Annotated in this window: 49 protein-coding genes and 2 pseudogenes (2 of these 51 running past the window's edge); 29 read left to right on the top strand and 22 right to left on the bottom strand. The window is 71.3% G+C overall.

The window, feature by feature from the left end; all coding sequences use genetic code 11:
- Positions 1–823, bottom strand: the 5' portion of a protein-coding gene (locus JK364_RS14770; RefSeq protein WP_201851436.1) for an NsdA family TPR-like regulatory protein. It extends 533 nt beyond the left edge of the window; only the first 823 of its 1,356 coding nucleotides appear in the window; the start codon lies at positions 821–823; its stop codon lies beyond the left edge, outside the window.
- A gap of 223 nt (positions 824–1,046) precedes the next feature.
- Between JK364_RS14770 and JK364_RS14765 the strand changes: the two genes are divergently transcribed.
- The 4 genes and pseudogenes from JK364_RS14765 to JK364_RS14750 form a co-directional block, all read left to right on the top strand.
- The gene (locus JK364_RS14765; protein ID WP_201851434.1) at positions 1,047–1,796 is read left to right on the top strand and encodes a hypothetical protein; all 750 of its coding nucleotides are present in this window, start codon (positions 1,047–1,049) and stop codon (positions 1,794–1,796) included.
- Positions 1,797–1,873: 77 nt separating this feature from the next.
- Complete coding sequence (locus tag JK364_RS14760) at positions 1,874–2,785, top strand: phosphotransferase family protein (RefSeq protein ID WP_201851431.1); 912 nt, start codon at positions 1,874–1,876, stop codon at positions 2,783–2,785.
- 1 nt (position 2,786) lies between these two features.
- Complete coding sequence (locus JK364_RS14755) at positions 2,787–3,479, top strand: class I SAM-dependent methyltransferase (protein WP_201851429.1); 693 nt, start codon at positions 2,787–2,789, stop codon at positions 3,477–3,479.
- Between the two features lie 34 nt (positions 3,480–3,513).
- A pseudogene (locus JK364_RS14750) lies at positions 3,514–4,050 on the top strand (HAD domain-containing protein); the annotation flags it as partial.
- 114 nt (positions 4,051–4,164) lie between these two features.
- On the opposite strand, the gene sodN reads toward JK364_RS14750, so the two are convergent.
- Complete coding sequence (gene sodN / locus JK364_RS14745; RefSeq protein ID WP_201851426.1) at positions 4,165–4,560, bottom strand: superoxide dismutase, Ni; 396 nt, start codon at positions 4,558–4,560, stop codon at positions 4,165–4,167.
- Positions 4,561–4,722: 162 nt separating this feature from the next.
- Here sodN and sodX point away from each other — a divergent pair.
- A pseudogene (gene sodX / locus JK364_RS14740) lies at positions 4,723–5,034 on the top strand (nickel-type superoxide dismutase maturation protease); the annotation flags it as partial.
- Positions 5,035–5,102: 68 nt separating this feature from the next.
- Here the strand turns inward: sodX and JK364_RS14735 are convergent.
- Positions 5,103–5,762 carry a CGNR zinc finger domain-containing protein gene (locus JK364_RS14735; protein ID WP_307841283.1) on the bottom strand — a complete coding sequence of 220 codons (660 nt, stop codon included), beginning with the start codon at positions 5,760–5,762 and terminating at the stop codon, positions 5,103–5,105.
- Between the two features lie 118 nt (positions 5,763–5,880).
- Here JK364_RS14735 and JK364_RS14730 point away from each other — a divergent pair, with 118 nt between their 5' ends.
- On the top strand, positions 5,881–6,669 hold the full coding sequence (locus tag JK364_RS14730; protein ID WP_201851424.1) for a class I SAM-dependent methyltransferase: 789 nt from the start codon (positions 5,881–5,883) through the stop codon (positions 6,667–6,669).
- A 207-nt stretch (positions 6,670–6,876) separates the two neighbouring features.
- On the opposite strand, the gene JK364_RS14725 is transcribed toward JK364_RS14730, so the two are convergent.
- The 3 genes from JK364_RS14725 to JK364_RS14715 are packed head-to-tail and all read right to left on the bottom strand — an operon-like array spanning position 6,877 to position 9,570.
- Positions 6,877–7,629: an amino acid ABC transporter ATP-binding protein gene (locus tag JK364_RS14725; protein WP_201851493.1), complete on the bottom strand. Its 753-nt coding sequence runs from the start codon at positions 7,627–7,629 to the stop codon at positions 6,877–6,879.
- A gap of 5 nt (positions 7,630–7,634) precedes the next feature.
- Entirely contained in the window at positions 7,635–8,573 is a 939-nt protein-coding gene (locus JK364_RS14720; RefSeq protein WP_201851422.1) for an amino acid ABC transporter permease, read from the bottom strand.
- Between the two features lie 43 nt (positions 8,574–8,616).
- Entirely contained in the window at positions 8,617–9,570 is a 954-nt protein-coding gene (locus JK364_RS14715) for an ABC transporter substrate-binding protein (protein ID WP_201851420.1), read from the bottom strand.
- Between the two features lie 509 nt (positions 9,571–10,079).
- Here JK364_RS14715 and JK364_RS14710 point away from each other — a divergent pair.
- Together JK364_RS14710 and JK364_RS14705 are read left to right on the top strand one after the other, a co-directional pair.
- Positions 10,080–11,312, top strand: coding sequence for an NAD(P)-dependent malic enzyme (locus JK364_RS14710; protein ID WP_201851418.1), 1,233 nt, complete (start codon positions 10,080–10,082; stop codon positions 11,310–11,312).
- 263 nt (positions 11,313–11,575) lie between these two features.
- A complete protein-coding gene (locus JK364_RS14705) occupies positions 11,576–12,538 on the top strand; it encodes a zinc-binding dehydrogenase (protein ID WP_201851416.1) in 963 nt (320 codons plus the stop codon).
- Positions 12,539–12,705: 167 nt separating this feature from the next.
- On the opposite strand, the gene JK364_RS14700 is transcribed toward JK364_RS14705, so the two are convergent.
- From JK364_RS14700 to JK364_RS14690, 3 genes are all read right to left on the bottom strand, one after another.
- Positions 12,706–13,449: an antibiotic biosynthesis monooxygenase gene (locus JK364_RS14700; RefSeq protein WP_201851414.1), complete on the bottom strand. Its 744-nt coding sequence runs from the start codon at positions 13,447–13,449 to the stop codon at positions 12,706–12,708.
- Between the two features lie 292 nt (positions 13,450–13,741).
- Entirely contained in the window at positions 13,742–14,863 is a 1,122-nt protein-coding gene (locus tag JK364_RS14695) for a PadR family transcriptional regulator (RefSeq protein WP_201851412.1), read from the bottom strand.
- The gene (locus JK364_RS14690) at positions 14,863–15,732 is read right to left on the bottom strand and encodes a DUF4097 family beta strand repeat-containing protein (RefSeq protein WP_201851410.1); all 870 of its coding nucleotides are present in this window, start codon (positions 15,730–15,732) and stop codon (positions 14,863–14,865) included. Before JK364_RS14690 ends, JK364_RS14695 begins: the two co-directional genes overlap by 1 nt.
- Before the next feature lie 423 nt (positions 15,733–16,155).
- On the opposite strand from JK364_RS14690, the gene JK364_RS14685 reads away from it, so the two are divergent.
- The 3 genes from JK364_RS14685 (at position 16,156) to JK364_RS14675 (ending at position 20,484) form a co-directional block, all read left to right on the top strand.
- Complete coding sequence (locus tag JK364_RS14685) at positions 16,156–19,002, top strand: non-ribosomal peptide synthetase (RefSeq protein WP_201851408.1); 2,847 nt, start codon at positions 16,156–16,158, stop codon at positions 19,000–19,002.
- A gap of 122 nt (positions 19,003–19,124) precedes the next feature.
- Entirely contained in the window at positions 19,125–20,048 is a 924-nt protein-coding gene (locus JK364_RS14680) for an NAD-dependent epimerase/dehydratase family protein (protein ID WP_201851406.1), read from the top strand.
- A gap of 37 nt (positions 20,049–20,085) precedes the next feature.
- Positions 20,086–20,484 (top strand): nuclear transport factor 2 family protein, encoded by a 399-nt coding sequence (locus tag JK364_RS14675; RefSeq protein ID WP_201851404.1) that lies wholly within the window; start codon positions 20,086–20,088, stop codon positions 20,482–20,484.
- Between the two features lie 129 nt (positions 20,485–20,613).
- Here the strand turns inward: JK364_RS14675 and JK364_RS14670 are convergent, their stop codons facing one another.
- Positions 20,614–21,234, bottom strand: a complete 621-nt coding sequence (locus JK364_RS14670; protein WP_201851402.1) for a malonic semialdehyde reductase — start codon at positions 21,232–21,234, stop codon at positions 20,614–20,616.
- A 147-nt stretch (positions 21,235–21,381) separates the two neighbouring features.
- On the opposite strand from JK364_RS14670, the gene JK364_RS14665 reads away from it, so the two are divergent.
- Positions 21,382–22,065 carry a TetR/AcrR family transcriptional regulator gene (locus JK364_RS14665; RefSeq protein ID WP_201851400.1) on the top strand — a complete coding sequence of 228 codons (684 nt, stop codon included), beginning with the start codon at positions 21,382–21,384 and terminating at the stop codon, positions 22,063–22,065.
- A 22-nt stretch (positions 22,066–22,087) separates the two neighbouring features.
- Complete coding sequence (locus JK364_RS14660; protein WP_201851398.1) at positions 22,088–22,903, top strand: AfsR/SARP family transcriptional regulator; 816 nt, start codon at positions 22,088–22,090, stop codon at positions 22,901–22,903.
- 162 nt (positions 22,904–23,065) lie between these two features.
- Here JK364_RS14660 and JK364_RS14655 read toward each other — a convergent pair whose 3' ends face one another.
- Positions 23,066–23,248, bottom strand: coding sequence for a DUF6104 family protein (locus JK364_RS14655; RefSeq protein ID WP_198269007.1), 183 nt, complete (start codon positions 23,246–23,248; stop codon positions 23,066–23,068).
- Between the two features lie 125 nt (positions 23,249–23,373).
- Between JK364_RS14655 and JK364_RS14650 the strand changes: the two genes are divergently transcribed.
- The 3 genes from JK364_RS14650 (at position 23,374) to fxsT (ending at position 28,795) form a co-directional block, all read left to right on the top strand.
- Positions 23,374–24,144, top strand: a complete 771-nt coding sequence (locus JK364_RS14650; RefSeq protein WP_201851396.1) for an SDR family NAD(P)-dependent oxidoreductase — start codon at positions 23,374–23,376, stop codon at positions 24,142–24,144.
- Between the two features lie 739 nt (positions 24,145–24,883).
- Positions 24,884–25,261: a MerR family transcriptional regulator gene (locus JK364_RS14645; protein ID WP_201851394.1), complete on the top strand. Its 378-nt coding sequence runs from the start codon at positions 24,884–24,886 to the stop codon at positions 25,259–25,261.
- Positions 25,262–25,468: 207 nt separating this feature from the next.
- Positions 25,469–28,795, top strand: coding sequence for an FxSxx-COOH system tetratricopeptide repeat protein (fxsT, locus tag JK364_RS14640; protein ID WP_201851392.1), 3,327 nt, complete (start codon positions 25,469–25,471; stop codon positions 28,793–28,795).
- Between the two features lie 73 nt (positions 28,796–28,868).
- On the opposite strand, the gene JK364_RS14635 is transcribed toward fxsT, so the two are convergent.
- From JK364_RS14635 to JK364_RS14620, 4 genes are all read right to left on the bottom strand, one after another.
- Complete coding sequence (locus JK364_RS14635) at positions 28,869–32,729, bottom strand: multifunctional oxoglutarate decarboxylase/oxoglutarate dehydrogenase thiamine pyrophosphate-binding subunit/dihydrolipoyllysine-residue succinyltransferase subunit (protein ID WP_201851390.1); 3,861 nt, start codon at positions 32,727–32,729, stop codon at positions 28,869–28,871.
- 238 nt (positions 32,730–32,967) lie between these two features.
- Positions 32,968–34,317: a HAMP domain-containing sensor histidine kinase gene (locus JK364_RS14630; protein ID WP_230991900.1), complete on the bottom strand. Its 1,350-nt coding sequence runs from the start codon at positions 34,315–34,317 to the stop codon at positions 32,968–32,970.
- Positions 34,314–35,054, bottom strand: a complete 741-nt coding sequence (locus JK364_RS14625; protein WP_014054863.1) for a response regulator transcription factor — start codon at positions 35,052–35,054, stop codon at positions 34,314–34,316. The genes JK364_RS14630 and JK364_RS14625 overlap by 4 nt, the downstream gene beginning before the upstream one ends.
- Before the next feature lie 104 nt (positions 35,055–35,158).
- The gene (locus JK364_RS14620) at positions 35,159–35,887 is read right to left on the bottom strand and encodes a spermidine synthase family protein (protein ID WP_201851388.1); all 729 of its coding nucleotides are present in this window, start codon (positions 35,885–35,887) and stop codon (positions 35,159–35,161) included.
- A gap of 269 nt (positions 35,888–36,156) precedes the next feature.
- On the opposite strand from JK364_RS14620, the gene JK364_RS55285 reads away from it, so the two are divergent.
- The 5 genes from JK364_RS55285 (at position 36,157) to JK364_RS14595 (ending at position 41,604) form a co-directional block, all read left to right on the top strand.
- Positions 36,157–37,074, top strand: coding sequence for a rhomboid-like protein (locus JK364_RS55285; RefSeq protein ID WP_230991899.1), 918 nt, complete (start codon positions 36,157–36,159; stop codon positions 37,072–37,074).
- A 56-nt stretch (positions 37,075–37,130) separates the two neighbouring features.
- Positions 37,131–39,548, top strand: coding sequence for an endopeptidase La (lon, locus tag JK364_RS14610; protein ID WP_201851386.1), 2,418 nt, complete (start codon positions 37,131–37,133; stop codon positions 39,546–39,548).
- A 136-nt stretch (positions 39,549–39,684) separates the two neighbouring features.
- The gene (locus JK364_RS14605) at positions 39,685–40,269 is read left to right on the top strand and encodes a Uma2 family endonuclease (RefSeq protein WP_201851384.1); all 585 of its coding nucleotides are present in this window, start codon (positions 39,685–39,687) and stop codon (positions 40,267–40,269) included.
- A gap of 67 nt (positions 40,270–40,336) precedes the next feature.
- Positions 40,337–40,942, top strand: coding sequence for a short chain dehydrogenase (locus JK364_RS14600; RefSeq protein ID WP_201851382.1), 606 nt, complete (start codon positions 40,337–40,339; stop codon positions 40,940–40,942).
- 110 nt (positions 40,943–41,052) lie between these two features.
- Positions 41,053–41,604, top strand: a complete 552-nt coding sequence (locus tag JK364_RS14595) for an NAD(P)H-dependent oxidoreductase (RefSeq protein WP_307841282.1) — start codon at positions 41,053–41,055, stop codon at positions 41,602–41,604.
- Positions 41,605–41,726: 122 nt separating this feature from the next.
- Here JK364_RS14595 and JK364_RS14590 read toward each other — a convergent pair whose 3' ends face one another.
- Entirely contained in the window at positions 41,727–42,305 is a 579-nt protein-coding gene (locus JK364_RS14590; protein WP_201851378.1) for a TetR/AcrR family transcriptional regulator, read from the bottom strand.
- A 178-nt stretch (positions 42,306–42,483) separates the two neighbouring features.
- Positions 42,484–43,332: a lysozyme gene (locus JK364_RS14585; protein ID WP_201851376.1), complete on the bottom strand. Its 849-nt coding sequence runs from the start codon at positions 43,330–43,332 to the stop codon at positions 42,484–42,486.
- A 208-nt stretch (positions 43,333–43,540) separates the two neighbouring features.
- On the opposite strand from JK364_RS14585, the gene JK364_RS14580 reads away from it, so the two are divergent.
- Positions 43,541–44,071, top strand: coding sequence for a MarR family winged helix-turn-helix transcriptional regulator (locus tag JK364_RS14580; RefSeq protein WP_201851374.1), 531 nt, complete (start codon positions 43,541–43,543; stop codon positions 44,069–44,071).
- A gap of 114 nt (positions 44,072–44,185) precedes the next feature.
- Here JK364_RS14580 and JK364_RS14575 read toward each other — a convergent pair whose 3' ends face one another.
- Positions 44,186–44,956, bottom strand: coding sequence for a protein phosphatase 2C domain-containing protein (locus tag JK364_RS14575; protein WP_201851372.1), 771 nt, complete (start codon positions 44,954–44,956; stop codon positions 44,186–44,188).
- A gap of 390 nt (positions 44,957–45,346) precedes the next feature.
- Between JK364_RS14575 and JK364_RS56990 the strand changes: the two genes are divergently transcribed.
- The 5 genes from JK364_RS56990 (at position 45,347) to JK364_RS14550 (ending at position 51,719) form a co-directional block, all read left to right on the top strand.
- Positions 45,347–48,730, top strand: a complete 3,384-nt coding sequence (locus JK364_RS56990; RefSeq protein ID WP_201851370.1) for a sensor histidine kinase — start codon at positions 45,347–45,349, stop codon at positions 48,728–48,730.
- Positions 48,727–49,218, top strand: coding sequence for a roadblock/LC7 domain-containing protein (locus JK364_RS14565; protein WP_121824831.1), 492 nt, complete (start codon positions 48,727–48,729; stop codon positions 49,216–49,218). The genes JK364_RS56990 and JK364_RS14565 overlap by 4 nt, the downstream gene beginning before the upstream one ends.
- Complete coding sequence (locus JK364_RS14560; protein ID WP_201851368.1) at positions 49,215–49,607, top strand: DUF742 domain-containing protein; 393 nt, start codon at positions 49,215–49,217, stop codon at positions 49,605–49,607. Before JK364_RS14565 ends, JK364_RS14560 begins: the two co-directional genes overlap by 4 nt.
- A 34-nt stretch (positions 49,608–49,641) precedes the next feature.
- A complete protein-coding gene (locus JK364_RS14555; protein ID WP_106969044.1) occupies positions 49,642–50,253 on the top strand; it encodes a GTP-binding protein in 612 nt (203 codons plus the stop codon).
- 77 nt (positions 50,254–50,330) lie between these two features.
- A complete protein-coding gene (locus JK364_RS14550) occupies positions 50,331–51,719 on the top strand; it encodes a styrene monooxygenase/indole monooxygenase family protein (RefSeq protein ID WP_201851366.1) in 1,389 nt (462 codons plus the stop codon).
- Between the two features lie 45 nt (positions 51,720–51,764).
- Here the strand turns inward: JK364_RS14550 and JK364_RS14545 are convergent, their stop codons facing one another.
- From JK364_RS14545 to JK364_RS14530, 4 genes are all read right to left on the bottom strand, one after another.
- Entirely contained in the window at positions 51,765–53,060 is a 1,296-nt protein-coding gene (locus tag JK364_RS14545; RefSeq protein WP_201851364.1) for a C40 family peptidase, read from the bottom strand.
- A 145-nt stretch (positions 53,061–53,205) separates the two neighbouring features.
- Positions 53,206–53,472 carry a DUF8847 domain-containing protein gene (locus tag JK364_RS14540; protein WP_138913838.1) on the bottom strand — a complete coding sequence of 89 codons (267 nt, stop codon included), beginning with the start codon at positions 53,470–53,472 and terminating at the stop codon, positions 53,206–53,208.
- A gap of 104 nt (positions 53,473–53,576) precedes the next feature.
- Positions 53,577–54,458 (bottom strand): TetR/AcrR family transcriptional regulator, encoded by an 882-nt coding sequence (locus JK364_RS14535; protein WP_230991898.1) that lies wholly within the window; start codon positions 54,456–54,458, stop codon positions 53,577–53,579.
- Between the two features lie 375 nt (positions 54,459–54,833).
- The gene (locus JK364_RS14530) at positions 54,834–55,763 is read right to left on the bottom strand and encodes an AurF N-oxygenase family protein (protein WP_201851362.1); all 930 of its coding nucleotides are present in this window, start codon (positions 55,761–55,763) and stop codon (positions 54,834–54,836) included.
- A 215-nt stretch (positions 55,764–55,978) separates the two neighbouring features.
- On the opposite strand from JK364_RS14530, the gene JK364_RS14525 reads away from it, so the two are divergent.
- On the top strand, positions 55,979–57,073 hold the full coding sequence (locus tag JK364_RS14525; RefSeq protein ID WP_230991972.1) for a ferritin-like domain-containing protein: 1,095 nt from the start codon (positions 55,979–55,981) through the stop codon (positions 57,071–57,073).
- A 271-nt stretch (positions 57,074–57,344) separates the two neighbouring features.
- Positions 57,345–57,671: the 5' portion of a GNAT family N-acetyltransferase gene (locus tag JK364_RS14520; protein ID WP_201851358.1), read on the top strand. It continues 186 nt past the right edge of the window; only the first 327 of its 513 coding nucleotides appear in the window; it begins with the start codon at positions 57,345–57,347; its stop codon lies beyond the right edge, outside the window.

The following is a 57,671-nucleotide window of genomic DNA, read 5'->3' as shown; positions in this document are numbered from 1 at the left end:
CTTCGACGAGGTCGACGCAGTGGTGGGGCTGTTTGAGGCTGAGGGCTTGGTGGGCGAGGGCGCGCATCATCCAGGCGGCGTGGCCATGCGGGTCAGCTTCGCAGGCGAGTTGGTAGCCGACCTGGTAGTAGCGCTGGGCTGCGCCTTCGTGTCCGAGGTCGTGGTGTTTCCAGCCAGCGAGGTAGGCGAGTTCGGCGACCGCGCCGAACGCGGCCCGACGTAAGGCTTCGCTGGGGAATCGGCCCCGAAGCATGGGGGCGGCGGTGTCGGCGAGGTACGCGGTGACTGTGGTCAGGCCGTGGCCGCCCCCGAGGCGTTCGTCGGCCGCGCTGAAAGCCGCGGTGATCTGGCGTACGACGTCCACGTCCTCTCCGCCGACCAGGGACGTGCCGGTGCGGGCACGGAGCATGCGAGCGGTGGCCTCGTGGTCGTGGCTGAGCGGCATGGCGACGCCGGCGGTGGTGAAAGCCGCGATGGCGAGGAAGCGGCGGCGCTCGACGTCGGCGCGGCCTAAGTCGGTGACGGCGAGTACGGGGTCGGATTCCGCCCGCTCTTCGGCGTCTCCGGCATGGAGGCCGATCTCGGTCTGGGTGATCGTGCGTCCCGCTCGGCGAGACAGCGCCTCGGCCAGGTACTGACCTACCCGGCCCGAAGGGGTGCGGGTGCCGTTCACCCAGTGCGAGATGGCCGACTTGTTGGTCTGGAGGATTTCGCCGTTCTCGGCGGCGATACGCCGCACGTCTCTGGCGAGGGCCTCGTAGGTGCAGTCGGCCGCATCGATGACATCGCGCAGACGGGAGTTGGGGTCTCTCTGCCCCGCCACGATCGCCTCCGCTCCGGAGCTGTAAACCGCGTATACCGCTTCAACTGCCTCCCACCGTACCCACTGTGCGTGACCGCCGGTTCACTTATCAGTAGCCGCCCGGAACGGCGCGACCGTGATCCAGGCTCCCTCTTGGTCCGGGCGGCTCCCCGAAGTTCTGTACGCCCAAATCGGGTTCGGGCATTCCTGCGCCCGGACCCGGCCAAACAGAGACGGAGACACGGTGACCACCATCGACACCACGGCGATCACGGCCGAGCTGCCCGAGGCGTTCGACCCGCGCTGGAGCCGCCTGCCCGGCATCCAGATCGACGGTCGACGCATCACCATCGACCCGGCCGAGTACTTCTTCCTCTTCGAGTCCAGCAGTTGGCTCGTCGCCGACTGGGAACTGGTCAAGGCCCAGCTCCTCGGCGTGGACGAGACGACCGAGAGCGCGGTCGAGCAGCTCGCGCTCGACTTCATCAAGGACCACGGCGAGTTCACCTCCGACGCGGCCCGTGTCCTGGCCACCGCGTACGAGGTGTACGCCTACCTCTTCCGCGAGGAGCACCTGGTCGGCCTCGGCCTGCCGCAGATCACCGCCGACCACCTGCGGATGCTCCGCGAGGCGGCCACGCTCATGGCGCTCAACAAGGTCGAGCTGGACGGCCACATCTCCAACGTCGGCCTGTGCTGGTTTTTCCCCGCCGCTACCTCAGTCGTCTTCGACCTGGACGACGCGATGGGTGGGATGCTCGACGAGGTCTACCACGGCGGCTGGTTCAACGAGCACCGCCGGATCGAGTCCATCAAGGCTCATGCCGCGCTCGGTGGCCGACTCGTGCACGGCTGCCAGTCTGTGCCGGACCAGGCCGGCGGTGTGGTCGCGCCCTACGGTGCCTCGATGGCGAACTTCCGCGACCACCTCTCCGCGTTCAAGGCGGGCTGGATCGAGCAGGTCTACGCCCACCGTGTGAACCCCGCCGCGTAACCCACCACCCGATCAGGCTCCGGGGCGGGGCGGCATTTCTCGCCCGTCCCGGACGCCTCCCACCGACCGGAGCCCCCATGAGCCCCAATCCCAGCGCCGAACTCCTCGACAACCTGCTCACCGTGGCCGGTCAGTCCACCGCCGTACGGGAGGAGGTGCGTGTGTGGTCCATGTCCGGAGTTGAGCGCGTGACCTTCCCGGACGGCGCCACGGCCATCTTCAAGTACGCCAAGAAGCCGTTCGACAGCGAGGACCAAGCCCTCCGCCTGGCCCACACTCTCGGTCTTCCCGTCCCTCAGGTCCACGCCTCTGCCGTTCTGGACGGCTGGCTCGGCATGCTCATGGAGGACCTTGGGCCGTCTGTCCGCGACGCCGATGACCTGGACGGCGTCGCCGCGGCTGTCGTCCTGCACGGTACCCATACGGCTCCGCCCTTGCCGGTCCTCGACCAGGAGCGGCTGCGCAGGCTGCCGGCCCGTGCGCTGGAGCATCTCGAACGGCTGCGTAAGGCCGACCGGTGGCGGGACGCCGACGACGTCGAGGACGCGCTCGACCGGATCGCTCAGGCCGCCGACGCCCGCTCGGCCGGAGCGACGCTGGCACCGTTCGGCTGGGTGCACTCCGAGTTCCATCCCACCAGCCTTCACATCGGCGAGCGTGGCTGGCGGCTGCTGGACTTCGCCCGTGCCTTCACCGGCCCCGGCCTGCTCGACCTCGCCAGCTGGCACGGCACCATCGAGCCCCCACACCCTGTGCGCCTGCGCGTCTTCCTGGAGCAGTACGTCACCGCCGGCGGCACCCCCGACGCCCTCACCCGGCGCGGCGGGCTCACCGCCGAGAACTGGGCCCTGGGCTGGCACCGAATGTGGGCCGTCGAGTGGTTCGTGGAGCAGTCCATCCGCTGGATCAACAACCCGGCCACCGACCCCGCCTACGTCAAGGCTGTCCGCCGCCACCTCACCGATGTCCTCCACTTCCTGGAGATCTGACATGCTCGCCCAGGCTTCCCCATGGCATGCACACGCCCTCCAGCGCACCGCCGCCGCACTCGCCGAACCCCTCGCCGTACCTGCCCGGACGGAGTGGACCACCCGACCCGGCCAAGGGCCCGGAGCCGACGTCCTCGGCCCCGACCTGCGTGGCAAGCGGCTCCTGGAACTCGGCTGCGGCCCCGGCCACAACGCCGCCCATCTCGCTACCCGCCACGGGGCTCACGTCACCGGCGTCGACCTGGTCGGTCTCCAGGTCCGCCGCGCCCGCTCCCACTACGGACGGCTGAACAACCTCACCTTCGTCGCCGGCCACGCTCTGCACTACCTGCAAGCCTCCGACGAACAGTTCGACGCGATCTACTCCGTCTTCGGCGCCGTAGGGCTCGTCGCCCCTGAGCTCCTGCTGCCGGCCATCGCCCAGCGCCTCACGCCCGGCCGGGTGCTCGCCTTCTCCGTCCCCCACCCGCAGCGCGGCGGCCGAAGCCCCTCCGGCGACGATCGACCTCGCCGCGACTACGTCACCCTCCTCGACCGCACCCGGCTCCCCATCGCCCGCTGGGAGTTCTCCACCGACCGGTGGGAGAAGCACCTCGGCCAAGCCGGTTTCTGCCTCACCTCGACCCAGGAGTTCCACGACTCCCGCATGGGCCACTGGCCCACCACCCTGCTGATCCACGCTCGCAGGCTCTGACAGCCATTCGCTCCGGCTTCCCCTGGAGGAATCGATGCGCCCGCCCTACCTCCTCCTCGACGTCGACGGCGTCCTCGTACCCTTCCCCGGTGCGGACGGCTCGACCTCGGCCACCCATGCCCGTCACGATGTCGTCCCCACCGGCCGGGGCGCCGACGACCCGGTCACCATCTGGCTTAACCCCGCCCACGGCCTCATGCTCATGGACGTGATCAGTACGGGTCTGGTCGCCCCCGTCTGGTGCACCAGTTGGCGGCAGGACGCCGCCACCCTGATCGGGCCGCTCCTCGGTCTCCCGCACCTGCCGCATGTCGACCTGCCGCGCCCGAAGATCACCACCAGCCAACCCAACGGCTACCTGTGGAAGCGCGACTATGTGGACGTGTGGCTGGCTGACGCCCCTGCTGTGTGGATCGACGACGACTTCACCGGCCTCGACCATGCCTGGGCCGTGGAGCGCACCGCCCGCGGCGCGGTGACCTTGCTGATCCAACCGGATCCCCGTACCGGGATGCAGGCTGAACACGTGGCCGAGGCCCGAGCGTGGGCGGGGCGGCTGCTGGCCATGCGGACAGGTGCATCCGGTGCTTCAAGTGGAACCGATGCGGGGCCGCACAAAGAAGACCGCACCCGGGCCACTCGGGGCGGCTCGGGTGCGGTCTGGTGTTGCTAAGGAAGGGCGGGGTCAGCCCTTCTTGGTCGCCCAGAAGATCTTGTCGATCTGGGCGATGTAGTCCAGGGCCTTCTGCCCCGTGGCCGGGTCGGTCGAGCCCTTGGCCGCGCTCAGGGCCTTGAGGGTGTCGTTGACCAGCTGGTGCAGCTCGGGGTACTTCTCAAAGTGCGGGGGCTTGAAGTAGTCGCTCCACAGCACCGAGACATGGTGCTTGGCGAGCTCCGCGCGCTCCTCCTTGATGGTGGTGGCACGGGCGCGGAAGTGCGGGTCCTCGTTGGCCTGGTACTTCTCCTGGACGGCCTTGACGGACTCGGCTTCGATACGGGCCTGGGCCGGGTCGTACACACCGCAGGGCAGGTCACAGTGGGCACTGACCTGAACCTTGGGGGCGAACAGGCGGGAGAGCATAGAGCTGTCCTTCCATTCGTGATCGTCTTCTCAGGTGCGAGATTACTCCGTGGGGGAAGCCTTTTCTCGGGTGCCCCGGGGGGCTTAGGTCAAAAGTCCAGTGCAAGGCTGGGATGCCTGGGATCGTGAGGGGTGCACAGGGTGAGGACCGGAGGTGCCGTGATGCAGCGGGAGCAGCGGGGCGATCGCGGGCAGGAGCCGGACCGCGACCAGCGCGGGCTGCTGCGGATCGGGCTCGCGGAGGTGTACAACCCGTCGATGCAGCCGACGCTGTACCCCGGCGACCAGTTGGTGGTGCGCTACGGGGTGCCTGTACGGCCGGGAGACGTGGTGGTTCTGCGCCATCCGTTCCGGCAGGACCTGCTGATCGTCAAGCGCGCGGTGGAGCGGCGCGAGGGCGGCTGGTGGGTCAAGGGCGACAACCCGTACGTGGAGAACGACAGCCGGGAGTTCGGCGTCGTGCCGGACGAGCTGGTGGTGGCGCGGGCCTGGGTGCGGCTGCGGCCGCTGCGGAGCGCCGGGCGGAGCGCCGGGCGCGGTGGTCAGCGGTCGATGGCCGGGCTGGTCTCCTGGGCGGTGTCCGCCGTGCGGCCCGTGGGTTCGCGGTCCTGGCGGCGGCTGCGCTCGGCGCCGGCCGTCCGCTCGGCGTCCAGGCGTTTGCGGGCGCGGTAGGCGGCCACATTGGCGCGGGTGGCACAGCGGTCGGAGCAGTAGCGCCGGGAACGGTTTGTCGATGTGTCGAGATAGGCGTTGCGGCAGGGTGACGCCTCACAGATGCCCAGCCGGTCGGCGCCCAGCTCGGTGAGGTGGAAGGCCAGCCCCATCGAGGCGGTCGCGGCGTATCCGGCGCCCGCGCTGGCGGCGTAGTCCGCGATGTGCATATGCCAGTCGGGGCGGCCGTCCTCGTCGCGGGTCTCGTGGCCGGAGATCTGCGGGCTCACCGGGAACTCGATGAGCAGCGCGTTCAGCAGGTCCACCGCCAGCACCTCGTCGCCGCCCGCGGCCGCCTCGAAGACCGCGCGCAGCCGGGCCCTGACCGACCTCAGCCGGGTGACATCCGCGTCGGTCGTCCGCCGGGCCTGCTGACTCTCCCCGAAGAGCGCCCGTACGGCCTCCACCGAGGTCAGGGTGTCGGTGCCGCGGCTCGGCTCCTCGCTGTTGACCAGGCGCACGGCGAGATCCGAGTAATAAGCCAGTTCCACTTGTGGTCCTTACGAACGGCGGTCTATGGTCGCATCAGGTCAGGTAATAGGCGTTCTGCCTACGAGGGTATTACGGGCGGCTGCGCCGAGACGATGACGCATGGCTTGGAGGGGCTCGATGACGGACACCGTCGCCGTGGCGGACTGGCAGGCGTGGCAGCGGAGCTGGGACCGGCAGCAGGAGTGGTACCTCCCCGATCGTGAGGAACGGTTCCGGGTGATGCTCGACACGGTCGAGGCCGTCGTCGGCCCGGAGCCCCGGATCCTCGACCTGGCGTGTGGCACGGGCAGTATCTCGGACCGGGCGCTGCGCCGGTTCCCGGGCGCCACCAGCACCGGTGTCGACCTCGACCCCGCGCTGCTGACGATCGCCCGCGGCCACTTCGCCGCCGAGCCGCGCGCCGAGTTCGTGACCGCCGATCTGCGCGACCCCGGCTGGACCGAGCGGCTGCCGCACCGCGCGTACGACGCCGTCCTCACCGCCACGGCGCTCCACTGGCTGGGCTCGGACGAGCTGCGGGCGCTGTACGGGCGGATCGCGGGCGTGGTGCGGGAGGGCGGGGTGTTCCTCAACGCCGACCACATGCCCGATCCGGCCACGCCCCGGCTCAACGCCGCCGACCACGCGTACCAGGAGGCGCGGCGGACGCGGGCCAAGGCCGCGGGCACCCAGGACTGGGCGGACTGGTGGCGGACCGCCGCGCGGGACGAGACGCTGGCGGCGCCGGTGGCCGAGCGGTTCGCGATCTTCGGTAATCCGGCCGACGGGCCGGACCACGCGAACGGCGTGGCCGAGGCGTTCCAGCCGGTCGCCTGGCATGCGGACACGCTGCGCGCGGCGGGCTTCGGGGAGGCGCGGGCCGTCTGGTGCTCGCCCTCGGACGCGATGGTGCTCGGGCTGAAGTGATCCCGGGACGGACCGCGCGAGGGCGGTACGGGCAGGTGCCCGTACCGCCCTCGCGCATATGCGGCGTAAGCGGATCGGCGGAAGTCGGCTGCGGTTCGGTGGCGCCCCGAAGGGGCGCGGGGCCGTGTCGATGTGCGGCTCCGCCGCGCGGGCGCGACCAGCCACGACGGTGCCGCGGACGATGATCGACGTACTCCAGCGGAGCGCCTACAGCACCTTGGAGAGGAACGACTTCGTCCGCTCGTGCCGCGGATTGGTCAGCACCTCCCTCGGATGCCCGGACTCCACCACCACACCGTCGTCCATGAAGACGACCGAGTCCCCGACCTCGCGCGCGAAGCCCATCTCATGCGTCACGACGATCATCGTCATGCCGTCCTCCGCGAGCCCGCGCATCACATCGAGCACATCGCCGACCAGCTCCGGGTCGAGCGCCGAGGTGGGCTCGTCGAAGAGCATCAGCTTCGGCTCCATCGCCAGCGCCCGCGCGATCGCCACGCGCTGCTGCTGACCGCCGGAGAGCTGGGAGGGGTAGTTGGCCGCCTTGTCGGCGAGGCCCACCCGGTCCAGCAGCTTCAGCGCGCGCTCCCGCGCCACCGCCTTGGACTCGCCCTTGACCTGGACCGGCGCCTCGATCACGTTCTCCAGCGCGGTCATGTGCGGGAAGAGGTTGAAGCGCTGGAAGACCATGCCGATGTCGCGCCGCTTCTCGGCGACCTCGCGGTCCTTGAGCTCGTAGAGCTTGTCGCCCTTCTGGCGGTAGCCGACCAGTTCGCCGTCCACGTACAGCCGCCCGGAATTGACCTTCTCCAGGTGGTTGATGCAGCGCAGGAAGGTGGACTTGCCGGAGCCGGACGGGCCGATCAGGCAGAAGACCTCGCGCGGGGCGACCTCGAGGTCGATGCCCTTGAGGACCTGAACCGGGCCGAAGGACTTGTGGACGCCCTCGGCCTTCACCATGGCGGTCATGCGCTGACACCTCCGGAGCGGTTGCTGAAGGAGAGCAGATTGGCCCGGACCCGCTGCAGCGGGGTGGCCGGCAGGCTACGGCTCGAGCCGCGCGCGTAGTACCGCTCCAGGTAGTACTGGCCGACGCTGAGCACGGAGGTGAGGATCAGGTACCAGGCGGCCGCGAGGAAGAGCATCTCCGCCGTGGCGCCGGAGTTCTGCCCGACCTCGGAGGTGGCCTGGAGGAGGTCCCAGTACTGCACCGCGATCACCAGCGAGGTGGTCTTGAGCATGTTGATGAACTCATTGCCGGTCGGCGGCACGATCACCCGCATCGCCTGCGGCAGCACCACCCGGCGCAGCGTCTTGGCGTGGCTCATGCCGAGCGCTTGGGCGGCCTCGGACTGGCCCTCGTCGACCGACTGGATGCCCGCCCGGCAGATCTCGGCCATGTACGCGGCCTCGTTCAGGCCCAGGCCCAGCAGGGCGGCCAGGAACGGGGTCATGAAGTCCGACCACTCGTCCTTGTAGATCGGCATGATGTTGATGTAGTCGAACACCAGGCCGAGGTTGAACCAGACCAGAAGCTGCACATAGACCGGGGTGCCGCGGAAGAACCAGATGTAGCCCCAGGCGATGGAGGCGGTCACCGGGTTCTTCGACAGCCGCATCACCGCGAGGACGATGCCGAGGACCACACCGACCACCATCGAGAGGATGGTGATCCAGACGGTGTTGCGAACGCCCCTGAGGACCTCGCCGTCGAAGAAGTAGTCCGGGATGGCGTTCCAGTTGACGTCACCGCGGGCGAAGGCGGAGATCAGCAGGACGATCAGGGCGATGGCGATGATCGCGGCGACCCAGCGGCCGTAGTGCCGCACCGGGATGGCCTTGATGCTCTCCGGCGCCGGCGGCGGGGTGTCGACCGGACCCGCCTGTTCGATCTTAGTAGTCACGGATGGTGCCTTTCAGCGCGAGCGCGGACGGGGGAGGGCCGGATCACTTGCCGCCGTTGATGATGGCCTTGGTGACCGCGCCGTCCTTGACGCCCCACTTCGCGATGATCTTGTCGTATTCGCCGTTCGCGATGATCAGGGCGAGGGCCTGCTTGAGGGCATCGCGCAGCTGGGTGTTCTTCTTGGCGACGGCGATGCCGTACGGGGCCGCCTCCACCTGATCGCCGACGAGCTCGAAGTCCTTGCCGCCGCCGGAGGTCTTCACCGCGTACGCGGCGACCGGGAAGTCGCTGGACCCGGCGACGGCGCCACCGCCGCGCAGCCGGGTCTGGGCCTCGGTGTCATTGCCGAACGCCTCGACCGAGATCTTGCCCTTACCGTTCTTCTGGCAGGTCTTCGACTGGGACTTGGCCAGGTCGTGGGAGACCGTGCCGCGCTGCACGACGATCTTCTTGCCGCACAGGTCGTCCCAGGTCTTGATGGACGAGTTGGCGCCCTTCTTGGTGTAGATCGAGACACCCGCGGTGAAGTAGTCGACGAAGTCGACACCCTCGCCCGCTTTCTTCCCGGTGTCCGGGTCGACGCCCTCCTGGCGGCCCTTGTTGTCGGTCATGGCCGACATGGCGATGTCGTAGCGCTTGGAGCGCAGACCCGAGAGCAGGGTGTCGAAGGTGCCGTTGTTGAACTCGAACTTCACCCCGAGCTGCTTGCCGAGCGCGTCGGCGACGTCCGGGTCGATGCCCATGACCTCGCCGTTCTTCTTGAACTCGACCGGCGGGTAGTTGATGTCCGAGCCCACCTTGATCACCTTGGCGCTCTGGATCTCCTTGGGCAGCTGGTTGAACAGCGGGGCGGAGTTGCTGTTGGACCCGCCCGTGGCCTTGTTGGTCTGATCGCCGCAGCCCGTCAGCAGCAGGACGCCTGCCACCGCTATCGCGCCGACGGGGGCCATCCGGGACTTCAGGGTGGCCCCACGGGGCGTGAAGCTGGCGGTCATGCTGGTTCCTCCGGCAGGGTGAGGGGGGAGATCTCGGGAACACGTTTGTGGGTGTCGCGATCTCGTGTGATTGGGGCATCTTGCCATCGGACGGGCCCGTACGGGCCGTCGGCCATGTCAAAATCGGATAACGGGCGATCCCCGTGGTGCACAATCGGACAGCGGTACCGGCCGGACAGCGGCGGCCGGTGACGCGGGCGGGCTCATGATCACGCGGGGAACAGCGCGTGACAGCGGCGTGGACTTTCCCTAGAGCTTCGCCCGCCTTCAGGCGCAATGCCTGGTTTTCCGGCGTCATGGCACCAGAACTCGTTCGTCCCTCGACGCGCGCTTCAGGTAGAACAGACGGCTACACCCCTCACCCGGGGCTCAGGGCGCGTGTGCGACGCGCCCGGCGTCCGTACCCACACCCATGCGGTGGTCATCCGCTGAATGGGGCGACGCGGTGCCCGCCCGCTCCGAACCTGGGGCGGATACCCTCGACAGAAAAACGACAAAGGGGTCAAACAGTGGCAGCGGAGATGGTCAATCCTCGCAGCGACAGCACAAGCGGCAGCGGCGAAGGAGTCGAAGGCGTGACCGATGGGGAGCCCTTCGATCCGGCGTTCGCCCTGCACCGCGGCGGCAAGATGGCCGTCCAGGCGACCGTGCCCGTGCGCAACCGGGACGATCTGTCCCTCGCGTACACACCGGGCGTGGCCAAGGTGTGCAGCGCGATCGCCGAGCAGCCCGAGCTCGTCCACGACTACACCTGGAAGTCCCAGGTCGTCGCCGTGGTGACGGACGGCAGCGCGGTGCTGGGGCTCGGCGACATCGGTCCGGAGGCGTCCCTTCCGGTGATGGAGGGCAAGGCGATCCTCTTCAAGCAGTTCGGCGGTGTGGACGCGGTGCCGATCGCGCTCGACTGCCGGGACGTGGACGAGATCGTGGAGACCGTCGCCCGGTTCGCGCCCTCGTTCGGCGGCGTCAATCTGGAGGACATCTCCGCGCCCCGCTGCTTCGAGATCGAGCGCAAGCTCCAGGAGCGGGTCGACATCCCGATCTTCCACGACGACCAGCACGGCACGGCGGTGGTCACCCTCGCCGCGCTGCGCAACGCCGCCAAGCTGACGAACCGTGCGCTGGGTCAGCTGCGCGCCGTCATCTCCGGGGCGGGCGCCGCCGGTGTGGCCATCGCCCGGATCCTCACCGAGGCGGGCATCGGCGATGTGGCGGTGTGCGACCGTAAGGGCGTCGTCTCGCCGGACCGTGAGGACCTCACCGACGTCAAGCGCGAGCTGGCCGGCTTCACCAACAAGGCCGGGCTCACCGGCTCCCTGGAGGCCGCGCTGGACGGCGCCGACGTCTTCATCGGGGTCAGCGGCGGCACGGTGCCGGAGGACGCGGTGGCCAAGATGGCGCCGGACGCCTTCATCTTCGCGATGGCCAACCCCAACCCGGAGATCCACCCGGACGTCGCCCACCAGTACGCGTCGGTGGTCGCCACCGGGCGCAGCGACTTCCCGAACCAGATCAACAACGTCCTCGCCTTCCCCGGCATCTTCGCGGGCGCCCTCCAGGTCCGGGCCTCCCGGATCACCGAGGGCATGAAGCTCGCGGCCGCCGAGGCGCTGGCCGCCGTGGTGGCCGACGAGCTGAGCGCGGACAAGGTCATCCCCTCGCCGTTCGACGAGCGGGTCGCCCCCGCCGTGACCGCGGCCGTCGCCGCGGCCGCCCGCGCGGAGGGCGTCGCCCGCCGCTGACGCCCAGCCGGGGGCCCGGGGGATACGTCACGGGCGCAGGGGCGATACGTCACGGGCCCAGGTGATACGTCACGGGCCCCGGGCGATACGTCACGGGCCAGGTTGCCGCTACGGGCCGGGTGCCTTTACGGGCCAGGTGCCTTTACGGGCCGGGTCGCCCCTCAGCAGGAGGGGCGGCCCGGCCCGTGCGCTGTCGGGCGGGCGAGCGGGGTCACACCGTGGTGCGGTTCCGTGGGGTCGCCCCGCGGCCTAAGGTCGGGATCATGTTCGCTGCCTATGCCGCACGTATCGACCGTGACCAGCCGCTGAGCGGCCTCGAACTGGGGGAGCGCCCCGAGCCGGCGGCCCGGCCCGGCTGGACCACCGTGAACGTCAAGGCCGCCTCGCTCAACCACCACGACCTGTGGTCGCTGCGCGGCGTGGGCCTCGGCGAGGAGTCGCTTCCGATGATCCTCGGCTGTGACGCGGCCGGGATCGACGAGGACGGCAACGAGGTCGTCGTCCACTCCGTCATCGGCCAGAGCGGACACGGCGTCGGCCCGAAGGAGCCCCGCTCCATCCTCACCGAGCGTTACCAGGGCACCTTCGCCGAGAAGGTGACGGTCCCCAGCTGGAATGTGCTGCCCAAACCCAAGGAGCTCTCCTTCGAGGAGGCCGCCTGCCTGCCCACGGCCTGGCTGACCGCGTACCGCATGCTGTTCACCAATGCGGGGGTGCGCCCCGGCGACAGCGTCCTGGTCCAGGGCGCCGGCGGCGGTGTGGCCACCGCCGCGATCGTGCTGGGCGCGGCCGCCGGGCTGCGGGTGCTGGCCACCAGCCGTGACGAGGCCAAGCGGGCCCGCGCCGTCGAGCTGGGCGCCGAGGGCGCGTACGAGCCGGGGGAGCGGCTGCCGCGCCGGGTGGACGCCGTGATCGAGACGGTGGGCGCCGCCACCTGGTCGCATTCGGTGAAGTCCCTCAAGCCCGGCGGCACCCTGGTGATTTCGGGGGCCACCAGTGGCCCCAACCCGAAGGCCGCCGAGCTCAACCGGATCTTCTTCCTGGAGCTGAAGGTCGTCGGCTCCACGATGGGCGGGAAGGACGAGCTGGAGGACCTGCTGAGCTTCTGCGCCGCGCGCGGGGTACGGCCGGTGATCGATTCGGTGCTGCCGCTGGACCGGGCCCGCGAGGGGTTCGAGAAGATGGCGGGCGGCGATCTCTTCGGCAAGGTCGTGCTGACGGTCTGAATATTGCGGCGGCATATCCCGGGCCGTTGTGCGGGTCCCCGGCCGTTGTGCGGGCCGGGGATTCGCGGAGTAATACGCGGCGGTCCGCTGACTCTCGCGCTCCGGTGAATTCCCGGAATTCCGTTACGACGCCGCTAGGACGTCGCTACGACGCCGCTACGACGTTGCTATGACGCCGACGGCCGTACGAAGCTCCGCCGGAAGCGATAGGCGCGGGAAGAGGCACCCACCAGAGCGGGGAAGTCGCGCACCCGGTCCCAGGCGGACGAGCCGCCGCCGCGCGGCCCATCGGCCGCCAGCGCCGCCTCGTACGCCTCCACGTCGGTCCAGCGGGCGTAGTTGAGCACCCGGGCACGGTCGGTGGACAGATGGCGCTCGCCGTCGGCGATCAGATGGAAGTCGGCGGACAGCAGGCCCGGGTCGGGCTCGCTCTCCAGGGCGTCGATGACCAGGTCCACCCAGGACCGGCGGACCTGGGGAGCGGGGTCGTTGAAGTCGATCTCGACCACGACGAACAGCCCGGGGTCCGTCGTGGCGCCCTGATCGGCGGCCGGTGCCTGGAAGCTGCGGTAGTGGCGGTAGTACGCGAGACCGAGCCGCTCGATGTCCGGGACCGCGCTGTCGACCGCGTCGTTGCGCTGCTGGCGCTGGGTCCGGAAGAAGGCGTGGTAGGCGGCCTCGTCGGCCCACTGGGAGTGGTGCATCAGCGTATCGCCGTCCGTGCCCGCGTAGAGGTTGTACGAGAGCAGCTCGGGCGCCGGCCAGGGGCGGCTGTCCCAGGTGGCGGCGATGGCGTCGACCGCGGCCCGCTGCCGTTCCGGTGTGCCGACGCTCCAGGTACTGAACAGCGCGGCGCCCACATCGGGCCGGGTGAGCTCGGGCAGCGGTCCGGAGCTGGTCGGGGCGGACATGGCGGTCTCCTCGCGGTTGGGGACGTCGGAAAGCCGAGCGAGCCGGGGGAGAGGGAATTGGGGCCGGAGGGGCGCTCCCCCGTAGCGCCCCTCCGACCCCGATCCTGAAACTTCAACCGCGATTCAAGTCAAGCGGCAGCCGCCCCTTCCCGCGGCATCGATATGCGGCTCCGCCGCGTTCAGGGGCTCCGTGCCTGAACCCCGGGGGCTGGGGCGGAGCCCCAGTTGTGGGAAGGGGCGGGGAGGGGAACAGCCCGCCGCAGGCGTCACCCTCCGCCGGACGGACACCCCCCTACGCCCGGTCCCCCCGCAGCAGCGCGCTGATCCGCGCCGCGGCCGCCCCCAGGTGGTGGCGGGCGTCGGCCAGCTGGGCGTCCGTCACCCCGTGGTCGCGGGACGCGTCGCGGACGTCGTCCCGGAACCGGTCGAGCAGCCGCTCCAGATCGCGGGCGGGGGCGCCGGAGGGGGCGAAGTCCCTGGCCCACTCGGGCTCCCGCACCCCGGCCGAGCCGCCGCCACCGTCCTTAGCGGTCGGCGCACCGTGCTCAGCGGTCGGCGCACCGTCCTCAGCCGCTGGCTCCTCCTCGCGGCCGCCCTCCGGCTTCGTCATGTCCACCCGCTCGACCCTGACATCCGGCCCGGATGTCTCGTCGTCCCAGCCCCAGCCCCAGTCCGAGCGCGAGGTCCCCGGCCGGGAGATCCGGCCCATACCGCGTGACACCTCGGCCAGCCCCTCGCGCACCGCCCGCTGCCAGTCGCCCGCACGGATGTGCTCCTGGGTCTGCTCCTGGACCCGCCGGGCGATCCGCTGGACCTCCTCGCGCGCGAAGTCCTGCGCGTCCCTGGCCTGCTTACGGGCGCGCTGGGCGTCCTGGCGGGCTCGCCGGCTCTCCTCCTTGGCCCGGCGCGCCTGCTCCTTCCACTCCTCCTTCGCGCGCCGCATCTCCTCCTTCGCCTGCCGCCAGGTCTCCTTGTCACCCCACGCCCCCTCCCACGGGGCCTGCTTGTCCTGGGTGCCGCCGGAGGCGCGGGCCTGCTGGGCCGCCTCGCGCATCTCCCGCCGCAGATCGCTCGCGGAGCCGCGGACGTCCTCCCGGATCTCGGCGGCGAGTTCGGCGACCGACTCGCGGATCTCCAGCTCCAGATCGGCCAGCTCACCGCTGCGGTCGGCCAGTTCGGCGCGTCCGGCGTCGGTGATGGAGTAGACCTTGCGGCCGCCCTCGGTGGTGTGGGTGACCAGCCCCTCGGCCTCCAGCTTGGCCAGCCGCGGGTAGACGGTGCCGGCCGAGGGCGCGTACAGCCCCTGGAACCGCTCCTCCAGCAGACGGATGACCTCATAGCCGTGGCGCGGCGCCTCGTCGAGCAGCTTGAGCAGATACAGGCGCAGTCGGCCGTGGGCGAATACGGGGGGCATCAGAGGACCTTTCCCTGGGTGCCGTCGGTGGTGTCCGTGTCCGTGTCCGTGTCGTCCTCGGACGGCGGACGGCGCAGCAGCGCGATGGCGCCCGAGACGGTGGTGGCCTTGAGGCTGCCATTGCCCGTGCCGAGCCGGCCGGTGATCCTCTTGGCGCCCCACTGGCCGGTGACCCGCAGATCGTCGAAGCCGTTGGAGACCGAGCCGCTGGCCGTATTGGCCTCCACCTCCGCGTCGGTGGGGTGCGGCAGCCGGATGGCGATCTCACCGGAGACGGTGGTGAGGCAGACGTCGGAGCACTTGGGGGCGGGCGCCAGGTCGAGCACCATGTCGCCACTGACCGACTCGGCCCGCACCGAGGGCCCGGAGCCCTCGATCACGGTGAGGTCGCCGGAGACGGAGTGGAACCGCAGATCGCCGGTGACGGCCTGGGCCTCGACCCGGCCGGATACGGTGTCGGCCTGGACCGGGCCGGTCAGCCCAAGCAGGGTGAAGTCGCCGGAGACACCGCGCAGTTCGGCACGGCCGGACAGTCCGGAGACCACGGCGGAGCCCCCGACCACGCCGACGGTGGCGCTGGTGCCGATGGGCACGGTAAGGGTGATATGGGCGGTGCGGGTGTAGTGCCCGAGCCACTTGCGGAAGCCCTTCCGGGGAAGGTCGTCGTAGCCGACGCTCAGGGTGCCGTCGATGTGGGTGACCTTCAGCGGCGGGCCGTCGATCTCCGAGACCTCGAGGCGGGCGGGGCCGGGGGCGGCGCCGACGACGTTGACCGTGCCGCCCGCGATCTGGATGTCGAGCGCGGACACCGGGTCGTCGAGGGTGAGCTTCTGTGGCGCGTTGATCGACCACTGTGATCGGGCTGACATCCCTGGCCTCCCCTGGCTGGACGTGCGACGCGCCATCTGGACGCAACATATCGTGTCTCCTGCGCAACACGATATATCGCGGCCGCGCGGAGTCAAGCCCGGTCCGGCCCCGGTCCGGCCCCGGCGTGGCCCTGGTCCCGCCCCGATGCGGCCCCGATCCGACCCCGGTGCGGCCCTCATCCGACCCCGATCCGGCCCCGATCCGGCCCCGCGCCCGTGCACAATCGCACGAGGCGGTGGAAGATGCATGGCGCAGCCATCGTTTCTCTGTGGGCTGAATCGCACTTTTTGAAGAAACTCCTCCGGCCTGGGAATTTCCGCTAGAGCTTCGCTAGAGTCCTGGTAGAGCGTCATGGAGACATATGTTCGGGACTGTTACCTTCGTGGCCTCAGAATCGGGAAGGAAGAGGGGCCGTGGGGGGAATGACGTCACAACCCTGGAATACCTCGGTACCACCGGAAGACGCGGAGCCGGACTCAGTTGCCCGGCTGTTGTTGCGGGCGGCGCGCGACCATGCCCATTCGGGGGTGCGCTATCTGGTCGGCCCCACCGCGGATGAATCCGTGCGGCAGCCTTATCCGGAACTTCTGGAATCGGCGCTCGGGCTTCTCTCCGCACTCCGCGACCGGGGATTGCGGCCGAAGGACAAGGTGGCCCTGCTGCTGGACCGCCAGCCGGAATTCCTGACCGTCCTCTGGGCCTGTCTGCTGGGCGGCTTCGTGCCCTGCCCGATGGTGCCGATCTCCGGCGACCCGGCCCGCTGGGCCGCCCAACTCACCCACGTCAACCAGCTGTTGGACGGCCCGCTGCTGGTGACCACCGAGGCGACGCGGGCCGAGCTGCCCGAGGTGTCCGGGCTGGCGGTGGCCGTCGTGGAGGAGTTGCGGGAGGCCGAGGGCGCCTCCGGCGCCGAGCGCGGGCAGCCGTCCGCCGTGCATTCCGCGGCCCCGGACGACCTCGCCCTGCTGGTGCTGACCTCCGGTTCCACCGGGAATTCCAAAGCGGTCATGCTGACCCATGGAAATATCCTGGCGTCGATGGCCGGAAAGGCGGGAAAGCAGCGGCTCGCGGCCGCCGACACCACCTTCAACTGGATTTCCTACGACCATGTGGCCGCGCTACTGGAAGCGCATATGCTGCCGCTGTACGTGGGCGCCGAGCAATTGCACGCGGAAGCCGCGGTCATTCTCGAGGAACCGCTGCGGTTTCTGCGGATCATATCCCGCCACAAGGTCACGATGACCTTTACGCCGAACTTCCTCCTCGGTCCGCTCAATTCCTCCGTCCATGAGATAGCGGAGGAGATATCGGCGGGCGGTGAAGGGCTCGATCTGAGCGCGCTGCGCCATATCGTCAGCGGCGGTGAGGCGAATGTCGTCGCGACCGGCGAGGCATTCCTGGCGCATTACGTCCCGTACGGTCTGCGGGAGGCCGCGCTCTGGCCTGCCTTCGGCATGACGGAGACCTGCGCGGGCAGCATCTACAACCGCGCGTTCCCGGCCACCGACGCGGGCCAGGAGTTCGCCAACCTCGGCACCCCCGTCGAGGGGCTGCGGATCCGGGTCGCCGACGACGACCACCGGGCACTGCCCGCGGGCGAGATCGGCGAGCTGCAGCTCAGCGGCCCGATGATCACCCCCGGCTACTACAACAACGACGAGGCCACCGAGGAAGCCTTCACCCCCGACGGCTGGTTCCGCAGCGGCGACCTGGGCCGGATCGACGAGGGCCGGCTGACCCTCGTCGGCCGCAGCAAGGACAGCGTCATCGTCAATGGCGTCAACTACTTCAGCCATGAGATAGAGGCCGCCCTGGAGCAGCTCGACGATGTCGCGGGCGGCTATGTCGCGGCGTTCCCGACCCGCCGCCCCGGCAGCGACACCGAGCAGCTGGTCATCGCCGTCAGCCCCGAGGTGGCGGACGACGACGAGGCCGGGCTGCACCGCATGATCACCGCGGTGCGCTCCACCGTCGTGATCCACTGGGGCTTCCGGCCCTTCCTCATCCTGCCGCTGCCCAAGGACGCCTTCCCCAAGACCAGCCTCGGCAAGACGCTGCGCCGCCGGATGCGCCTGCGCCTGGAGTCCGGCGGATACGACGACGTCATCGAGCGGGTCGCGGAGCTGACCACCCGCCGGCTCGGCGGCCACACCCCGCCCGAGGGCGAGACCGAGCGGATCCTCGCCGAGATCTACGCCGAGATGTTCGACACCACCCCGGAGCGGATCAGCGCCACCGCGAGCTTCTTCGACCTGGGCGGCACCTCGCTGGACATCCTGCGGCTGCGGCGCCAGGTCCACCGGCGCCTGGGGGTCGCGGACCTGCCGGTCATCGCGGTGCTCACGGCGCCGTCGGTACGGCAGCTTGCCGCCCGGCTCGACGGCGGCGGCGCGCCCGGCGCCGCGGTGTACGACCCGGTCGTACCGCTCCAGACCGGCGGCGAGAAGACCCCGCTGTTCTGCGTCCACCCCGGCGTCGGCGAGGTCCTGGTCTTCGTCAACCTCGCCAAGTACTTCGTCGGCGACCGGCCGTTCCACGCGCTGCGCGCCCGGGGCTTCAACGAGGGCGAGAAGCCCTTCACCAGCTTCGAGGAGATGGTGGAGTGCTATGTGGAGGCCATCCGCGCCCGCCAGCCGCACGGCCCCTACGCCGTCGCCGGATACTCCTACGGCGGCGCCGTGGCCTTCGAGATCGCCAAGGCGCTCGAGGCCCAGGGCGAACGGGTCGACTTCGTCGGCAGCTTCAACCTTCCGCCGCACATCAAGTACCGCATGGACGAGCTCGACTTCATCGAGACCGCGACCAACCTCGCCTTCTTCCTCGACCTGATCAACAAGAAGCAGTCGCTCGACCTCCCCGCCGAACTGCGCCCGCTGTCCCAGGAGGAGCAGCTCGCGCATCTGCTGCGGATCGCTCCGCCGGCCCGGCTGGACGAACTCGACCTGGACCTGGACAAGTTCACCGCCTGGGCGGAGCTGGCCCATGGGCTCACCACCCTGGGCCGCGACTACCACCCCAGCGGCACCACCCGGTCCATGACGGTCTTCTACGCGATCCCGCTGCGCGGCACCAAGGAGGACTGGCTGGCGAACGAGCTGCGCCGGTGGGACGACTACACGACCGAGCCCAACCGGTATCTGGACGTACCCGGTGAGCACTACACACTGATCGGCCCGCGGCATGTCGCGGCCTTCCAGGCGGTTCTGCGCAGGGAGCTCGACCGTGCGCTGGACGACGCCGACCGGGCCCGGACCGCGGGCCGGTCATAGGCCCGTAGGGGCCAGGCAGCAGGACCCGACAGGACCGGGCACAAGGCCGACAGGGCCGGGCACAAGGCCGACAGGGCCGGGCACAAGGACCCGACAGGGCCAGGCACAAGGAGAAGAGCAGGGTGGAAGGCAAGAAGATCCTGGTCACCGGCGGCACCGGACAGGTCGCCCGGCCGGTGGCCGAGGCGCTGGCCGAGCGCAACGAGGTGTGGTGCCTGGGCCGGTTCGGCACCCCCGGTGTCGAGAAGGAGCTGAACGACCAGGGGATCACCACATTCCACTGGGACATGAACGATCCGCGCGAGGCGGCGTACGAGGGGCTGCCCGACGACTTCACCCATGTCTTCCACTCGGCGGTGCGCCGCGGTGAGGACGGCGACGTCAACGCGGCCATCGAGGTCAACTCGGTGGCCACCGGCCGCCTGATGTCCCACTGCCGGACGGCGGAGGCGTTCCTCTTCGTCTCCACCGGGGCGCTCTACAAGCGGCAGACCCTCGACCACGCGTACGCCGAGGACGACCCCGTGGACGGGGTGGCCGACTGGCTGCCCGCCTACCCGGTGGGCAAGATCGCCGCGGAGGGCGCCGTACGGGCGTTCGCCCAGGTGCTGAACCTGCCGACGACCATCGCCCGGCTCAACATCGCCTACGGCCCCGGCGGCTACGGCGGGGTGCCGATGCTCTACTTCAAGCGGATGCTCGCGGGCGAGCCGATACCGGTGCCCATGGAGGGCCAGAACTGGTGCTCCCTCCTCCACACCGACGACCTCATCGCCCACGTTCCCCATCTGTGGCAGGCGGCGTCGACCCCGGCCACGCTGGTCAACTGGGGCGGGGACGAGGCGGTCGGGATGACCGACTGCGTGCGCCACCTGGAAGAGCTCACCGGGGTCACCGCCCGGCTCGTCCCGAGCGAGGTCACCCGGGAGACGTACCACTTCGACCCCACGAAGCGGCGGGAGCTCACCGGCCCCTGCCGGGTGCCGTGGCGCGAGGGCGTACGGCGCACGCTCCAGGCGCTCCACCCCGAACACCTTCCGTCCTGAGCCGCGGCACACCGCCGTCCGAGGAGTGGCGACCACCATGGCATCACCGAACATCGAGGCCATCCGCACCTGCTACGCGGGTTTCCGCGACCGCGACATCGAGGGGATCCTCTCGGGCATGCACCCCGATGTGGAGTGGGTGCATCCGGAGGGGATGGCCAAGTACGGGCTCGGCGGCACCAAGCTGGGCCATGCCGGGATCAAGGAGTTCCTCGCCCAGGTGCCGACGGTGCTGGGCGGGATGAAGCTCGCGCCGGAGGAGTTCATCGAACAGGGCGACCGGGTCGTGGTCTTCGGCACCCGCGAGGTGACCTCGCGGAGCGGCAGGACCGTGACGCTGGACTTCGTCCACTCGTGGACGATGCGGGACGGCAGGGCGACGAGGATGGAGGACATCTTCGACACCGTGGCGTTCCACGAACTGATCGAGAGCTGACCGGAATCGCATACCGGCCGTCCGCTTCCGCGCCGAGAAGGCGCGGAAGCGGACGGCCGTCAGGTCTCAGCTCTCAGGTCCCAGGTCCCAGGTCCCAGGTCCCAGGTCCCAGGTCCCAGACTTCAGACCTCAGACCGTACGGAAGACCTCTTCGTACTCCAGGCGCGGCAGCCGCCCCATCCAGGCGTCCGGACCCGGCTTGCCGATGTTGACCACACAGACCGCCGAGTGCCGCCCGTCCTCGAAGAACTCCTTGGAGACGGCCGCGTGGTCGAAGCCGATCATGGGCCCGGCGGCGAGCCCCGCGGCGCGCACGCCCAGGATGAAGTAGCCCACCTGGAGCGCGGTGTTGAACCGCGCCGACCCCTCCCGGGCCTCGGGGTCGGCGAAGAACGCCTGCGGGTTCTCCATGAACGGCACCAGCCGCGGCAGCTCCTCATGGAAGTCCAGGTCCGCGGCGAGCACCGCCACCAGCGGGGCCTTGGCCGTCTTCTCCTGGTTCCGCCCCGTCATCAGCGTCACCAGCCGGGCGCGCGCCTCCTCCGAGCGCACCAGCGCCACCCGCAGCGGCTGCTGGTTCATCGAGGTGGGCGCGTACTTGACCAGTTCGTGGATCGCGCGGACCTGCTCGTCCGTCACCGGCTCATCGGTGAAGGTGTTGGCCGTACGGGCCTCCAGGAACAGCTGCCGCTGCGCCTCCGGCGCCAGGGTGAGAGGGCTCAGGGCCCCGCTGCTCTCCGGTGCGCTCATGGAGCTCTCCTTGTGAAGCGATGGTGAAACGACGTGAGCCGCCGATGAATTAATTGGACTAGACGGGCTAGTCCACTGCGGCAAATGAAGGCTAGACTCACAAGTCCATCGAGGGCAAGACCGGCTTGGAGCGAGGAGGTTGGGCCGTTGCGGACGGACAGCGGTCCCCGGCGCGGCGCGGCGGGACGGCCCGTGGGCCCCCAGCCCGCCAAGCGCCAGGCGATATTGGAGGCGGCGGTGGCCGTCTTCCTGCGCGAGGGGTACGACCGGGCCAGCGTGGACGTCATCGCGGACGAGGCCCGCGTGTCCAAACAGACCGTCTACAACCACTTCGGCGACAAGGAGCGGCTGTTCATCGCCGCGGTCGAGGAGGAGCGGGAGCGGGTGGCGGCCGGATTCGCCGCCGGTTCCCCGCACACCCTCGGGCCGGACGGCGCCGGGACCCCCGAGACGTACGACCGCGGCGACGCCCGCACCGCACTGCTCGCCTTCGGCCACCGGGTGCTCGCCGTACTGCTCGACGCACGGGCCTCCGCGCTGCGCCGCCTGGTCATCGCCGAGGTCGCCCGCCACCCCTCGCTGCGCCCCGCGTGCGCGGAGGGGGAGCCCCAGCAGCTGGTGAAGTACCTCGCCGAGATGCTCGGCCGGCGCACCGGCAGCGGCGAGCTGAGCGTGCCAGAACCGGCCACCGCCGCCCGCCAGTTCGTGGCCCTGATCATCCAACAGGGGCTCTACCAGTCGATGTACGGCACCCGCCCGCTCGCCGAGGACGAGGCCGCGGCCGTCTGCGAGGGCGCCGCCGACCTGCTCGTCCGTGCGTACCGCCCATGAAGCCCGAAGAGAGGTGCCACCCATGCGGGTGAGCGTGCTGGGACCGCTGACACTCGGCCTCGGCGCCCGGTCCGGAGTGCCCAGCGCGATGAAGCCGCGCAAGGTGCTGTCCCTGCTGCTGCTCAACGCGGGCCGGATGGTGCCGGTGCAGTCGCTGATGGCCGAGCTGTGGGGCGATCAGCCGCCGCGCACCGGGCTGACCACGCTCCAGACGTACATCCTGCATCTGCGCAAGCTGCTCGCCGAGGGGCTGGGGATGTCCTCGGCCGCCGTCACCCGGGATGTGCTGCAGACCCGGCCCGGCGGCTACGCCATGGTGGTGAGCCCGGGCGAGCTCGACGTCCACGAGTACCGCCACCTCGTCGCCGAGGGCGAAGGCGCGCTGGAGGCCGGCGACGAACGGACGGCGGACACCTCCTTCCGGCGGGCGCTGGCCCTCTGGCAGGGCCCGGCCCTGGTCGACGTCACCCCGCACGGACGACCGCTGCAGGCGGAGGTCGCCCGGCTGGAGCAGTCCCGGCTCACGGTCACCGAGCGCGGCATCGAGACCCGGCTGCGGCTCGGCAGCCATCTGGAGGTGCTGAGCGACCTCGCCTCGCTGGTCGTGGAGCACCGCTTCCACGAGGGCCTGCACGGTCAGTACATGCTCGCCCTCCACCGCTCCGGCCAGCGCACCCGCGCCCTGACGGTCTACCAGCGGCTGCGGATGGCGATGACGGAGGAGCTGGGGCTCGAGCCCTCGGCGAAGCTGCAGCGGCTCCAGCAGGCGGTGCTGGTGTCCGACCCCCGGCTGGACCACGAGGCGGGGACGCCGGGGCGGGGTCCGGTGGTGGCGTGAGGGGCGGCCGGTAGGGCCGCGGCGCCCTGCGGACGCTGTCTTAGACAGCGTCTCACGCCGCGTCTTACGCCGCGTTTGAGCCGCCCCGGAAGCTGCCGTCAGACGTCGTGGCCGTCAGACGTCGTGGCCGTCAGACGTCGTGGCCGTCAGACGTCGTGGCCCTCAGACGTCGTCGTCCTCCTCGTCGAGCCGGGCCAGCCAGGTCGCCAGCCGCTCCACCGGGACCTCGAAGTCCGGGTTCAGGTCGACGAACGTCCGCAGCTGCTCGGCGAGCCACTCGAAGGTGACCTCCTCATTGCCGCGCCGCTGCTCCAGCTCCTCGATACCGCGATCGGTGAAGTACAAGGGTCGCTCCGGAAGGGTGGTATGGATCTACCCGCCCAGGATATGCGGCCCCGCACCCCGGTGAGCGACCCGAGGGTCGCCGGGCTTGACGTTCACGCGGGCGTCAATGTTTACGGTGCATCGACATGACCGACATGACAACAGCGAACTTTTCCGGCAGAGCAGTGATCGTCACCGGCGGGGGCACGGGGATCGGGCGGGCCACCGCGCGGACCTTCGCCGAGCAGGGTGCCCAGGTCCTGGTGGTCGGCCGTACGGCGGCCCGGCTCGCCGAGACGGCCGCCGACGCCCCGGGCATCCGGCCGCTGACGGCCGACGTCTCGGCCCCCGGCGCCGCCGAGTTGATCGTGAACACCGCGATGGAGGCGTTCGGCCGCGTCGATGTGCTGGTCAACAACGCCGCCGTGGTCCGGCAGACGCCACTCGGGGACATCCGGCGGGAAGCCGTCGAGGAGATGCTGGCCGTCAATCTGCTCGCCCCGATGTACCTCACCCAGGCCGCGCTCCCGCGGCTGAGCGAGAACGCGGGTGTCGTGATCAACGTCAGTACGGCGATCGGCCAGCGCGGCTGGCCGATCCCCGGCACGGAGCTGTACGCCGCGCTGAAGGCCGCCCTGGACACGCTGACACGCAGCTGGGCCGTCCAACTCGCCCCGCGCGGGGTGCGCGTCGCCGGTGTGGCCCCCGGCCCCATCGCCACCGGGATCGGGCATCACCAGGGGCTCGACGCCGAGCAGATCGACGCCCTGCGGACGACCCTGATCGAGCATGTGCCGCTGGGGCGGCTCGGCCGGGCGGAGGAGGTCGCCTTCTGGATCACCCAGCTCGCCCGGCCCGAGGCGGCCTACACCACCGGCGCCGTCCTGCCCGTGGACGGCGGGGCGCTGGTCGGTTAGAGGGGTGTCCGGCGGGTCGTACCGCCTGCGGCGGGCCTCTCCCCTCCCCGCCCCTTCCCGTAACTGGGGCTGCGCCCCAGGCCCCGGCCGGGCGATCCGGATGTGCGCGGGCGTCCGGCCGGTCGCCGGCGGGCGGCTCGATCACGGCGCCGCGGGTGGCGCGGTTGACGCTCTGGGCGGTGAGTTGATCGCGGAGGCGGACGGCTGGTCGCCCCCTGGGGCCCAGGGGGCGGAGCTGCTGGTAGCGGGAAGGGGCGGGTGTTTCCCCTCCCCGCCCCTTCCCGTAACTGGGGCTGCGCCCCAGGCCCCGGCCGGAGGACCCGGATGTGCGCGGGCGTCCGGCCGGTCGCCGGCGGGCGGCTCGATCACGGCGCCGGAAGTGGCGCGGTTGACGCTCTGGCCGGTGAGTTGATCGCGGCGACGGTCGGCTCGTCGCCCTCGGGGTCCAGGGGCGGAGTCCCACCGCGTGGCGGAGCCGCGTGGCGATGCTGCGGGATGGGGCGGAGCCCCGGTCTGGGGTCTGGGCGGAGTCCCACCGCGTGGCGATGCTGCGGGATGGGGCGGAGCCCCGGTCTGGGGTCTGGGCGGAGTCCCACCGCGTGGCGATGCTGCGGGATGGGGCGGAGCCCCGGTCCGGGGTCTGGGGCGGAGCCCCAGTTTCGGGAAGGGGCGGGGAGGGGAAGAAGCCCGCCGCAGGCGGCACGGTCCACCCGACCCCGTCCGCCGGTAGCCTCGCCGCATGCGGATAGGGGAGTTGGCGAAGGCCACCGGTGCCACGACCAGGGCCTTGCGCTTCTACGAGGAGCGGGGGCTGCTGAGCTCCGCACGCGCGGTCAACGGCTACCGGATGTACGACGAGCAGGCGGTCCGGCGGGTGGCCAACATCCGCTATCTGCTCGATGCCGGGCTGACGCTCGAGGACATCGAGCACTTCGGCGCCTGCCTGGACCGCGATGTGCCCAGCAGCCGGCCCTCCGAGGCCATGCTGGACATCGGGCGTCGCCGCCTGAGCGTGCTGGACGACCGGATCGCCTCCCTCGCACGGGTGCGTGACGAGCTCGCCGGGCTGCTGGCCGCCGCCTCCGGCGACCGGACCGCGGTCAGTCCGTCTGGCTGAGCAGCCAGGACACCAGCGCGCGGACGGCGCCGCCGAGCGCGGCGGCGGCGAGGGTGAGAAGGGCTGGGCGGCGGCGATTCGGCATCTTTGACCTGCTTTCGGGAAACCGGCGAAGGCGCCGGGGGTACGTTTCACGATGTGCGGGGTCTGGGGTGTTGCGGCAGCCCGCACGCGTTGCAGTGGGCCGCAACGGGGGAGAGGCGACCCATGAAGGACGAACCTGTCAGCGGCGAGCTGGTGCCGGAGCGGGACGCGGCGCGGCGGATCGGGGATCTGAAGCCGATCCCCGAGCAGGTGAGACCGGAGTGCCGGGCGCTGGCCGAGAACCTCCGGGACCTGTTCGGCACGGTCAAGGTGTCACTGCGGGTCCTCGCCGTACGGCTGCACTACGACGCGGGGACCGTCTCGCGCTATCTCAACGGGACCGTGGTGCCACCCGCCGAGTTCGTGGACCAGCTCTTCACCCATGCCGCCAAGGCCGCCGGGCGGCCGCCCTCCACCGAGGTCGTGGCCCATGTGCACACCCTGCAACGCCGGGCGTTGCAGGCCACCAACAAGGTGGGCTGGGAGCTCCAGCGCCTCCGCGACCAGCTCGCCGACGCGGACCGGCAGCGCCAGCAGGCCGAGGTCCGCGCCGAGGCGCTGTCGGAGGCGTTGCTGGTACGGAAACAGCGCATCGCCGAGATGGAGGTCGAGCAGCGCCGGATCGCGGTCGCGGCGGCGGATCGCGAGACCCGCGGCGCGGAGCTGGACCGGCTGCGCCGGGAGCGCGAGGACGTGACGGCCGAACGCGACCGGCTGCGGGAGGAAGTCGCCCGTCTCCAGGACGCGTTGACCCAGGCCCGCCGCCAGGCGCTGGATGCCGAGCAGCGCTGCGAGGCGCTGGAACACCAGCTTCAGGCGGAGGAGGAGACCGCCGGGGCGAAGGCCCACTCCGAGGAGCAGGAGCCCGCGTCCTACCCGCTGTCGCACGCCCAGGAGCAGGTGGCGGTGGCCGAGGAGCGGGCGCGGCAACTGGAGCGGGAACTGGCGGCGTTACGGACCCGCGACGCCGCCGCCCCCGACGACCGCTCACTGATGGAATCCAGGCGCGTCCCCGACGTCTGGGGCGGTGTGCCGCGCCGCAATCCGCGGTTCACCGGGCGGGACGCGCTGCTCGCCGAGGTGCGCGAGCGGCTGGAGGCCGCCCCCGCCGACACCGCCGTGGTCGCCCTCGTCGGGCTGCCGGGCATCGGCAAGACCCAGCTCGCCGCCGAGTACGCCCATCGTTTCGCCGCCCGGTACGACATCGTGTGGTGGGCCGGTGTGGACGGGCTGCCCGCCCTGGAGGAACGGCTGGGCACGCTCGCCCGAACCCTGGGCGGCGGGGACGGCGGGGACGGCGGGGACGGCAGGGACGGCAGGGACGGCAGGGACGCGCACCTGGCCCGCGCCGCCCTGGAGGCGCTGCGCCGGGGCGATCCGTACGGGCGCTGGCTCATCGTCCTGGACGACGCCGACGACCCGGAGGCCATCGCCGGGGCACTGCCCGCCGGAGGCGGCCATGTGCTGATCACCTCGCGCAACCGGGCCTGGGCCGACCACTACGCCGAGCTGCTGGACGTCCCGCCGCTGAACCGGCAGGACAGCGTCGCCTTCGTGCGCCGCCGGGCGCCGCGCATCGGCCCCGAGGACGCGGACCGGCTGGCGGCGGCCGTCGAGGATCTGCCACTGGCGCTGGATCAGACGGCGGGCTGGCTGGACGGTACGTCCACACCGGTCGCCGAGTACGTGCGCATGGCGAGCGACGGCGAGCCCAACCCGGTACGGCCCGCCGCCGACTACCCGATGCCGTACCACTCCGCCTTCAAGGACCTGATCACCCGGGTGCGGGAGAGCACGAAGGCGGCGGCCGAACTGCTGCGCCTGTGTGCCCTGTTCGGCCCCGGCCCGGTCCCGCTCGCCCTGCTGCGGGCGGTCCCGGCGGGGCAGGTCTCCCCGGCGGTGGCGGCGCTCCTGGAGAACCCCAGCCAGCTGGAGCTGGCCATCGGCAAGCTGGCCCAGTGGTCGGTGATGCGGCGGTCGGCGCTGGAGGCCGAGGCGGTGTGGATGAGCCGCTTCGTACGGGACGCGGTGCGGCGGCGGACGCCGGAGGACAAGCGGGAGAAGGACGCCCGGATCGTCCGCGGCGCCCTGGTCGCGGCGGATCCACGCTGCCCGGACGACCCGGCGGCATGGCCGCGCTACGCCCGACTGGTGCCGTACCTGGAGCCGTCGGGCGCGCTGGAGTCATCGGACGCCGCGTCGCGCCGGCTGGTCGTCGGGTTCCTCACGTATCTGACGCTGAGCGGCGACCACACGACGGGCAGGCAGATCGCGGAACGCGCGGCGGGCGACTATCACGAACTGAACGTCCGCCGGGCCGGGCTGCTGCGCGAGACCGGGGACTACGGCGGCGCCGAGGCGCTGGACCGGGCCCTGCTGCAGAGCCTGGGCGGGCTCAACGCGCCGGGCAGACTTGTCGCGATGGCCCGGCTCGGCACGGATCTGCGGGGCCTGGCCCGCTATGACGAGGCGTACGAACTCGCCTGCCAGCAGCGCGCCCTGTGCGCCGACAGCTGCCCGCAGGACGGTGCGGAGGCGCGGAACGCCCGGCGCAGCCTGTCCCACTCGCTGCGGATGCTCGGCTCCTACGCCGAGGCCGCGGAGCTGTCCGGGCAGACGCTGGACAGCGCGCGGGCGGAGCTGGGCCCGACGGCGCTGGTGACGCTGGCCTGCGCGACGGAGCACGCGTACGACCTGCGGCTCTCCGGCCGTTACCGGGACGCGCTGGCGCTACAAGAGCCCAGCGCCCATCAGCACAGCGCGGTGCTGGGCACCGGGCATCCGCTGACCCTGACCGCCCTGTACCACCTGTGGAGGTGTGACTGGGCGGGCGACCTCGACATCCATGCCCTGTGGGAGCGGGCGAAGCGCCTGCTGGGCGAGGGTGCCCCGCCGACGCTGATGATCGCGGCCGGGGTCGCCCGCGCCCTCCGGCGCCAGGGTGATCTGGAGCGGGCGGCGAGCGTCGCCGAGAAGACCTCGGAGGGTTACTCGACCGCTTTGGGGTCCCGGCATCCGTACACCATTGGTGCCTGGGCGAACGAGGCGCTCACTCTGGGCGCCGACGACAAGGCGCGAGTTCGGGACTCGCTGTTCACGGCCATGGCCCACGCCGTCGGCGAGCGCCACCCCTGGACACTGGGGATCGCGCTCAACACCGCCGCCACGTACCACGCGACGGGGCGGTACCAGGACGCCTGCGCCATGAGCCGGGAGACCGCGCTGCACGCCGCCGAGGCGCTGGGCGAGCGGCATCCGCTGACCCTGCTGGCCCAGATCGGGCTGGCGGCGGATCTGCGGGTGATCCCGGGGGGAGGCGACGAGGCGGATGTGATCGAGGAGGTGGCCCTCGGCGGCCTGACCGCCGTCCTGGGGCGGGACCACCCCGAGACCGTGGCGGCCCGCAAGCGCACCCGCCCCGTCTGGGACTTCGAGCCGCTGCCGGTCTGACGACAGCCCCCTACGCCGGAAGGCCCGGTCCCGCGTGACGCGGGACCGGGCCTTCCGTAATCGGCTGAGGGTCTCAGATCTCGAAGACCTCGCCCACCAGCGCTCCCTGCTCCGACTGGTGCCGCTTGTTCGACCCCACCGCGGGCGAGGACGAGTGCGGGCGGGAGACCCGGACCAGGCGCTCGGCGGCGGGGATGTCCGCGCCGACCGACAGCTCCAGGTGGTCGATCAGGTTGAGCGCGACGAACGGCCACGCACCCTGGTTGGCCGGTTCCTCCTGCGCCCAGACGAACTTCTCGACGCCCGAGTACTTGGCGATCTCGGCCTGCAGCTCCGTACCCGGCAGCGGGTACAGCCGCTCCAGGCGGATGATCGCCGTGTCGTTCGCACCGCGCTTGTCCCGCTCGGCGGCCAGGTCGTAGTAGACCTTGCCGGAGCAGAAGACCACCTTGCGCACCGATGCCGGGTCAACCGTCTCGTCGCCGATCACCGGGCGGAACGAGCCGTTGAGGAACTCGTCGGTCTTCGACGCCGCGGCCTTCAGACGCAGCATCGACTTCGGGGTGAAGACGACCAGCGGCTTGTGGTGCGGGTTGTGGACCTGCCAGCGCAGCAGGTGGAAGTAGTTCGACGGCAGCGTCGGCGCGGCGACCGTCATGTTGTTCTGCGCGCACAGCTGGAGGAAGCGCTCGATCCGGGCCGAGGAGTGGTCCGGGCCCTGGCCCTCGTAGCCGTGCGGCAGCAGCAGCGTGACACCAGAGGTCTGGCCCCACTTCTGCTCGGCCGAGGAGATGAACTCGTCGACGATGGTCTGCGCGCCGTTGACGAAGTCACCGAACTGCGCCTCCCACATGACCAGCGCGTTCGGGCGGGCCAGCGAGTAGCCGTACTCGAAGCCCATCGCCGCGTACTCGCTGAGCAGCGAGTCGTAGACGTTGTACCGCGCCTGGTCCTCGGTGAGGTACAGCAGCGGGGTGTAGTCGTCGCCGGTCTCGCGGTCCACCAGCACCGCGTGGCGCTGGCCGAAGGTGCCGCGGCGGGAGTCCTGGCCGGCGAGGCGGACCGGGGTGCCCTCCATCAGCAGCGAGCCGATGGCGAGGGTCTCGCCCATGCCCCAGTCGATCGAGTCGTCCTCGATCATCGCCGCGCGCCGCTGGAGCTGCGGGAACAGCCGCGGGTGGACGGTGATCCGGTCGGGGGTGTTGACCTGGGACTCGGCGATCCGCTTGACGACCTCCTGGGAGACGGCCGTCTGGACCGTGACCGGGAACTCCGCCTGCGGTTCGGGGACCTCGGCCGGGGCCGGGGCCGAGACCGCGTCGCGGACCTCGGTGAAGACCTTCTCCAGCTGGCCCTGGAAGTCCTGCAGCGCCTGCTCGGCCTCTTCCAGGGTGATGTCGCCGCGCCCGATCAGCGACTCGGTGTAGAGCTTGCGCACCGAGCGCTTCTTGTCGATCAGGTCGTACATCAGCGGCTGGGTGAAACCGGGGTTGTCGGTCTCGTTGTGGCCGCGGCGGCGGTAGCAGATCAGGTCGATGACCACGTCCTTGTTGAACGCCTGGCGGAACTCGAAGGCGAGCCGCGCGACGCGCACGACGGCCTCCGGGTCGTCGCCGTTGACGTGGAAGATCGGCGCCTCGATCATGCGCGCGACGTCCGTGGCGTACATCGAGGAGCGGGACGCGGCCGGGGCGGCGGTGAAGCCGACCTGGTTGTTGATCACGATGTGCACGGTGCCGCCGGTGCGGTAGCCGCGCAGCTGCGACATGTTCAGCGTCTCGGCCACGACGCCCTGGCCCGCGAAGGCCGCGTCGCCGTGGAGGGCGACGGGCAGCACCGTGAAGTCGGTGCCGGCCTTGCCGATGATGTCCTGCTTGGCGCGGACGACGCCCTCCAGGACCGGGTCCACGGCCTCCAGGTGGGAGGGGTTCGCGGCGAGCGAGACCTTGATCTGCTCACCGTCCAGACCGGTGAAGGTGCCCTCGGCGCCCAGGTGGTACTTGACGTCACCGGAGCCGTGCATGGACTTCGGGTCGAGGTTGCCCTCGAACTCGCGGAAGATCTGCGCGTACGACTTGCCGACGATGTTGGCCAGCACGTTCAGCCGGCCGCGGTGGGCCATGCCGACGACGACCTCGTCAAGCCGCGACTCGGCGGCCGCGTCCAGCACCGCGTCCAGCAGCGGGATGACGGACTCGCCGCCCTCCAGGGAGAACCGCTTCTGGCCGACGTACTTGGTCTGCAGGAAGGTTTCGAACGCCTCGGCCGCGTTGAGCCGGCGCAGGATGCGCAGCTGCTCCTCGCGCTCCGGCTTGTCGTGGTTGCGCTCGACGCGGTCCTGGATCCACTTGCGCTGCTTGGGGTCCTGGATGTGCATGAACTCGATGCCGGTGGTGCGGCAGTACGAGTCGCGCAGCACGCCCAGGATGTCGCGCAGCTTCATCATGGACTTGCCCGCGAAACCGCCGACCGCGAACTCGCGCTCCAGGTCCCACAGGGTGAGCCCGTGCTCGATGATGTCCAGGTCGGGGTGCTTGCGCTGGCGGTACTCCAGCGGGTCGGTGTCGGCCATGACATGGCCGCGGACCCGGTAGGAGTGGATCAGGTCGAAGACCCGCGCCGCCTTGGTGACGTCGTCGTCGTGGCTGACGTCGATGTCCTTGAGCCAGCGGACCGGCTCGTAGGGGATGCGCAGCGCCTTGAAGATCTCGTCGAAGAAGTCGTTCTCGCCGAGCAGCAGCTGGCTCATGATCCGCAGGAACTCGCCGGAGGCGGCGCCCTGGATCACCCGGTGGTCATAGGTGCTGGTCAGCGTCATGACCTTGGAGATGCCCAGCTTGTTCAGGGTGTCCTGGGAGGTGCCCTGGAACTCGGCCGGGTACTCCATGGCGCCGACGCCGATGATCAGGCCCTGGCCGGGCATCAGCCGCGGCACCGAGTGGACGGTGCCGATGCCGCCGGGGTTGGTGAGGGAGGCCGTGACGCCGGTGAAGTCGTCCATCGTCAGCTTGTTCGCGCGGGCGCGGCGGACGATGTCCTCGTAGGCCTGCCAGAACTCGAAGAAGTTCAGCGTCTCGGCCTTCTTGATCGCCGCGACGACGAGCTGGCGGTCGCCGTTGGGCTTGACCAGGTCGATGGCGAGACCGAGGTTGATGTGCTCGGGCTTGACCAGGGTCGGCTTGCCGTCCTTCTCGGTGAACGAGTGGTTCATCGAGGGCATCGCCTTCAGCGCCTGCACCATGGCGTAGCCGATCAGGTGCGTGAAGGACACCTTGCCGCCGCGGGCGCGCTTGAGGTGGTTGTTGATGACGATGCGGTTGTCGAACAGCAGCTTCACCGGGACGGCACGCACCGAGGTGGCGGTCGGCAGCTCCAGCGACGCGTTCATGTTCTTCGCCACGGCGGCGGACGGGCCGCGCAGCGTGACCAGCTCGGGCCCCGCGGACGGCGCGGCGGGCTCCTTCTTGGAGACCGTCGGCTCGGCCGGCGTCGGCTTGACCGGTGCGGGCTTCGCCGGGGCCGCCGGAGCGGCCTTCGCGGCGGGGGCCGCGGGCTGCGCCGCCGCGGGCTGCGCGGCAGCGGGAGCGGCGGGGGCCGCGGCGGCCGGCTTGGCCTCGGCGGGCTTCGCGGCCGGGGCGGCGGGCTTGGCCTCCGCCGGTCCCGCCGCGGCGGGCGTGGCCGGGGCCGCCGGGGCGGCGCTCGCGGCTACTCCCTGTGGTGGCTTGGCCACCGCGGAGCCGGTGTCCTGACCCGGCTTGTAGTCGGCGAAGAAGTCCCACCAGGCTCGGTCGACCGAGTTCGGGTCCTGGAGGTACTGCTGGTAGATCTCGTCGACGAGCCACTCATTGGGGCCGAAGGCAGCGGCAGGGTTACTTCCCTGCCCGTCCTGTTCATCGGTCGAGACGCTCGAGGTGTTGGGGGACTGTGGCGACACGGCGGCAACCGCCCTCTTCCGCTTCCTAAAGGTGGTGGACAGCGGGAATAAAGGCTACGCCTCTTCGACCCTTACGTGCAGGTCGCACTGGTCATCGTCGCGCAAGTCACATTGATTGGCGGGTTTCAGCGCATGACGCACCGGGAAACACACGAGGTTTCGTGCGTTTCCTCCGGCGCGGGGCAGCGCAGACGTGCACCCCTGCCGCTCGTATGTGCGCGACAGGATCGACTTTACTTCAGCTTTGATCTCTGGGGGTGCCTTGTTTGGGTTCCGGGGCAGGCCCGGGGAGGCTGACCTTGATCCGGCAGCCGCGCGGGGACTCCGCCACCCCTATCCGCCCGCCGTGCAGATCCACCGCCCAGCGCGCGATCGCCAGCCCCAGACCGGTGCCGCCGTCGCTGCCCGGCCCCGGCCCCGGCCGCCGCCGGCCGTCCACCGAGCCGTCCGGGGAGAGCCCGCCCCGGTTGAACCGCTCGAAGACCCGGTGCCGCTCCGCCTCCGGGATGCCGGGGCCCTCGTCCAGCACCTCCAGCTCCAGGCTCTCCGGGCCGTCACCGCGCCGGGCGCGCACGGTCACCCGGCCGTGCGCCGGGCTGTGCTTCACCGCGTTGTCGATGAGGTTCGCCATCACCTGGTGCAGCCGCTCGGCATCGGCGTGGGCGGTCAGCTCGGGCGGCGAGACGTCCAGGTTGAGATGGACGTCCTTACGGGTGTGCGCGCCCGAATGGGACTCCGCCCCCTTGGCCATGCTCGCTTCCTTGAGGATCCCGGCCAGATACGGCCAGACCTCGAACCGCCGCGTGTACAGCGGCACCACCCCGTTGTCGAGGCGGGAGAGGTCGAGCAGCTGGTCCACCAGACGGCCCAGGCGCTGGGTCTGCTTCAGCGCGACCCGCATGGTCTCCGGATCGGCGTCCGAGACCCCGTCCACCACGTTCTCCAGCACCGCCCGCAGCGCCGCGATCGGGGTGCGCAGCTCATGCGAGACGTTGGCCACCAGCTCCTTGCGGTGGGTGTCCACCGCCTCCAGATCGGCCGCCATCCGGTTGAACGCGGACGCCAGGTCGCCGAACTCGTCCCCGCGCTGCGCCGCCCGCACCCGCCGGGTGTAGTCGCCGTTGGCCATCGCCCGGGTGACCTCGGTCATCTCGTCCAGCGGGGCCGTGAGCCCGTTCGCCACGAACTGGGTGATCAGCAGCGAGGCGATGATCGAGAAGATGGTGATGACGCGCAGCTCGGTGTCGGAGTGCATCGCCGCGAAGACGAGCAGCGTGGTGATGATCACCGAGCCGACGACCAGCGCCCCCAGCGCCGCCTTGACCGAGCGGTACGGATCGAAGGGGCGCAGCGCCTCCCAGATCCGGGCCCAGGTGGCGCGGGACCACGCCCGCCGGCCCGTGGGGGCCCCGTGCGGCCGGCACACCTTGGGGACCCCGCGTGCCCAGAGCTTGGGGGCCTTGTCCGCCCAGGCCTGGGGAGCCCTGCGCGCCCAGCCCCTGCGCGCCCAGCCCCGGCGTGCCCACGCCCGGGGATCCGCGCCTGCCCGGACCTTGGGGACCCTGCGTGCCCAGCGGGCCTTCGTCATGCCGCCGGGGTCTCCAGGGCGTAGCCCACGCCGTGCACCGTACGGATCCGCTCCGCGCCGATCTTCCGGCGCAGCGCCTTGATGTGACTGTCCACGGTGCGGGTGCCCGAGGCGTCCGCCCAGTCCCACACCTCGGCCAGCAGCTGCTCGCGCGAGAGCACCGCGCGCGGGGTGTTGGCCAGACAGACCAGCAGATCGAACTCGGTCGGGGTGAGGTGCACATCCGAGCCGCGCACCCGCACCCGGCGCTGGGCGTGGTCGATCTCCAGCTCGCCCAGGCGCAGGATCCCGCTGCGCGGGGTGTGCGCGGCCAGCGCCGCCCGCTCCACCCGCCGCAGCAGTACATGCACCCGCGCGGCCAGTTCGCGCATGGAGAACGGCTTGGTCATGTAGTCGTCGGCGCCGACCCCGAGCCCCACCAGCATGTCGGTCTCGTCGTCGCGCGCGGTCAGCATGAGCACGGGCACCGGCCGCCGGGCCTGCACCCGTCGGCAGACCTCCAGACCGTCGAAGCCCGGCAGCATCACGTCGAGGACGAGCAGATCGGGCTGCCATGCCTCGGCCGTGTCGACCGCCGCCGGACCGTCTCCCGCCGTCTGGACCTGGAACCCCTCGGCACGCAGCCGGGCCGCGATGGCGTCCACTATGGTCGGATCGTCCTCGACGACGAGGACCCGGCGCTGTGCGCCAGGGGTGGTCGTGGCGGTCCCGTTGTGACCGTTGTGAGTCTGCTCCATACGCCCGCCCCTGCGTCTTCCGGTGAAACCCGCGGCTCGCGCCTGGTCATCGCTCAGCCGCGTTTGGTAGGCAAGCAAGCGTAAAGCCAGCGTACGCGGCTTTGCTACGCGCCCCGAACCGCGAGATGCACGACGTCGGGAACACCCCGGGCAACGGCGACCTCTTCCGTACGCACCTGTGTGAACCCGGCATTCCGGAGAGATTCCTCGAACGCGGGCGACGGCTGCGCCGACCATACGGCCAGCACCCCGCCCGGCGCGAGACGCGCCGCGCAGGCCGCGAGCCCGGTGGGGGAGTAGAGGCCGTCGTTGTCCTCGGTGACGGTCCAGTCGGGGCCGTTGTCGATATCCAGGCACAGCGCGTCATAGGTCCGCGGGCCCGTTCGCAGCCACTCGACCAGATCGGCGTGGACGACCTCGGTGCGCGGATCGGCCAGTGCCCCGGCGGTCACGGCCGCCAGGGGTCCCGCGCGGTGCCAGTCGATCACCGCGGCCTCCCGCTCGACCACCGCGATCCGCCCCCAGCGGGGCTCCGCCACCGCCTCGACCAGCGAAAACCCGACGCCGAGTCCGCCGATGAGCAGCGCGGGGGAGGGGCGGTCGGCGGGCAGCGCGTCAAGGGCGGCACGGATGAGCAGCCGCTCGGAGCGGCCGTCGGAGGTGTCCATGAGGAAGCAGCCGTTGGCGATGATCTCGAAGACGGCGTCGGCCGACGGTCCCCCGCCACCGCGCCGCCGCAGCACCACCTCGCCGTACGGGCCCTCCCGGCGGTCGACGGTCACCGGCCGGTCGTCGGCGGCGGCGTGGAGGTCGTACGGCGGCTGCGGCTGCATGGGTGTGGGGTCCTCCCGGGTGGTTCCTGACCCCGCCATCCTCGCGCCGTCCCGGCCGGCTGGTCCAACGGATTCACGGTGGCCCGGGGCCGTGCGGTGGCGTGGTGTGGCGTCGTGTGGCGTCGTCCATGTCACAGCTGGAGGCGTCGTGACATGACTCACGGCGTCCTGGTTGTTGTCGCGGTCGTGGCGGATAAGCGGGAAGCAGGGGGAGCGGCGGTGGGAGTGGGGAAGGGGCGCGGGCGTTGACGACATCGGTAAGGCGGGCGTTGACGACATCGGTAAGAGGGACGGACGCGTCGGCCGTTCCGGGTGCGCGAGCGGCGGACGGCGGTGACCCGGACGACCTCCGGGCCGTCGCCCCGACCGGTCCGCGCACCGGCCCGGCGGATGCGCGGCGGGTGGCGGGTTGCGGCTGGCCCTCGGCCGTCGGGGCCAGTACGCCGCGGGTGCCGGGGGCCGGGTGGGGGCACGGGCGCCGCACGACGGTGTTGGCGCGTTCGCTGCCGCGCGCGCTCCGCACCGTGCCGTTCACCCTCGGCTATACGGTCGTCCTGCTCGGCACCGGGCTCTACGCCCGCCTCGGCGACCCCGGCACCGTGCGCGATCTGCTCGCGGGCTCCAGTACCGATGTGTCCCACCTCTCCCAGCGGCCGCTGCTGACCCTGCTGGTCAGTGCGTTGTGGGCGGTGGGCGGGATCACCTCGCCGTATCTGGCCGCCTTCCCCCTGGTGCTCGGCGCGCTGGAGCGGCGGCTCGGCGGGGTGCGCACCGCCGGGGTGTTCCTGCTCGGGCATGTGCTGGCGACGCTGCTCACCGAGGTCCCGGTGGCCGTCTCCGTGGCCGCCGGGCACCTCCCGGACAGCTCGCTGCGCCGCCTCGACTACGGCGTCAGCTACGGGCTGATCGCCTGCGCCGCCGCGCTCGCCGGACTGCTGTCGCCCCGGCGCCGGTGGGCGCTGCTCGGCGGGGTCGGCCTCGCGCTCACCGCCGGGATCCTCGTCGACTTCGATCCGCTCACCGGCTGGGGCCATGGCTTCGCCCTGCTGCTCGGCGTTCTCTCCTGGCCGTACGTCCGGCGAAACACCAGGTGGCGCCCGCGGTCACGGCGAAACGACGACGCCCCGCCCGGCTTCGCTCACAGCGAACGAGCCTCCGGGAACACCGGAACCCCCTCCGCGCATTGAGTGGGCATTGACTTATTGAGTCCTCGTGACTCAACTTGCCTGCCGAAGGGGAGATCATGGCTTCGCTGTCCACACCGCTCACCCTGCCCGTACTGCCTCTCGATGACGAGGTGGTGCTTCCCGGCATGGTGGTGCCGCTGGACCTTTCCGATACCGAGGTACGCGCCGCGGTGGAGGCCGCCCAGGCCGCCGCCCGCTCCAGTGGGAGCGGAGGCGGCAAGCCGAAGGTGCTCCTGGTGCCGCGCGTCGACGGCACCTACGCCGGTATCGGCACGCTCGGCACCGTCGAGCAGGTGGGCCGGCTCTCCGACGGAGACCCCGGCGCGCTGATCCGCGGTGTGCGCCGTATCCGCATCGGGGCCGGGACCACCGGACCCGGGGCGGCCCTGTGGGTGGAGGGGACCACGGTCGAGGAGATCGTGCCCGACCCCCTGCCCGGTGCCGTCACCGAACTGATCAAGGAATACAAGGCGCTGGCCACCAGCTGGCTGCGCAAGCGCGGCGCCTGGCAGGTCGTGGACCGGGTGGAGCAGATCGACGATGTCGCGCAGCTCGCCGACAACTCCGGCTACTCGCCCTTCCTGAGCGTGGCCCAGCGCGTCGAACTGCTGGAGACCACCGACCCGGTGGCCCGGCTGAAGCTGGCCGTCACCTGGCTGAGCGACCACCTCGCCGAGCAGGACGTCGCCGAGTCGATCGCCAAGGACGTCCAGGAGGGCGTCGACAAGCAGCAGCGCGAGTTCCTGCTGCGGCGCCAGCTCGAAGCCGTCCGTAAGGAGCTCGCCGAGCTGAACGGCGACCCTGAGGACGAGTCCGGCGACTACCGCGCCCGGGTCGAGTCCGCCGATCTGCCCGAGAAGGTCCGCGAGGCGGCCCTCAAGGAGGTCGACAAGCTGGAGCGGTCCAGCGACCAGAGCCCCGAGGGCAGCTGGATCCGCACCTGGCTGGACACCGTCCTGGAGCTGCCCTGGAACGAGCGCACCGAGGACGCGTACGACATCCAGGGCGCCAAGGCCGTGCTCGACGCCGACCACGCGGGCCTGGAGGACGTCAAGGAGCGGATCACCGAGTACCTGGCGGTGCGCAAGCGCCGCGCCGACCGGGGCCTCGGCGTCGTCGGCGGCCGCCGCGGCGGCGCGGTGCTGGCCCTGGTGGGCCCGCCCGGCGTCGGCAAGACCAGCCTGGGCGAGAGCGTCGCCCGCGCCATGGGGCGGAAGTTCGTCCGGGTCGCGCTCGGCGGCGTCCGCGACGAGGCGGAGATCCGCGGCCACCGGCGCACCTACGTGGGCGCGCTGCCCGGCCGGGTCGTCCGGGCCGTCAAGGAGGCGGGCTCGATGAACCCCGTCGTCCTCCTGGACGAGATCGACAAGGTGGGCTCCGACTTCCGCGGCGACCCGGCCGCGGCCCTGCTCGAGGTCCTGGACCCGGCGCAGAACCACACCTTCCGCGACCACTACCTGGAGGTCGAACTCGACCTGAGCGACGTGGTCTTCCTCGCCACCGCCAACGTCCTGGAGGCCATCCCGGAGGCGCTCCTGGACCGGATGGAGCTGGTGCGCCTGGACGGCTACACCGAGGACGAGAAGGTCACCATCGCCCGTGACCACCTGCTGCCCCGCCAGCTGGAGCGGGCCGGTCTGGAGCCGGGCGAGGTCACGGTGACCGACGAGGCGCTGCGCAAGCTGGCGGGCGAGTACACCCGCGAGGCGGGCGTACGGACCCTGGAGCGGTCCATCGCCCGGCTGCTGCGCAAGGTGGCGGCCCAGCACGAGCTCGACGAGCGCGAACTGCCCTTCACCGTGGGCGTGGAGGAGCTGCGCCCGCTGGTCGGCCGGCCGCACCACACCCCCGAGTCCGCCCAGGACCCGGCCGAGCGCCGCACCGCCGTCCCCGGCGTGGCGACCGGGCTCGCGGTCACCGGCGCCGGCGGTGACGTGCTGTTCGTGGAGGCGTCGCTGGCCGACCCGGAGACGGGCGGCGCGGGGCTGAGCCTCACCGGTCAGCTCGGCGACGTCATGAAGGAGTCCGCCCAGATCGCGCTCTCCTTCCTGCGCTCGCACGGCGCGGAGCTGGAGCTGCCGGTCGGCGACCTGAAGGAGCGCGGCGTCCACCTCCACGTCCCGGCGGGCGCGGTGCCCAAGGACGGCCCGAGCGCGGGCGTCACCATGACCACCGCGCTGGCCTCGCTGCTCTCCGGCCGCCAGGTGCGTCCGGACGTGGCGATGACCGGCGAGGTGTCCCTGACCGGGCGGGTGCTGCCCATCGGCGGCGTCAAGCAGAAGCTGCTGGCGGCGCACCGGGCCGGGGTGACCACCGTGATCATCCCCAAGCGCAATGAGCCCGACCTGGACGACGTCCCCGCCGAGGTCCTGGACAAGCTCGACGTCCACCCGGTCTCCGACGTCCGCCGGGTGCTGGAGCTGGCCCTCGAGCCCGCCCGCGCGGCGACCCCCGAGGTTCCGGTAGCGGCGTGACGGACGCTGCCGGTGGCGCCGTGGCCCGGAATCCCGTGTCGAACGGGATTCCGGGCCACGCGTGACCTGTCGGCCGTGCGTATCGTTGGACTAACCGGCCGCGGGTGCTGTGCCTGCGGCGGGGAGGAGCGGCACGATGACCGTCATGGCGATTGACAGGATCGAGATGGCCGACAGCAGCGACGAGCTCACCTTGGACATGATGTTTGAGTGGCTCGAGAACGTCCCCGAGGGAATCAAGGTTGAGATTGTCGAGGGGAACATCTTCATGTCGCCGCAGCGGGACACGCAGTGGGACATCACGTTGGACGTCGTCGAGCAGCTGCGTACACAGTACCCGCGCAAGCGGATCAAGTCGGATGTCCGCATCGACTACCCCGGCTATCTCAATGGCTTCGCGACCGATGTCACGCTGATCGCCGAGGGCGCCGTCAAGAACTCCAGGGGTCTGTGGCGTCATGAGGACGTCGAGTTCGTGGCCGAGGTGATCTCGAAGCGCACGGGGGCCAATGACTACGGCCTCAAGAAGGGGGCATACGCCACTGCCGAGGTTCCCGTCTACCTGATCATTGACCCCTACACCGGCAGGTGCCATCTGTTCACCGAGCCCAAGGATGGCGCCTACGTCAACGAACGCACGGTGTCTTTCGGCGATGAGGTGGATCTGACCAACACCGCCGTCGACCTGACCCTCAAGACCGACGAGTTCCCCCGCGACTGACCCGCCCCCGCTGCCTGGTTCTCACAGGGCCAGGCAGCGTGCCCCGCGCTCCGGCACGCTGAGCCGCATGAAGGTCATCGTGATCGGAGCGACAGGAACCATCGGGCGTGCCGTGGCGGACGCCCTCGAAGGCCGGCATGAGGTCGTACGAGCCTCCCGCACCGGCGCCGGCGGCGCCGTGCGCGTCGACATGGCCGACCCCGCCACTCTCGACCACCTCTTCGCGACCGTCCAGGACGTCGACGCCGTCGTCTGCTGCGCCGCCTCCGGCGCGCTCACCCCGCTCGGCGGGGACGCCTCGGACGAGGAGTTCACCACCGGTCTGGACGCCAAGCTGCTGGGCCAGGTCGCCCTTGTGCGCCGGGCCCTCCACCACCTCCGCGACGGCGGGTCCATCACCCTCACCAGTGGGGTCTTCGAGAAGCCCACCCCCGGCGGGGCCTTCGGCGCGCTGGTGAACGCGGGGCTCGACGCCTTCGTCCGGGCCGCCGCGATCGAGATGGAGCGCGGGCTGCGGGTGAACGCGATCTGCCCGGGATGGGTGCGGGAAACCCTGGAGAAGCTGGGCATGGACCCCGCCGAGGGGACCCCGGTGGAGACCGTCGCCCAGGCGTATGCGCAGGTCGTCGAGGGGGCCGCGCAGGGGCGGGTGATCGTGCCCAGCCGCGGCTGACCCGGGCCCGCGCCGGACCGCTGGCAGCCAGACAGGTCTGTCTGGTAGCTTCGACGACGAAGCAGACAGACCTGTCTGTTCGCATGTCGTATCGTCCTCGGAGGAACTCCGTGCGCACCCTGCTCGTCCTCGCCCACCCCGATCTCGCCGCGTCCCGGGTCAACGCCGCCCTCGCCGAGGCGGCCCGGCCGGTGGAGAACGTCACGCTCCACGACCTCTACGCCACCTATCCCGATCTGCGGATCGACGTCGAGCGCGAACAGCGGCTGCTGCTGGAGCACGACCGGATCGTGCTGCAGTTCCCCTTCTACTGGTACGCGACGCCGCCGCTGCTGAAGAAGTGGCTGGACGAGGTGTTCCTGTACGGCTTCGCCTACGGCAGCGGCGGCACCTCGCTGCGCGGCAAGTCGCTGCTGATCGCCACCTCGACGGGCAGCACCGAGGAGCAGTACGGGCCGGGTGGGGCCCACCCCTACCCGGTCGTCGATCTGCTCAACGGCTTCGAGGCCACGGCCAACATCACCGGGATGCGTTACGAGGAGCCGTTCATCGTGCACGGCACCCATGGGCTCGACGACGCTCGGCTCGCCGCGTACCAGGACCGCTATCGCGAGCTGCTGGCCTCCGGCGTGCTGCGGGAGCGCGCGCTGACCGCGGCCTGACGACCTGGGACGCGAGACACGAGAAGGGCCCGGCCGCTCACTTGGCGACCGGGCTCTTCCACGTACGCAAGGGGTGCCCTTCCACGTACGTAATGGGCGCCCTTCCGCATGCGTAAGGGGTGCTACGCCCGCACCGGGCACGCCTGCGCGACCAGCGCCCGCGCCGCCTCCCGGGCGGCCTCCGTGAATTCCGGCCTCGGCTCCAGTGCCGCCGCGGCCATCACCCCGTCCACGAGCACGGAGATCTGCGTGCCGAGCCGCTCGGGGTCGGCGGCCCCGGCCTCCCGGGCCAGCTCGGTCAGCCAGGCCCGTACGTCGCGCTTGTGCTCGACCGTCGCGGCGTGGGTGGCGGTGCCCGGCTCGGTCTCACCGGCGGTCCTGATGAACGCGCAGCCGCGGAAGCCGTCGCGCTCGGTCGCTGAGTCCAGCGCGTCGAAGAGGCCGACGAGCCGGTCCCGGGGGTCGGCGCCGGCCGCCTCGGCGGCCTCCCGCAGGGCCCCGCCCCAGCGCTCGTCCGAGCCGCGCAGATAGGCCAGCACCAGATCGTCCTTGGTGCGGAAGTGGGAGTAGAGCGTCGCCTTCGCCACGCCCGACTCGGCGATGATCCGGTCCACTCCGACCCCGCGCACCCCATGGGCGTTGAACAGCGCGGTCGCGGTGGACAGGATCCGCTCATGGGCGGAGGGGCGGGCGCTGCTCATGATCAAGCTCCTTGACGCGGACACACGGGCCGAGGGGGCGACCGAGGCCGTGGAGCGACCGGGGCCGTAGAACGACCGACGCCCTCCAGCGTACAGACAGACCTGTCCGTACGCCGGAGGGCGGGACGCGCCGAACGCGGTCGACGCGCCAGGTGTGGGGGGTGACGCGATGCGGGGCTCAGCCGTTGGCGAGCGCCTGCAGCCGGTCCATGGCGCCGTTGAACTTGTTGTGGTCGCCGACCGTCGGGCCCGACGAGGTGTACTGCCAGATGGTGTGGAAGCCCCAGCCCGCCGGAAGCTCACCGACGGACGAGCCGTAGCGCGGAATCCACAGCGGGTTGACGCCACCGAAGGCGGCGGAGTTGCCCGTGCAGGTCTTCCACCAGCTGGTGGAGGTGTAGATCACCGGATCGCGGCCGGTGCGCGACTTGTAGGTGCTGCTGAAGGACTTGATCCAGTTGACCATCGCACTGGCGCTCAGCCCGTAGCAGGTCGCGCCGTAGGGGTTGTACTCCATGTCGAGCGCGCCCGGCAGGGTCTTGCCGTCCTTGGACCAGCCGCCGCCGTGGTCGACGAAGTAGTTGGCCTGTGCGGCACCGGTCGAGTTGTTCGGCAGGGCGAAGTGGTACGCGCCACGGATCATGCCGACGTCGTACGAGCCGTTGTACTGCTGGGCGAAGTACGGGTTGGTGTAGCTGGTGCCCTCGGTCGCCTTGACATAGGCGAACCGGACTCCGCTGCTCCACAGCGTCGACCAGCTGACATTGCCCTGGTGGCTGCTGACGTCCACGCCCTCGACGGTGGCGAGCAGCCCCGTCGGCGCCTCACCGGTCGTGGATCCGCCCTCGTGCTTGGCTATCTGGGAACCCGCCCAGTCGTCCTCGGGATGGGGGATGGCCTTGTCGCCCTGCCCCTGGGCGGCGAACGCCGAACCGGGCAGTGCGAGGGTCATGGCGAGGAGCGCGGCGAGAATGCCGATCAGCGCACTGAGGGCGCGTCGGACCGAACCAGGTCTGTGCACAGGCATGGCGTTGCCTCCGAAACCTCGGTGGGGGGAGAGGGGCGTCCGATTGGAATGACCATGTCAGGAGTTGACGCTACGGGCGTAGATAGGCCGACGGAAGGGGGAGAGTGTGATGCCGTTGGTCTAATCCTGCGAAATACTGGTGGAGCTGCGGTAACAGCCGCGCGTGGTAGAAACTTTCACGAAGTGAAAACCCGGAGAGGGCTCTGACGTGCACAACAACGGGGCGTTGCCCCCTGAGCGGGGTGAGGGGGGCACCGTGGGCGGCATTGGCGTGGACCATGCATTCCTGGCCCTGGAGCGCGAATTGGCGGTTTTCCTCCGCAGAGCCCGTGCCGCTTCGGGGGAATTGGCCCGGGAAGTCCACCCGGAGCTCGAATCCGCCGCCTATGGACTGCTGATGCGGCTGGAGGACGCCGGTCCGCAGCGCGCCACCGAGCTCGCGGGCTTCGTGGGTGTCGGAAAGGCCACGATGAGCCGTCAGCTCCGGGCCCTCGAGGGGCTCGGCTTGGTGACGCGGACGCCCGATCCGGCCGACGGCCGGGCCTTCCTGGTGGAGTTGACCGAGGAGGGCCGCAGCCGCTTCAGTGCCGTGCGGGGCGCGCGACGGGCGCGATATGCGCGCCGCCTCGCCGCGTGGGAGCGCAGCGAGGTCGCCGAACTCGCCAGACTGCTGCACCGGTTGAACGCGGAGCAGGAGGCCGACGACCGCGGTCAGACGGCGCGCGCGGCGCAGGAGTAGGGCGCTCATACACGTCAGGATCGGCGACCCGCGCGCATCCGGCGACGCGGACGTGGCAACCGCGCTACCCGCCCCGCGGGACACGGTCCCCGCGGTCAGGGCTCCACTAAGCGGTCAGGGCTCCACGAAGACCACGGCGGCGTCGTCATGGTTCTTGCCCCGGGGGAAGGCCGTACGGTCCGGATCGGCGTGCTCGGCCGCCCGCACCCGGTCGATCAGCGCCTGCGGGCCCTCCTTGCGCAGCAGCGCGAAGCACTCGGTCCAGTCGCCCTCGCCGAACCTCTCCACCCAGCGCGACGCCCCGTCGGTGAGCGCCGCCAGCGCTCGCACCGCACCGCGCGGGAACTCCCCGGTGACCGCCTTACGGGAGACGGCGGGGTCGGCGGCGGCGGTGAAGAAGCCGCCCGCCACGTTGCGCAGCGGGGCGAGCCGCCGGCCCTCGGCCCGCAGCCGGTCGATGCGGTCGTCCAGGACCGGGGTCACCCCCTCATGGGTCCGCTCGACGAGCAACACCGAGTCGGACAGCACCAGATACTCGATGCGCTCGGCGTTCCAGCGCGCCGCGACGACGGTCGCCTGGGGCGTAAGGGGGTGAGAAAGGTCACATGTTGAACTATGGGCGGCGGCGGTCCGGGTGATCGCTTCGGAGAGGCACTGTGTCAGTGGCATATCCCGTCGCGAACCGGACAGTTCCAGCAGCGATCCGCCGAGCCGTGCGGTGAACCAGTCCACGCTGTGGACGCATCCGTCCCCTCCCTCGGGCGGGGTCACCCCGTCCAGCACCACGAGCGCACCGCCGCTCCCCGAGGCCGGGAGGGCTACCGAGGCGTAGTCCTCGTTGGGATATTGCTGATCGCCGGGGGCGGTCGCGAGTTCGATGCGCATTCCCTCAGTCTGCCGGAGCCTTGTCGATCACCACGGTGGCGAGGGCCGGACCGGGTGTTGGTCCGTACCAAATCCGTCGCCGGTTTCTCCGCCGCCTGATTGGGGCGGGATTGACACTTCTGGGAAGCTGCGGGTGGGCATCTTGTCAGGGCGTCGAGGTCTTTACCAATCCGCGCAAGGTGGTGGGGAGGTATGGTCGCGAGCCAAAGTTGGTGGTCAACTACGCAATACGGTTCACTCGTTCGGGTGGCCGGGCAGGTGATGCACGCCCGCCCCAGACCCGTCCTGAAAGGGTCGGAATCCCTACCAGAGGTGGGGAAACACAATTGTTGATCCGTCGTCACCTCTGGTTCACGTCAGCGGTCGGGCGAGAATGGATTGTGAGCACCGGTGCGGAAGAAGCGGCTTCGGGGCACCACGCGCGATGCGGTCGGCGAGCCACGCCAGGATGAGGCGGCGCCGCGACGGCGCACCGTACGCGTCCGCCGTCGGCTCACCACGTCCGTCGCCCTCGTCTCCGTCGCCGTCCTCGGGGCCGGAACCCCGGCCGTTCTGCTCGCCCTCGACGACACCACCGACGCCCAGCGCCTGGTCGACCTCGCGGGGACCAACCGCGGCGCGGTGACCCTCGCCCACGCCCTCGCCGACGAGCGCGACGCCATGACCCGCTATGTCGCCGACGGCCGCACCTCCGCCTCCGGCCGCGGGGTCTCCGAGGAGATGCGCGCCCGGGTCGACCGCCGGGTCCGGGAGGTGCGCGGGGACGTCCCGGCCTCCGTCCGGCGGCGCCTCGACACCCTTCCCGAGCTGCGCCAGGACGCGCTGACCGGCAAGGGCTCGGCCATCGACGTCTTCACCGCCTACACCCGCACCGTCCAGGCGCTGAACGGGATCACCGACACCCTCACCCGCCGGCTCCCGGCCGACGCCGAGTCCGGCGGCACCGCCGCGCTGGCCCCGCTCGGCCGCGCGGTGGAGGAGGCGTCCGCCACCCGCGGACTGCTGCTGGCCGCGCTCGACGCGGGCGGCGGCCAGTCCACGCTGGTCTCGGCCGCGCAGCGGACCAACGTCCGCGAGCAGTCGGCGCTCGACGACTTCGAACAGCTCGCCCCCGCCGCCATGCGCGAGGCCTACCAGCGCACCGTCAGCGGCACCGAGGTCGGCTCCGCCGAGCGCTACCTCGCCCGGCTCACCGACCAGGGCCGCCTCGCGGGCAATGACTTCTTCCTCCAGAAGGACCGCGTCGAGGCCGCTCTGAACGCCCGGATCGACCAGATGCGCGGCACGCAGTCCTCGCTGGCCTCCGCCGAGGCCGCCCAGCTCGCCCGGGTGCGGGACGACGAGGTCACCGACCTGGAGCTGCGCATCGGCATCGTCGGTGCCGCCCTGCTGGTCGCCCTCGCCGCCGGAGTGCACAGCGCCCGCTCGATGACCCGGCCGCTGGCCGCGCTCCGGCTCGGCGCCCGGCGGGTCGCGGCCGATCCGGCGGCCGAGGAGCCGGTGGAGTTCAAGGGCCGCGACGACGAGTTCGCGGACGCCGTACGGGCCGTCAACGAACTCCACGCCAAGGCCGCGCAGACGTACGAGCGGGTCGCCGAGCTCGAGCGCGAGCGCACCCGGCTCGTCGGCGAGCGGCAGCGGATGGCCGATGAGCGGGACGGGCTGCGCGCCGAGCGGGACGCGGTCACCACCCGGCTGGAGGGGCTGCGGGCCCGGGTCCACGGCAGCTTCGTCAGCCTCGCGCTGCGCTCGCTGGGCCTGATCGAGCGCCAGCTCGCCATCATCGAGTCCCTGGAGGAGCGGGAACAGGACCCCGACCGCCTCGAGACGCTCTTCCAACTCGACCACCTGGCCACCGGGATGCGCCGCTACGGCGAGAACCTCCTGGTCATCGCGGGCTCCGAGCAGAAGGCCACCCATCCGGGGCCGGTGCCGCTGCTGGATGTGCTGCGCGCCTCGATCAGCGAGGTCGAGCGGTACGACCGGGTGCAGATCCAGGCGCTGCCGCCGCATGCCCAGGTCGCGGGGTTCGCCGCGGACAGCGTCAGCCACCTGATCGCCGAGCTCCTGGAGAACGCGACATCGTTTTCTCCGCCGGACGCCGCGGTCCAGATCTCCGGCTGGTTACTGGAGACCGGCGAGGTCATGCTGTCCGTCCAGGACGAGGGCATCGGCATGACGCCCGAGCGCTTCATCGAGCTGAACAACCGGCTCGCCGACCCGGTGCCCGAGTACTGCCAGGGCCCCCAGCCGGAGGACCCGCTGGGCCTCGGGCTGTATGTGGTGACCCGGCTGGCCGCGCGCCACGGCATCCGCGTACAGCTGCGCGAGCAGCAGCCGGGCGGGGTGGCGGCCGTGGTGGTCCTCCCGACGAAGATCCTCCCCTCCGGTCCGCCCGGCGCCGGGCTGCCGCCCGCCCCGCCGGTGAGCGTGGGCGCGACGTTCGGCGCCACCGGACCGTCCTCCTTCCTGGGCTTCCCGGGCTCGGAGGCCGAGGCGAACTCCAACGCGCTGCCGGGGCAGGCCCGTTCGGTCGCGCGCGGCCAGGAGGGTGTGGCGGGGGATGTGGCGGGGGCCGACGCCGAGCCGCCGGCCGAGGCGGTCGCGCCGGTCGCGCTGCCCGCTCAGCCCGCTGCGCCCGTTCCGCCCGCGGAGCCGGACCCGGCGCCCCAGGCCGCCGAGCCGGACCTCGAGGACGAGCCCCGTCCTGCGCCAGAGCCCGTCGACGCCGCCGCCGAACCGGAGCCGAGCGCCCCCTGGGCCGTCCCCGGTGAGCAGTGGGGGCGGACCGGGGACACCGGCCGCGACTACCCCATGGACCCCACGCCGCCGCGCGGCCATCCGGCCCCGGAAAGCACCGGTGCGCTGCCCGCCCTGCCCAAGCGCGTCCCCAAGTTGGCCCAGGCCGATGGGCAGGACGGCACCCGGTCCGGCGCGGACGACCAGGCCCTGGCACCTCAGGCCGAGGAGCCAGTGGTCCCGGAGGTCCCCGAGGTCCCGGACGTCGAGCAGACGATGGAGCTGACGCTCCGCCGCCTGCGCGAGAGCCAAGGGGCCCCCGAGGACCGCGGCGGCCGCTCGGACCGTACGGATCCCGACGGCCGCGAAAGCCGCGGGGACGGCGAGGGCCGTCAGGGACGCGACGGACGCGATGGACGCGATGGACGTGAGGACGCCGCGGACCGCGTGGACGCCGACGGCCGCGACGACTACGCGGACCTCGCCGACTACACGGACCGCGAGTGGTACTTGGGCGGCCACGGCATACGCCCGGTCGGCGCGGACGCCTGGGGCCCGGCCAACGGCGGCCCGGCGCGCCCCGGCGCCCCCGCGGCAGACCGCGCCCCGTCGTCGTACGACGGCCCCGAAGGCAGCGTCCCGCCGTCGACCGGCGGCAGGACGGCGGAGGGTGGTGAGCGGGCAGGCGGCGGTGAGCCGTCCGCCGATCCGTACGCCATCGGCCCCGACCAGCACGCCCGCCCGGACGACGAGGCGGCGCGCACCGACAAGGGGCTTCCCAAGCGACGACCGCGGAACGTGGCCCTCCGGGAGCCCGATCCACGGGAGCGGACCGGCTCGGTGAGCGCGGAGGAACTGCGGCGCCGGCTCGGTGGCTTCCAGCGCGGCGCCCGCGAGGGACACCGCGACGCCGCCGCCGAGCTCGCCGCGCACGGCGAGCCCACGCGCGGCGAGCCCGCGCGAGGGCGCGGGGGACCAGCAGGGCAAACGGGGGCGCAGAACGAGGGTGGCACGGTTGAGGAGGCACGCGGGTGAATGCGCCCAGTAGTACCTACGGGTTGAGTCGCGAGGCCCGTAATCTGCACTGGTTGCTGGCGAACCTGGTCGAGGAGGTGCCGGGCGTCCGTTCGGTCGTGGTCGTCTCGACCGACGGGCTGATGCTGCTCTCGTCCGACACACGGCACCACGCCGCGGCCGCGGCGGCCGATCCGTCGGTGCAGGACGGCCCCAAGGGCTCCAGCGCGGATCTGGCGACGATCGTCTCGGGGCTCGGCAGCCTCACGCTCGGCGCGGCGAAGCTGATGGACGCCGGCGGTGTCAAGCAGACGATGGTGGCGATGGACGAGGGCAGTCTGTTCGTCATGTCGATCAGCGACGGTTCGCTGCTGGGGGTGCACGCCACGCCCGACTGCGACATGACCGTCGTCGCCTATCACATGGCGCTGTTCGTGGGCCGGGCCGGACATGTGCTCACCCCCGAGCTCCGCAATGAACTACGCAGGTCGCTGGAGCACGCACAGTGACGACCGCCGGGTCCGGCCGGCCCGCCCGTAAACCCGCTCGCGTACGTCCGTACTCACTCACCGGTGGCCGCACCCGCTCCGGCCATGTGCTGCTGGTGGAGACCTTCGTCGCGGCGCTGGAGTCTCCGGACGGACGGCTGGACCTGGCCCCCAGCGGGTTGAACTCCCGGATGCTGCCGGAGATCCGGGCGATCATCGAACTGTGCGCCAGGATGCGCTCCGTCGCGGAGGTCTCCGCGATGCTCAAGATCCCACTCGGTGTGGTGCGCGTCCTGCTCAGTGACCTGGCCGACCAGGGAAAGATCCGCGTCTACGGCACCGGGCGGGGCCCCGGCCAGCCGGAGCGCGCGTTGCTCGAAAGGGTGCTCAGTGGACTTCGCAGGCTCTGAGACGATCACGGCGACCCCGCCGGCGACGTCGGAGATACCCGGGGCCGGGATACCCGGGGCCGAGGAGGTGCTCCAGAGGTGGCAGACGGACCGCTCCCGCGCGCCGATCGCCACCAAGATCGTGATAGCGGGAGGCTTCGGCGTCGGCAAGACGACCTTCGTCGGCGCGGTTTCGGAGATCACTCCGCTGCAGACCGAAGCGCTGATGACGCAGGCCAGCGAGAGTGTGGATGACCTCGAGGCGACGCCCGAGAAGCTGACCACCACCGTCGCGATGGACTTCGGCCGGATCACGCTGGAGAACGATCTGGTCCTGTATCTCTTCGGCACCCCCGGCCAGCAGCGCTTCTGGTTCATGTGGGACGACCTGATGCGCGGGGCCATCGGCGCGGTGGTGATGGTCGACACCCGGCGCCTGGACGAGAGCTTCCCGGCGCTGGACTACTTCGAGAGCCTCGGACTGCCGTATGTGGTGGCGGTCAACCACTTCGAGGGGACTCCGCTCTACCAGGCCGAGGACGTACGGGACGCGCTCTCCGTGGCGTCTTCCGTCCCCGTGGTGATGATGGACGCCCGGCGCCGGATCGCGGTCGTGGACGCGCTGCTGGCGCTGGTGAGGCACGCCGTTGACGTGTCACCCGAGTGACGTAACCTCTGCTCCGCCCGTGGGATGGAATGCTCCGTTCCGCTTTCCGGCCCGAGCGTGAGGGAGAGTCGACAGCCATGCGGACGATACTCATCGTGGGTGCCGGTCAGTCCGGCCTCCAACTCGCTCTCGGCCTCCAGTCCCAGGGCTACGAGCTCACGCTGATGTCCAACCGGACGGCCGACGAGATCCGCGGCGGGCGGGTGATGTCCACCCAGTGCATGTTCCACACCGCGCTGGGCCACGAGCGCGATCTGGGGCTCAACTTCTGGGAGGAGCGGGCGCCGCGGGTCGAGGGCCTCGGGGTCTCGGTCGCCGGGCCGTCGGCTCCCGGGGGCCATCCGCGGGTCGTCGACTGGGTCGGCCGGCTCGACGGCCATGCCCAGTCCGTCGACCAGCGGATCAAGATGGCCGGCTGGATGGAGACGTTCGAGCAGCGCGGCGGCCAGGTGGTCATCCACGGCGCCGCCGTCTCCGACCTGGACGTCCTCATCAGGAAGTACGACCTGGTGCTGGTGGCCGCGGGCAAGGGCGAACTGGTCTCGCTCTTCGACCGGGACGCCGCCCGCTCCCCGTACGACACCCCGCGGCGCGCCCTCGCGGTCGCCTATGTGCACGGCCTCGGCCCGCGCCCCGAGCACCCCGACGTCGACGCGGTGCGCTGCAATCTCGTCCCCGGCGTCGGCGAGCTCTTCGTGATGCCCGCGCTCACCACCAGCGGCCGCGCCGACATCCTCTTCTGGGAGACCGTCCCGGGCGGTCCGGCCGACGCGTTCCAGGGCATCACCGACCCCTCGGAGCACCTGGAGCGCGTCCTGGAGCTGATGGAACACTTCACGCCCTGGGAGTACGCGCGCGCCACCAAGGTCGAGCTGACGGACGTGGGCGCCACGCTGTCCGGGCGGTACGCGCCGACCGTACGCCACCCGGTCGGGCGGCTGCCGGGCGGCGGGCTGGTTCTGGGCGTGGCCGATGTCGTGGTGGCCAACGACCCGATCACCGGCCAGGGCTCCAACTCCGCGGCCAAATGCGCGGCGGCCTATCTGGAGAGCATCCTCGAGCGCGGCGACCGGCCGTTCGACGAGGAGTGGATGCGGACGACGTTCGACCGCTACTGGGAGAGCGCGCGGCACGTCACCAAGTGGACCAACGCGATGCTGGCCCCGCCGCCGGAGCACGTCGTGAACCTCCTCGGCGCGGGGTCCGCCTTCCCCGCCGTCGCCCATCGCATCGCCAACGGCTTCGACGACCCCTCCGACTTCGAGAACTTCTTCTACGAGCCGGAGAAGACGGCCGCCTATCTGGATGGGGTCAGGGAGGAGGCCGAGGCCGCCGAGGCTGAAGCCGAGGCCGCTGAAGCCGAGGCCGCGGCCGACGATGTGGCCGCGGCCGATGATGTGGCTGGGGCCGACGACGGGGCCGAGGTGGACGACCACGCGCCCGAGGCCGTCCGGTCCTTCCGCTGACACCGGCCGTCGCCGGAGCCGTCGCCGGGGCCGTCGCCGGGGCCGTCACCGCTTCTTGGCCACCGCGACCGGACCCGGGCGCACCACGCCCTGCAGCGGATTGGAGGCGAGCGGGGAGAGCTTCACCCGCTGGCCGGGGCGCGGCGCCTGGACCACCTGGCCGTTGCCCGCGTACATCGCCACATGGCTCGCCCCCTTGTAGTAGATCACCAGATCGCCGGGGCGCAGCTGGCTGAGCGGCACCCGTGGCAGCCGGCGCCACTGCTCCTGGCTGGTGCGCGGGATGGTCCGCCCGGCATACGCCCAGGCGGAGGAGGTCAGCCCCGAGCAGTCGAAGGAGTTCGGCCCCTCGGCGCCCCAGACGTACGGCTTGCCGATCTGGCTCAGCGCGTAGGCGAGCGCCCGCCGCCCGGCCTCCGCGGACGCCATTCCGGGGCGGCTGCCGGGGGACTGCTGGGGGCGGGGGTTGGGGCGGGGCGCGGTGACGGTGGCCACCGGGGAAGGGGTGCCCGCCCCGGGGTTGTCCCGGCCGCTTCCGGGGGCCGGGGCGGCGCCGGCGCCCGTGCCGCCGTTCGTGCCGCCGTTCGCGCCGCCGTTCGTGGTGGCCGGCGGGCCCGCGGCGCCGTTCGAGGTGCCGTTCGAGGTGCCGTTCGCGGGGCCGAGCGCGCCGGAGGCGAGCAGTTTGCGCTGGGCCTTCGCGGTCTCCTGGCGCTCGCGCTGCGCCACCTGGGCGATCTGGCGGGTGCTGAGCGCGGCCAGCAGCTTCTCGATGGAGCGGAGCTGCTTCTTCACCTTGTCCCGCTGTTTCTTCCGCTTCGCCGCCAGGGACAGCTGTTTGTCCAGCGCGGTCCGCGCCCGGGTGGCGATGGTGTCGGCGCGCCGCTCGCCCTTGGTCAGCCGCTGGATCAGGACGGCCTCGCGGCCGGCCGCCCGGTCCAGCTCGCGCGCCTCGTCTGCGGCGTTCTCCGGATGCGGGGTGAGCAGGGTCAGCAGGAAACTGTAGGAGGAGAGCGCGCTGTGGCCCTGGTACTGCCGGCGGGCCAGCCGCCCCGCGTCGTCATGGCTGACGGCGAGCTCCATACGGGCGTGGACGAGCTGGGTCGTGAGCTCCCGGGTCCTGGTGCGCTGCTTGTACAGCTTCTCCTCGGTCGCGTTGTACGCCTCCGTCGCCACCTCGGCCTTCCGGTACAGCGTCTTGAGCTGCGTCAGCAGCTCGGACACGGACCGGTCGGCGGGGCGGGCGGGGGCGGCCGACGCCTTGGCCGCCGGAACGGCGGGCACCAGCGCGGCGGCCGCGGTGATCGCCGCCGCGCAGACCGAGCCCACGATCCGTCCTGACACGTGATCACCTCCGGCTCCGAGACGCCTCTGTTCGGCGTCCAGCTCAGCAGGGATCGTGGCATGACGTTCGTATCTTCAGGAGAATTGTGGGCGAGTCGGACGAATCCGGTCACCCGTCCGGCGGGCGGTCCGCCCGGCCCGGCGGTCAGTTCGGCTTGGACCACGGCCACTTCGGCCCGCCACCCGGCTTCCCCTCCGGGTCGTACTCATAGGCCCAGCCCCGGACCAGGCCCAGCCGCTTGGAGGTGGCGGCGGGAACCCTGCGGTAGACATACACCGTCGGCGGCCCGCCCGCCTCGTCCTCCACCGGCACCTCGTAGGTCTTCGGCGGCTGGCCCGTGAGGCCGACCAGCACCGACAGCACCCGGCCGTCCAGCGGCCCGCCCACGAAGGGCGTCTCCTCGCTTCTCACGGCACGACCGTACGTCTCACGACGACCGTTCGTCTCACCGCGGCCGTTCGTCTCGCCGCGACCGTCTGTCTCGCCGCGACCGTACGTCTCACCGGCCGCGCTCGTCACAGGAGATGCGACGCCTCGCCCAGCGAGGGCACCACGCGGCGCGCCAGCCGCCCGACCGGCCCCTCGGCGGGCTCCATCCTGAGCGCGGCCTTCATCACCCGGGCCGTCTGCGGATCGGTGGCCGCGGTGGCGGTCAGCATGGCCACGAACTGGTCCACCAGCCAGTCGCGCAGCTCCGCCGGCGACGGCCGCTTCTCCTCGTCCAGCCAGATCAACGAGGCCGCCTCGACGGCCGTGATCCAGGTGCGCACCATCATCCGCAGCCGCGCACCGGGCTCCTTGACCGCCAGATGGAGCAGGATCTCCTCGGCCGCTGCCCGCCGCACCTCGTCCACGATCGCGTTCGTGTGCGAGGTCTCGGCCACGCTGCCGCTCTGCAACAGCGCGCTGAACCCCGCGTCGTGCTCGTCCACGAAGGCCAGATAGCGGTCCAGCACCCGGCTCAGCCGGGCGCTGAGCGGACCGTTCCTGGGCTCCTCGAAGCACCGTTCCAGCTCATCGGCGGCGCTGCGCAGCGCGGCCTCGTACAACTGCTGCTTGCCGCCCGGGAAGTAGCGGTAGACCAGCGGACGGGAGGCCCCGGCGGCCGAGGCCACATCGTCCAGCGATACCTCCTCGGGCGCGCGGTGGGCGAAGAGGACGAGCGCGGCGGTGAGGAGTTCGGCGCGCCGCGCCTCGACGCTCAGCCTGCGGTAGCTGCCCCGGCGCGCGGCCGGTGGGCTCGCGGTGGCCGATGGGCTCGCGGTGTCCGGGGGCCGCGCGATGGCCGATGGGCTCGCGGTGGCCGGGGGTTCCGCCGCCGGGCGCGCGGCGGCACTCGCCTCCGCCGGGGGTGTTGCCTCCGGGGGCGCCGGTGCGGTGCCGCTGCCTGTCGTCATGCCTGGCAGCGTAACCGCCCATCGTTACGAAGCGGATGCCCCCTTCGGTCCGACCCGGATGGGCCCTCGGGTCCGGCCCGAACGCGCCCCTGGGCCCGGCGGCCCAATGCCCCCTGGCCCGGCGGCCGATGCCCCCTGGCCCCAGCCCTACGGGGTGTCCGCCGCGTGGCAGGGGCTTCGCCCCTGGGCCCCGGGTCTGGGGGCGGAGCCCCGCCTTCCAGCCCCTCCGGCGTTTGAGGAGCGGGGTCTGGGCCGAAGCCCGCCTCCCAGCCCCTCCGGCGATTGAGGAGCGGGGTCTGGGGCGGAGCCCCAGTTGAGGGAAGGGGCGGGGAGGGGAACAGCCCGCCGCAGGCACCGCGATCCGTCAGGCGCCGCCTAGGCCAGCAGCCCCGAGCTCTTCCACAGCCGGCGGCCCACGCCCCGCATCACCCCGACGTCATCGAGGAATTCCGTGAGCTTGCGGGCGCCGTTGCGCATCACCTCGCCCCGATGCGCGCTGGCCCGCACTTGAGCGACGGCCGCGCGGCGGTCGAGTCCCACGTCCGTATAGACCTTGGGGTTGATGAACGCCTGCGAGAAGATCCGGGAGAACTCCCCCGAACCGATCCGGGTCAGCCCCGCCTCCCAGCGCGGCGCCCGCAGCATCTGGCGGCGCAGCTCCTCGCGCGCGTACCGCACATGGCGGGCCTCCTCGACCACATGGATCCGGGTCACCCCGCGAATCAGCGGCTGAACGCGCTCGTCGGGGAAGGTCAGCCGCTGCATCCAGTCCAGGATCTCCTCGCCGAGGAGGGTCGCGGTGAACGAACCGGGCGTGGTGGAGAACGTCTTGAAGAACCGGCCCAGGTTGTGGTGGAGCGGCGCGACCGGATACGCCGGGGTGCCGCCCTTGGTGATCAGCCGCGCGAACATCTTGGAGTGACGGCACTCATCGGCGATCTCGGTGAGCGCGTACCGCACATGAGCGCTGGTCGCGGGCTTGTCGTAGATGTGCCGGGTGAGCAGCTGGATCAGGATGATCTCGAACCATATGCCCAGGGAGGCGAGGGCCGCCGCCTCGTGCTGGGACAGCAGCAGCCGCTGCTCCTCCGACATCCGGCGCCACATGGGCGTGTCGTAGAGCGACACCAGCTCCGGTGGCCAGAACCACTTGCCGGGCTCGAACGGCGCGTCCCAGTCCAGTTCGGTGTCGGGGTCGAAGGAGTGCTTGGCGGAGGACTGGAGCAGCCGCTCCGCGACCCGTTCGCGGTCCTTGATCAGCCCGAGCGCGTCCCTGAGCGCGGGTGGTTCGGTCATGGTGGACATCGTCGAGGGCACCTCACTGATGGCTCGGACAGACGCCGGTGGGAACGGTTACCGGCGGATACCTCTTATGAGACTCCGTGTCAGCAAGGCCGTCAATCCCTTGCGGAGGTCTTATTGACCGCCGAGTAACGGACGTGTGAGCCTGCCGAGTACGCATCCGTTCACGGGGGAGCGAGGCGAAGGAGGCGTCGGTGGCGACGCAAGAGCTCTACGCGATGGATCCCGGAGACCCCCTCTGGCAGGTGCCCGCCGGCGGCGCCGCCCGATTCAGCTGGGAGTACGACGACCACCGGGCCCGGCTGCTCGCCCTCTACCAGAAGGGCAAGGACAAGCAGTGGGACGCGGTCAAGCGGATCGACTGGGGCCTGGACGTGGACCCGTACGATCCGCTGGGCACCCCCGATGAGTCGCTCGCCCTCTACGGCACCCGCCACTGGGACCGGATGACCGACCGGGACAAGGGCGAGCTGCGCCATCACGTCGCCGCCTGGCAGTTCAGCCAGTTCCTCCACGGCGAACAGGGCGCGATGGTGTGCGCGGCCCGGATCGTGGAGGCCGCGCCCGACCTCGACGCCAAGTTCTACTCCGCGACCCAGACCATGGACGAGGCGCGCCACGCCGAGCTGTACGGCCGTTTCCTGCACGACAAGCTCGGCACGGTCTACCCCATCAACACCGATCTGCGGACCCTCCTCGGCGACACCCTCCGCGACTCCCGCTGGGACATGGCCTACCTGGGCATGCAGGTGCTCATCGAGGGCCTCGCGCTCGCCGCGTTCGGCCTCATCCGCGACACCACCGACAAGCCGCTGCCCCAGCAGATCCTCGCCTACGTCATGCAGGACGAGGCCCGCCATGTCGCCTTCGGCCGGATGGCGCTGCGCGACTACTACCGGCAGCTGAGCGACGCGGAGCTGCGCGAACGCGAGGAATTCGTCATCGAGGGCTGCTACTTGATGCGCGACCGGCTGCGCGGCGTGGAGGTCCTGGAGAACTTCGGCATCCCGAAGGCCGAGGCCGAGGAGTACTGCGAGCAGTCGGAGTTCCTGCACATGTTCCGCAAGCTGCTCTTCAGCCGGATCGTGCCGTGTGTGAAGGACATCGGGCTGTGGGGCGAGCGGCTCCAGCGGGCGTATGTCGACATGGGCGTGCTGGAGCTGGGCGACAGCAACCTCGACCTGCTGATGCACCAGGACGAGGAGCTGGCCGAGCGGCTGGACCAGCAGCGCTTCGCGGCGGAGGAGTCGGCGCGCACGGGCGAGGTGGACGAGGCCATCGCGGAGGGGGCGGCGGCCGAGGCGCAGGCGTGAGGGCACCGGGGCGCGGGGTGCGCCGGAGGCACGGAGGGCGTGGAGGGCGTGGAGGACGCGGGGAAATCACAGGTGACACCCCCTCAACCTCGCCCCGGCGCCCCGTCCTTGGTAGATTCATGATCACCGCCAGCGAAGAAGGCCGAGGTCATTGGGGTGACCTCGGTCCGGTGGCGTTCATATGCGTTCATATGAAGGAACGGCCGAAGGGTGCTCTCCACGGCGGTGGGGGGCACGCCTTTGTTCCGGCGTTCCGGAGGATGATGGTGGGGTGCGGATTCGAACGAGCACCAGTGAAGAACTCCCCGTCCTCCAGGACATAGAGCGCGCCGCCGGACTCTGCTTCCGGGACATCGGAATGGACGAAGTCGCCGATGACGAGCCCCTGAGCCTGGAAGAGCTGAGCCGCTACCAGCGCACCGGACGGGCCTGGGTCGCGGTGGACGACGCCGACCGGGCGATGGCGTACCTGATCACCGACCCCGTCGACGGAAACATCCATATCGAGCAGATCTCGGTCCATCCCGACAGCGCCCGCCGTGGCGTGGGACGGGCCCTGATCGACCACATCGCGGCGCGGGCCGCGGGCGACGGCGTC

It is taken from the genome of Streptomyces endocoffeicus (assembly GCF_016741935.1).
Taxonomy (GTDB): Bacteria; Actinomycetota; Actinomycetes; order Streptomycetales; family Streptomycetaceae; genus Streptomyces; species Streptomyces endocoffeicus.
The sequence above is the reverse complement of the archived record's forward strand: the minus strand, read 5'-3'. Positions and strand labels throughout refer to the sequence as shown.

Excerpts from the sequence above, each read along its gene's own strand:
- JK364_RS14715 (WP_201851420.1), bottom strand. The coding sequence starts at position 9,570 with ATGACCGCCAGCTTCACGCCCCGTGGGGCCACCCTGAAGTCCCGGATG.
- sodN (WP_201851426.1), bottom strand. The coding sequence starts at position 4,560 with ATGCTCTCCCGCCTGTTCGCCCCCAAGGTTCAGGTCAGTGCCCACTGT.
- JK364_RS14760 (WP_201851431.1), top strand. The coding sequence starts at position 1,874 with ATGAGCCCCAATCCCAGCGCCGAACTCCTCGACAACCTGCTCACCGTG.
- JK364_RS14600 (WP_201851382.1), top strand. The coding sequence starts at position 40,337 with ATGAAGGTCATCGTGATCGGAGCGACAGGAACCATCGGGCGTGCCGTG.
- JK364_RS14535 (WP_230991898.1), bottom strand. The coding sequence starts at position 54,458 with ATGACGACAGGCAGCGGCACCGCACCGGCGCCCCCGGAGGCAACACCC.
- JK364_RS14700 (WP_201851414.1), bottom strand. The coding sequence starts at position 13,449 with ATGTCCGCCCCGACCAGCTCCGGACCGCTGCCCGAGCTCACCCGGCCC.
- lon (WP_201851386.1), top strand. The coding sequence starts at position 37,131 with ATGGCTTCGCTGTCCACACCGCTCACCCTGCCCGTACTGCCTCTCGAT.
- JK364_RS14670 (WP_201851402.1), bottom strand. The coding sequence starts at position 21,234 with ATGAGCGCACCGGAGAGCAGCGGGGCCCTGAGCCCTCTCACCCTGGCG.
- JK364_RS14690 (WP_201851410.1), bottom strand. The coding sequence starts at position 15,732 with ATGTCAGCCCGATCACAGTGGTCGATCAACGCGCCACAGAAGCTCACC.
- JK364_RS14575 (WP_201851372.1), bottom strand. The coding sequence starts at position 44,956 with ATGCGCATCGAACTCGCGACCGCCCCCGGCGATCAGCAATATCCCAAC.
- JK364_RS14695 (WP_201851412.1), bottom strand. The coding sequence starts at position 14,863 with ATGCCCCCCGTATTCGCCCACGGCCGACTGCGCCTGTATCTGCTCAAG.
- JK364_RS14530 (WP_201851362.1), bottom strand. The coding sequence starts at position 55,763 with ATGTCCACCATGACCGAACCACCCGCGCTCAGGGACGCGCTCGGGCTG.
- JK364_RS14730 (WP_201851424.1), top strand. The coding sequence starts at position 5,881 with ATGACGGACACCGTCGCCGTGGCGGACTGGCAGGCGTGGCAGCGGAGC.
- JK364_RS14550 (WP_201851366.1), top strand. The coding sequence starts at position 50,331 with ATGCGGACGATACTCATCGTGGGTGCCGGTCAGTCCGGCCTCCAACTC.
- JK364_RS14645 (WP_201851394.1), top strand. The coding sequence starts at position 24,884 with ATGCGGATAGGGGAGTTGGCGAAGGCCACCGGTGCCACGACCAGGGCC.
- JK364_RS14525 (WP_230991972.1), top strand. The coding sequence starts at position 55,979 with ATGGATCCCGGAGACCCCCTCTGGCAGGTGCCCGCCGGCGGCGCCGCC.
- JK364_RS14625 (WP_014054863.1), bottom strand. The coding sequence starts at position 35,054 with ATGGAGCAGACTCACAACGGTCACAACGGGACCGCCACGACCACCCCT.
- JK364_RS14660 (WP_201851398.1), top strand. The coding sequence starts at position 22,088 with ATGCGGGTGAGCGTGCTGGGACCGCTGACACTCGGCCTCGGCGCCCGG.
- JK364_RS14620 (WP_201851388.1), bottom strand. The coding sequence starts at position 35,887 with ATGCAGCCGCAGCCGCCGTACGACCTCCACGCCGCCGCCGACGACCGG.
- JK364_RS14675 (WP_201851404.1), top strand. The coding sequence starts at position 20,086 with ATGGCATCACCGAACATCGAGGCCATCCGCACCTGCTACGCGGGTTTC.
- JK364_RS14755 (WP_201851429.1), top strand. The coding sequence starts at position 2,787 with ATGCTCGCCCAGGCTTCCCCATGGCATGCACACGCCCTCCAGCGCACC.
- JK364_RS14650 (WP_201851396.1), top strand. The coding sequence starts at position 23,374 with ATGACCGACATGACAACAGCGAACTTTTCCGGCAGAGCAGTGATCGTC.
- JK364_RS14605 (WP_201851384.1), top strand. The coding sequence starts at position 39,685 with ATGACCGTCATGGCGATTGACAGGATCGAGATGGCCGACAGCAGCGAC.
- fxsT (WP_201851392.1), top strand. The coding sequence starts at position 25,469 with ATGAAGGACGAACCTGTCAGCGGCGAGCTGGTGCCGGAGCGGGACGCG.
- JK364_RS14705 (WP_201851416.1), top strand. The coding sequence starts at position 11,576 with ATGTTCGCTGCCTATGCCGCACGTATCGACCGTGACCAGCCGCTGAGC.
- JK364_RS14685 (WP_201851408.1), top strand. The coding sequence starts at position 16,156 with ATGACGTCACAACCCTGGAATACCTCGGTACCACCGGAAGACGCGGAG.
- JK364_RS14585 (WP_201851376.1), bottom strand. The coding sequence starts at position 43,332 with ATGCCTGTGCACAGACCTGGTTCGGTCCGACGCGCCCTCAGTGCGCTG.
- JK364_RS14630 (WP_230991900.1), bottom strand. The coding sequence starts at position 34,317 with ATGACGAAGGCCCGCTGGGCACGCAGGGTCCCCAAGGTCCGGGCAGGC.
- JK364_RS14725 (WP_201851493.1), bottom strand. The coding sequence starts at position 7,629 with ATGGTGAAGGCCGAGGGCGTCCACAAGTCCTTCGGCCCGGTTCAGGTC.
- JK364_RS14590 (WP_201851378.1), bottom strand. The coding sequence starts at position 42,305 with ATGAGCAGCGCCCGCCCCTCCGCCCATGAGCGGATCCTGTCCACCGCG.